The sequence below is a fragment of the Sphingomonas koreensis genome (genome assembly GCF_002797435.1).
GTDB lineage: Bacteria > Pseudomonadota > Alphaproteobacteria > Sphingomonadales > Sphingomonadaceae > Sphingomonas > Sphingomonas koreensis.
The window spans coordinates 1,297,844-1,352,884 of record NZ_PGEN01000001.1 but is presented as its reverse complement, the minus strand read 5'-3'; the positions used below and the strand labels follow the sequence as shown (position 1 = coordinate 1,352,884).

Below are 55,041 nucleotides of genomic sequence, written 5' to 3'. Positions count from 1 at the left end.
CGACAGCCGCCGCTCGAATGCGCGCCGGTTGAGTACGCCGGTCATCGGGTCGGTCGCCGCCTGACGCTCCAGATCCGCCTCGCGCGCCTTGTACTGGCTGAGGTCGCGCACGACGCTGACGATGCTCGCGACGCGGCCGTCTTCCTTGGCGACGGCACGTGCGGTGGTCTCGAACCAGCGCGTGGTACCGGTGGCAGTCAGGCCGCGATACTCGACCCGGTGCGCCGACTCGGGAGTCGCGATCGCGGTTTGGTGCACGGTGCGGACATGCTCGCGATCCTCTTCAGCGATCAGGCTGAGCGCGTTCCGTCCGATCAGAGCGAGCGGTTCGAAGCCGGTGAGTTCGCGCACCGAAGGGGAGGCGAAGCGGATCGTGCCCGAGGGATCGAGCGTCAGCATCGCGTCCGAAGCGTGGTCCGCGATCATCCGGTAGCGCGCCTCGCTCGCCGCGACGGCGTCGGCGAGGCGGCGATTCTCCGCCATCAGCGTGGCGAAGGGCAGGACGATCAGGAAGACGATGCCGAGGTAGAACTGGAAAAATTGCAGGTGAAGCGCCTGGCTTCCGATCACCAACTCAACCGGCCCATGGCCTGCCATGGTGAAGATTGCACCGATGGTGGTGATCGCGAATACGCTGAGCGCCGCGCCCGCGAAGCGGAACATCGCCGTGGCGATGATCGCCGGGAGGATCGGCAGAAAGAGCAGGGGCAACCGGGTCTGGGCGAAGGTCGCGGTGACGACCGCGATCGTGCCGGTCATCACAAGGATCAGGCGGGTGACATCGCGCCGGCGGGTCAGCCCTTCCCAATAGGTGCGTCCGCCGAGCACCAGAAGTGCGACGGGCGTCGCGATCAGGATGCCGAGCCCGTGGCCGATCATCCAGTTTGCCCAGGTGAAGGCTGGCTCGGTCCCGTGTGCCAGCCACAAGGTGATCCCGGCGATCGAGCCGCTTGCGGCGGGCGCGATGAAGCCTGCCGACAAGGCAAAGGCGGGAATCGAGCGCAGCCGGAGGAAGACACCGCGTGCCTGCCCGAGATAGCGCAGCAAGTACCAGCCGAGGACGACTTCGCCGATATTGGCGAGAATGAAGATCGGCGCGAGCGGCGAGAAGGGCGAGATCACCATCGTTGCGAGGCCCGACGCCAAGGCGGTGACGAGCAGAAGCTGACGGTGTTCGCGCACCGGGCGCGTGCAGAGCGCGGCCAGCAGGGGTGCGTTGGCCAGCCAGAGCAGCGCGACATTGTCGCTAAGCCGGGTGAAGGAAATCGCCGCCAGCGCGAGCATGAAATATGCCGCACCCACGCCCCCGGCGATGAGCGTGCTGCGGCCTGGTCGCGCGAACTCCAACATCGTAGCCCGAGTCTAACCGGACAGGGTTAAGAGGCGGTTTCCCTTCGGCGGTTCAGCGCGCGGGATTCATCCGCTCACGGATGGCGGGCGGCACCGGCGACGCGGTGCCGGCATCGAGATCGACATTGACGTAGACCAGCTCGATCACGGTATGCAGCGCACCGGTTTCCGCGTGGCAGAGCTCGACCCGGCTGGTGAGGCTGGAGGTACCGATCCGATCGGTACGGGCCCAGGCGTCGATCTCGTCGCCATAGCGGAAGGGCGCCTTGAAATCGACGGTGGCGCGGGCGACGTGGAACTCCATGCCCTGCCATTCGGGCAGGTCGGCGAGCTTCAGCCAGCGCCAATATTCGCTAAGCGCAACGTCCGCATATTCGAGGTAGCGCGAGTTGAAGACGACCTTCTGGCCGTCGATTTCGGAATAGCGGACGCGAAGGCGCGTCGAGAAGTCGAAGCCTTCGCGTCCCATATCGATCAGGCCGATTTGACGCCGGTGTTGACGCCCATCGACTGCAGATATTTGCGTACATTGCGCGCCGCCTGGCGCAGGCGCTGCTCATTCTCGACCATGGCGATGCGGACGAAGCCTTCGCCATTCTCGCCGTAACCGACGCCCGGTGCGACCGCGACCTTGGCGTGGCTGAGCAACTGCTTCGAGAATTCGAGGCTACCGAGATGCGCGAGCGCAGGGGGGAGCGGCGCCCAGGCGAACATCGATGCGGGCGGGGCGGGGATATCCCATCCCGCACGGCCGAAGCTTTCGACCAGCACGTCGCGGCGCTTGTGGTAGAGCTGGCGATTGGCCTCGACGATGTCCTGCGGGCCGTTGAGCGCCGCGCAGGCCGCGGCCTGGACGGGGGTGAAGGCGCCATAGTCGAGATACGACTTCACCCGCGTCATCGCGGCGATCAGCTGCTTGTTGCCGACGGCGAAGCCGATCCGCCAGCCGGCCATCGAATAGGTCTTCGACAGAGAGGTGAACTCGATCGCCACGTCCTTCGCGCCCTTGACCTGCAGGATCGAGACGGTCGGCTTGCCGTCGTAATAGAGCTCCGAATAGGCAAGGTCGGAGATGATCCAGACCTTGTTCTCCTTCGCCCAGGCGACCAGCCGCTCGTAAAAGGCGAGATCCACCGTCTCTGCCGTCGGGTTCGACGGATAGTTCACCACCAGGATGCTGGGGCGCGGCACGGTGAAGTTCATCGCGCGCTCGAGGCTTTCGAAATAGTGCTCGTCAGGCGTGGTCGGCACCGCGCGGATCGTCGCGCCCGCGATGATGAAGCCGAAGGTGTGGATCGGATAGGATGGGTTGGGCGCAAGGATCACGTCGCCCGGCGCGGTGATCGCGGTGGCGAGGCTGGCCAGCCCCTCCTTCGACCCCATCGTCACCACGACTTCGCTCTCGGGATCGACATCGACACCGAAGCGGCGGCCATAATAGTTCGCCTGGGCGCGGCGCAGGCCGGGGATGCCCTTGGATTGCGAATAGCCGTGCGCCGAGGGCTTCTGCGCAACCTCGCACAGCTTGTCGATGACGTGCTGGGGCGGCGGCAGATCGGGGTTGCCCATGCCGAGGTCGATGATGTCCTCGCCCGCCGCCCGTGCCGCTGCCCGCATGCCATTGACTTCGGCGATGACGTAGGGCGGCAGGCGCTTGATGCGGTAGAATTCTTCGGACATCGTATTTCTCGGTGAGCTCCTCTTGAGGTCGCGCTGGATGCGCGGCGCCGTTATACAGGGGGCGGGCGGGCATGCCAGAGGAGAGGCGCGTGGTGGCGGAAAAGAAAAAGACGGCGGCGCCCAAGGCCGCGAAACCGACCAAAGCCCGCAAGCCAGCCGCGAGACCGAAACCGAAACCCGAGATGAAGGCGGAAGCGCCCTCGGCCGCAGCGCCCGAGGTGGCGGCAGCCCCGAGCCTCGAGGATCTCCAGCACTGGACCTGGGTGTGGGGCCGGGCGCAGCAGATGCTGATGGAGCAGGGCCTCGACCTGATGGCCAAGGCGCCGCAGATGCCGGCGATGCCGAGCCTGGCGACGATGTCGCCGCTCGATCCCGCCGCAGCGATGCGTGCCGGCGCCGATTTCTGGGCCGACACGATGTCATTGTGGCAGCGCTTCCTTGACCCATCCAAGGCGGGGACGTTCGAGGAGACGCCCGAACAGGCGCGCGACAAAAGGTTCAAGGCGCCACAATGGCGCGAGCAGCCGGTGTTCGACTTTATCCGCCAAAGCTATCTCACCGTGTCGGAGCATCTGCTCAAGGGCGTGGATTCGATCGAGGGGCTGACGCCCAAGCAGCGCGAGCAGGCACGGTTCGCGACCCAGGGCTTCATCGATGCGATGAGCCCGTCCAACTTCCCCGCGACCAATCCCGTGGTGATCGAGAAGATCGTCGAGACCAAGGGTGAGAGCCTGCTCAAGGGCTTGCAGCACATGCTCAAGGATCTGAGCAAAGGGCAGATGACGCAGACCGCCGAAGGCGTGTTCGCGCTGGGCGACAATATTGCGATGACGCCGGGCAAGGTGGTCAAGCGTACCCCGCTCTACGAGCTGATCCAGTATTCGCCGACGACCGAGACGGTGATCGAGACGCCGCTTCTGATCTTTCCGCCATGGATCAACCGCTTCTACATTCTCGATTTGAGTCCGGAGAAGAGCTTCATCCGCTGGGCGGTGGAGCAGGGGCTGACGGTGTTCGTCGTTTCCTGGAAGTCGGCCGACGCGAGCATGGCCGACGTCGTGTGGGACGACTATGTCGAGCGCGGGCAGATCGACGCGATCGACAGCGTGCGCGAGCTGTTGAACGTCGATGCCGTGCACACGATCGGCTATTGCGTTGCGGGCACCACGCTCGCCGCGACGCTGGCTGTTCTCGCCGCGCGCGGACAGGCGGAAAAGGTCAAGAGCGCGACCTTCTTTACCGCGCAGGTCGATTTCAGCGAAGCCGGCGATCTCAACGTCTTCGTCGATGACGAACAGCTGGCTTTGATCCAGTCGCTGACCACCGACGGGTTTCTCGACGGGCGCTATATGGCCGCGACCTTCAACCTGCTGCGCGGGCGCGACCTGATCTGGAACTACGTGTCGAGCAACTATCTGCTCGGCGAGGACTATATGCCGTTCGACCTGCTCCACTGGAACTCGGACGTCACCAACCTGCCGGCCAAATGGCATGCGAGCTATCTGGCGGACCTCTATCGCGACAATCTGCTCGCCCAGGCGGGGGCGCTTAGCATCGGCGCGACGCCGGTGGATCTGAGCAAGGTCGTAACGCCGGCCTATATCCAGGCCGGGCGCGAGGACCATATCGCCCCGGCGCGCAGCGTCTGGAAGATCACCGAGCATTTCGCGGGGCCGCTGCGTTTCGTGCTGGCCGGATCGGGGCATATCGCCGGGGTGGTCAACCCGCCCTCCGCACAGAAATATCAGTATTGGACCAACGACGGGGCCGCTGCGACTCTGGAGGAGTTTGTTGCAGGTGCGACCGAGACCAAGGGCAGCTGGTGGCCCGATTGGATGAGCTGGATCGAGGGATTTGGCGAGCCGCGTACTGCGGCGAAGGGAGCGAGAATTCCCAAGCCGAAAGAAGGGCTTGGCGATGCACCCGGGAGTTATGTGAAGACCCGCTAAGGTTTTTTGTGCACTGCACAAAAAACTGTCTTGAAACTGTCTCGCGCAACGCGTATATGTTGCATCGCAACAATCGCTGCGAGGACGTTCAATGGCCAGCAAGGCTCCACGTACCGGTGCAAAGAAGCCGGTTGCGAAGACCCCGGTGACCAAGCCTGAGGCACCGAAGGCTGCTCCAATTGTAGCCAAAGCAGCGCCTGTCATCGAGACCCCGGTCGTCGAACCGGTGATCGAAACCGTGACCAAGCCTGCCGAAGTATTGGCGGAGACGCTTACCCAGACCGTCGAGGAAATCGCCGCGCCGGTCGAGCAGATCATCGAAGACACCGCCCCCAAGATGGCGGAAACCGCAACCAAGGGAACTGACATCATGGAAAACACCGTCGAGAAGACCCAGGCGCTGTTCGCCGACTTCAACGAGCGCGCCAAGGCCGCCGTCGAGAAGAACACCAAGCTGGCGGGTGAGTTCACCGACTTCGCCAAGGGCAATGTCGAAGCGCTCGTCGAGAGCGGCAAGATCGCTGCCAAGGGCTTCGAAGCGCTGGGCCAGGACGCCGCCGAGTACAGCCGCAAGTCGTTCGAGAACGCGACCGCGACCCTGAAGAACCTGTCGGCGGTCAAGACCCCGGCCGATTTCTTCAAGCTGCAGAGCGACTATGTCCGCTCGGTCTTCGACTCGGTCGTCGCCGAAACCTCGAAGAACACTGAAGCCTTCATCAAGCTGGCCGGCGACGCCGCGCAGCCGATCTCCAGCCGCGTCGCGGTAGCGGTCGAGAAGGTCAAGACCGCGGCCTGATCGCCACGGACTGAACGAACAAAGGGGCGGCCGCGCGAGCGGTCGCCTTTTTTGTCGTCCAGAGCTCACGAAAATCAGGGTTAGCGCCCTTGCCCTCGATTCATCGCTATCATATTTTTGAAGTCCTCATGACAGTGCCGTTCCAACCAATTTCGATGGCTGACGATGCCGACCGCGACGACGATGGCGACGCATCGACCGGCGTCGCGACGCGCACGCGCGCCAGGACCAAGAAGCCGACGCCCTATCGCGTCCTGATGCTCAACGACGACTATACGCCGATGGAGTTCGTGGTGCTGGTGCTCCAGCGCTTCTTCAAGATGGACATGGAGCAGGCGACCCAGGTGATGCTTCACGTTCACCAGCGCGGCGTGGGCGTTTGCGGCGTCTTCACCTATGAGGTCGCGGAGACCAAGGTGGCACAGGTGATCGACTTCGCCCGCCAGAACCAGCATCCGCTCCAGTGCACGCTGGAGAAGGCCTGAGGCCATTTGTGCGCTGACCCGTTGACGTCCCCCGCTTGCGCGGCGCCCGCGAGTCGATAGAAGCCCGAAAATGGACCGTATCCTCATTCGCGGCGGCAAGCGCCTTTCCGGAACCATCGCCATCTCGGGCGCGAAGAATTCGGCGCTCGCGCTGATGCCCTGCGCGCTGCTGACCGACGAGCCGCTGACGCTGCGCAATCTGCCGCGGTTGGCGGACGCCGACGGCTTCGGGCACCTCCTCAACGAACTCGGTGCCTCGACGGCGATCGAGGGGACTCGGCCCAACGACTTTGGCCGCGTGCTGACGGTGCGCGCGTCGCGCCTGACCTCGACCGTCGCGCCCTATGACATCGTGCGGAAGATGCGCGCGTCGATCCTGGTGCTCGGGCCGTTGCTGGGCCGGGCGGGCGAGGCGACGGTGTCGCTGCCCGGCGGCTGCGCGATCGGCAACCGCCCGATCGACCTGCACCTCAAGGCGCTTGAGGCGATGGGTGCCGAGATCGAGCTGGCGGCGGGCTATGTGAAGGCGACTGCGCCCGGCGGAAGGCTGGCAGGCGGGCGCTATCGCTTCCCGGTGGTGTCGGTCGGCGCGACCGAGAATGCGCTGATGGCGGCGGCAACCGCGCGCGGCACCACGGTGCTGGAGAATGCGGCGCGCGAGCCGGAGATCGTCGATCTCTGCAATCTGCTGATTGCGATGGGCGCGTCGATCGACGGGATCGGGACCGAGACGCTGACGATCGAGGGCCGCGAGCGGCTGCATGGCGCGACCTACAAGGTGATGCCAGACCGGATCGAAGCGGGCAGCTACGCCTGCGCCGCGGCGATCACTGGCGGCGACCTGTTCCTGCAGGGTGCCAAGGCGGACGACATGCGTGCGACGCTCGACGCGCTGGTCGAGGCCGGCGTGACCGTCGAGGAAAAGGCCGATGGCGTGCGTGTCGCAGCCAATGGCCCGCTCAAGCCGCTGACGCTCTCGACCGCGCCTTACCCCGGCTTCGCCACCGACATGCAGGCGCAGTTCATGGCGATGCTGTGCAAGGCGGAAGGCGCGAGTGTGCTGACCGAGACGATCTTCGAGAATCGCTACATGCACGTGCCCGAGCTCGCGCGCATGGGGGCGAACATCGATGTGCGCGGGCGCACCGCGGTGGTGCACGGAGTCGACAGGCTCGTCGGGGCGCCGGTGATGGCGACCGACCTTCGTGCATCGATGAGCCTGATCCTTGCCGGCCTGATCGCCGAGGGTGAGACCCAGGTCAGCCGCATCTATCACCTCGACCGCGGCTATGAGCGGCTCGAGGAGAAGTTGCAGGGCGTCGGCGCCGATATCGAACGCGTCGGTGACGGGTAAGGTCAGCACTGTTATCCGCGGTCACGAAACAACTCGCGGGAGCAATCGAATGAAGCGGATCATCGTGACGGCGCTGGGGGCGCTGGCGCTTGCGGGTTGTGCGCAGCATCGGGCCGAAGCCCCGGCCGCGCCGCTGACGGTCAAGATCATCGCCTTCAACGATTTCCACGGCGCGCTCCAGACGCCGGGGCGAGCGATCGACGTGCAGGCGCCCGACGGATCGGTGGCGAAGGTGCCCGCGGGCGGCGCTGCCTATTTTGCGACGGCGGTAAAGACGCTGAAGGCCAGGGCGACGCACAGCGTAGTGGTCGCTGCAGGCGATCTGACCAGCGCCAGCCCGCTGGTCTCGTCGCTGTTCCTCGACGAGCCGACGGTGAAGGCGCTGAGCATGGCCGGGCTCGAGATCAACGCGGCGGGCAATCACGAATTCGATCGCGGGACGGAGGAACTGAAGCGTCTCCAGAGCGGCGGCTGCGCGAAACTCACCAAGGTCGAGCCCTGCCAGATCGAGCCGTTCAAAGGGGCGAGCTATCGCTATCTTGCCGGCAACACGATCCAGGCGGACGGCACCAGCCTGCTCCCCGGCACCACGTTGCGCAGCTTAGGCAGCGGGCGCGGCAAGGTGACGATCGGCTTCATCGGGCTGACGACTCGGCTGACCGGCAATTATGTCGACCCGGCGGGGATCAGGGGCATCACCTTCGCCGACGAGGCGGAAACCGCGAACCGGCTGGCGGCCGACCTCAAGGCCAAGGGCGCCGACGCCGTGGTGATGCTGGTGCACGAGGGCGGCTACCCGGCGCGCAGCGACCAGCCAGAAAAGTGCGACGGGCTGTCCGGGCCGATCCTCGACATCATGGACCGGCTGACCCCGGCGGTGGACGTGATCGTTTCCGGCCACACCCACCGCGCCTATATCTGCGACTATTCGGCAACCAACCCTGCCAGGCCGGTGCTGCTGACCAGCGCGGGCAACAACGGCGTGATGCTGACCGATATCGACCTGAGCTTCGATCCGCTGACGAAGCGCGTGACCGGCAAGCGCGCTTCGCAGGTGATCGTGCAGGGCGACGGGACGACGAGCAGCGCGGGGCCGGTGAAGCCAAGCGGGGCGTTCCCGACCTTTGCCGCGGACGCTGCGGTCGCGGCGCATGTCGCGCGCTATGCCGCTGCGGCCGAGCCGCGGGCCAAGCGGGTGGTCGGGCGGGCTTCGGCGCCGATCCTGCGCGACGAAGACGACGACATGAAGGAGTCGCCGCTCGGCCTGCTGATCGCCGACTCGCAACTCGCGGCAACGCGGGCGAGCGGGGCGCAGGTCGCGCTGATGAACCCGGGCGGGGTGCGCGCGTCGATCGCGGCGACCGACGGCAAGGTGACCTTCGGCGACATCTACACGGTGCAGCCCTTCGGCAACAACCTGCAGGTCAAGGAGATGACGGGCGCGCAACTGCGCGCGGTCCTCGAGCAGCAATTCGCCAAGAAGGACGGCACCGCGCTGCTATTCCCGGCCGGTCTGACCTATAGCTACGATCTGTCGAAGCCCGAAGGGCAGCGGATCATCGCGCCGATGATCGGCGGCCAGCCGATGCGCGACGATGCGCTGTACCGCGTGACCGTGAACAGCTTCCTGGGCGGCGGCGGCGACGGCTTCACCAGCTTCAAGGCGGGCAAGGACGTTGCGGGCGGGATGCTCGATCTCGACGCGCTCGAGGCGCTTTTCGCGCAAGGGCAGATCGTCGATCCGCCGGTGCTGGGGCGGGCGAGGGATGTGACGCCGCGCTAGGTTGAGGCGGGCCTATTCGGAATGAGCGAAGTTCATACGCTTTGGAGGAGAAGTTCATACGACGGGCGTATCGTCCGCGCGGGTGTCGGACATTCCCGAGGGCATGATTTGAGGATGTCAAAGAGCGGGCCGGAGGGGCCCCGGCGCGCTTCGAGACGAGCAAATGAAATCCAACATCGCAAGCCGGGACGTCCGGCAAGCCCGAGCCTGTTCCGGATGGTGGAGACGTGGACCCCGGCACGAGGCCGGGGTGACAAGCCAGGGTGGCGGGCTCGCCGCTAGCTCCGCACCGCCTTGGCGATGGCGTCGAGCAGGCCGTTGACGAAGCCCTTTTCGCGGCGGTCGTAGAATGCGTCGGTGACGTCGAGATACTCGCTGATCGCAGCGCCGGTGGGCACGTCGTTGCGGGCAAGCAGCTCATAGGTGCCGGCGCGCAGGATCTGGCGCATCGGGCGGTCGAGCCGGTCGAAGCTCCAGTCGCTGCTGAGCTTCGAGGCGATCAGCGCGTCGATCTCGTCGCGGCGGGCGTCCACGCCCTTGACGATATCGTCGAAGAACATGACGTCGGCGTCGATATACTCCGCCTCCTCGATCGTTGCGCCGAGCCGGTGCTGGTGGAACTCGGTGAGCAGCTGGGGAAGCGGAGTCTTCTCCATCTCCTGCTGGTACAGCGCCTGGACGGCGGCGAGCCGCGCGGCGGCGCGGGCTTTGGAGCGGGACTTTGCGGTTGGGCTAGGCATTTCGAGAATTCCTTAGCGTCGTCCACACTTCTGCGAAAGCAGAAGTCCGGAGCAACGGAGCGAACGGGGTTCGGCCCTAGACTGCTGCGTTCGCAGGAGCATTAGGGCAGGCGAAGGGAGACCGACCTCGCATGCGCCGGCAGTCCCTCTGCCTCCGCCAGCGCGACGGCCGCGGGACCGATCGCTGCGAGGCCCGCGGCGTCGAGCGCCAGGAAGCTGGTGCGCTTCATGAAGTCGAGCACCGACAGGCCGCTGGCGAAGCGCGCGCGGCGGCCGGTGGGGAGGACGTGGTTGGGGCCGGCGACATAATCGCCGATCGCCTCGGGCGTCATGCGGCCGAGGAACACCGATCCGGCGTGACGGACCCGCGCGAACAGTGCGTCCGGATCGTCGCAGGCGAGTTCGAGATGCTCGGGAGCGAGCTTGTTCACCAGCGGGATCGCCTCGTCGAGCGAGCCGGTGAGGATGATCGCGCCATTGGCGTCCCAGCTCTGGCGCGCGACGCCCTTGGTCGACAGCGTGCCGATCTGAAGATCGACCGCCTCGGCGACCTTGCCCGCGAAGATCGCGTCGTCGGTGAGCAGGATCGACTGGCTGGTGGGATCATGCTCGGACTGGCTGAGCAGGTCTGCAGCGATCCATTCGGGATCGTTCTTGCCGTCGGCGATGACGACGATCTCGGAAGGCCCGGCGACCATGTCGATGCCGACCACGCCGTAGAGCTGGCGCTTGGCTTCCGCCACCCAGGCATTGCCGGGGCCGGTGATGACGTCGACCGCGGCGATGCGGCCGGTGCCATAGGCGAGCGCGGCGATTGCCTGTGCGCCCCCGACACGCCATATCTCGTCCACCCCGGCGATATGCGCGGCGGCGAGGACGAGCGGGTTGACCTCGCCATCCGGGGTCGGCGTGACCATGACAAGGCGATCGACGCCCGCGACCTTGGCCGGAATCGCGTTCATCAGGACCGAAGACGGATAGGCTGCGCGGCCGCCGGGGACGTACACGCCCGCCGCCTCGACCGCCTGCCAGCGCGCGCCGGTGCGCACGCCCGCGGCGTCGGTGGTGTCGCTGTCGGCCGGCTTCTGCTTTTCGTGATACGCCGTGATGCGATCGGCGGCGAGCTGGAGTGCGTCGCGCAGCTTCGGTTCGAGCGCGTCGAACGCGGCGGCGCAATCGGCCTTCTCGATCCGCCAGCCGGTTTCATTGAGGTCGTGCCGGTCGAATTTCCGCGTGAAGGCGTGGAGCGCGGCATCGCCTTCGTCACGGACCGAAGCGACGATCGTGCGGACATCGCGCGCGACATCGGCATCCGCCTCGCGGCGGGCATCGACCAGTTCGCGAAACGCCTGGGCGAAGCCGGGTTCGGTGGTGGACAGGCGGATCATGCGGCCTTCGCTTCCACGGCGCGGCGGAACGCATCGATCAGCGGCACGATCTCCGGCCGGGTCTTGAACGCGGCGCGGTTGGCGACGAGGCGGCTGGAGACCTCCATGATCGTCTCGACCTCGACCAGGCCGTTCTCCTTGAGCGTGCGACCCGAGGAAACGAGGTCGACGATGCGGGGGGCAAGGTCTAGCAAGGGCGCTAGCTCCATCGCGCCATTCAGCTTGATGCACTCGGCCTGCACGCCGCGCGCCTCGAAATGGCGGCGAGTGAGCGAGGGGTATTTGGTCGCGACTCGGACATGGCTCCAGCCGCGCGGATCGTCTGTCGCGGCAAGCGCGGCCGGTTCGGCGACCGACAGGCGGCAATAGCCGATGCCGAGATCGACGGGGGCATAGAGTTCCGAATAGGCGAACTCGGCGAGCACGTCAGATCCGACGATGCCCAGCTGCGCCGCGCCGTGCGCGACGAAGGTCGCGACGTCGAACGCGCGGACGCGGATGAGGTCGATGTCGGGACGGTTGGTCTTGAAGCGCAGCGCGCGGCTGCCCTCGTCCGCGAAGGCCGGTTCGGGGATGATCCCGGCGTGCGCGAGCAGGGGAAGCGCCTCTTCGAGGATGCGACCCTTGGGCACGGCGAGGATGATCGGTTCCGACATGGTGGCGCGCCTTTACTTGGGTGGGGGGAAGGGCGCAACAAGCGGGCACGATTCGGCCTGGAGCATTGGCGATGCGCGACTGGATGACTTCGAACGATGTGCGCGCGGCCTTTGCCAATCAGGTCGATTACTGCCGGGCGAACGGTGGCACGATCACGATGCGCGTGGTCGAGGCGATGCTGGCCAATCTGGACGGGCCGGGCGCGTTCCTGAAGACGATCCGCGAATGGCCGGGGGTGCCGATGGCCGATGCGCTGCCCTTGCGGGCGGCGGCGGGGCTGCACGCGTTGAACCTGAGCGGAGCCGAGCCCGCGCTGGCGCCGCTCTATGACGGCGACCCCGCGGCGCTGGCGGATGCCGAGCGGCTGGTGGGCGAAGCGATCGCGCGGCACGACGCGGAATTGCGACCGTGGCTGGACGGGCCGCCGCAGACCAATGAGGCGGGGCGGTCGTGGGGATATGTCGCCGCGCTGCTGTGGCTGGCAGGGCAGGGATTGCCGCCGCGCTGGGAGTGTATCGAGATCGGGTCGAGCGCGGGGATCAACCTGATGATCGATCGCTATCGCTACGACCTGGGCGGGGTCGGAGTTGGACCAGCGGAGTCGGGGATGCGGATCGCGCCCGATTGGCGCGGCCCGGCGCCGCCGGATGTGCCGGAGGGCTGGAGATTCGAGTCGATCAGGGGATGCGATGTCGCGCCGGTCGACCTGACCGATCCGGCGCAGCTGTTGCGGTTGCGGGCGTTCGTATGGCGCGAGCATGTCGAGCGGTTCGCACGGCTGGATTTCTCGGCGCAGTCGGCAGGTGAGCGGAGGCCCGATCTGGTGCAGGCCGATGCGGCCGAGTTCGTCGAGGCGGCGCTGGAGAGGCCGCAGGCTGCGGGGACCAGTCGCGTGCTGATGCATTCGATCGTCTGGCAATATCTGGGCGATGCGAGGCGGGCGCGGATCACCGCGGCGATGGAGGAAGCGGGCGCAAGGGCCAGCGCGGAGCGGCCGCTGGCCTGGATCATGCTGGAAGCGAACCGTGAGACGCTGCAACACGAACTGGTTGTGCGCTACTGGCCGGGCGGGACGGAACCGCGCTTGCTGGGTAAGGCGCATCCGCATGGTGCATGGGCGGAGTGGCTTGCATGAAGACGACCAATTATCGCGACACGCTGATCACCGCATCGCCCGACACGCCGGTGACAGTGGGGACGACCCCCGAGAAGCCGGAAACGGTCGCGGGCGCGCAGCACGCTCTGCTGGCGGGGAAACCCTATGCGATGACGAGCGACGATTTGCTCCACGCCGCGCATCTCGCGCGGGGCGGGGACAAGGATCGCGACACCTTCTTCGCCAAGCCGCAGGCGTGCCTGCGCGCGTCGCCGCTGGTCAAGCAGTTCGGCTGGGGCGTCCATCATGACGGCGAGGGGCGCATCGCGCTGGTCGGGATGGAGAGCGAAGACTATGCGCGGCTGCTCGCCGACCCGGCGGTGAAGAAGGCGCCGGGCATGCGGCGGAGCCGTCAGGCTCGCTAGGGTAGCCACTCCCGGATCGCGGCGTTGACCGCCGCCGGGTTCTCCCATGGGACGAAATGGCCTGCATCGACTTCCACGATCTTGAGGTCGGGGACGAGCTGGTCGAGTCCTTCGAGCTGGACGGGGAGCAGCGCGGTGTCGCCCATGCCCCAGATGACCAGCACCGGCATCTGCAGCGACGGGAAGGGGCCGTCGAGAAAGGCCGGGCGCTCGGGCGTCTCGTCCATCCCGGGGACCACGATCGCGCTGGCCCGATACCAGTTGAGCATCGCGGTCATCGCCCCGGGCTGGCTCCATTCGTCGAGATAGGCGTCGCGCTCGGGCGCGAGCAGCGCGGGGTTGGCGTGCCGGGCGAAGGTGGTGTCGAAGAAGGTGCCAAGGCCCATCGCCTCCAGCTGCGCCTCGAGGCCGGGGTTGCGGAAAAGGCGGATATACTGGCTGGCGGCGCGCTGCTCCATGTCGTCGAACAGCGACTTCTGGAAGACGAAGGGGTGGGGGGCGTTGACGATGATCAGCCGCTCGACCCGGTTCGGGTGCTGGAGCGCGGCCATCCACGCGATCGCACCGCCCCAGTCGTGGCCGACCAGCACGAAGCGGTCCTTGCCGAAATGATCGGCGAGCGCGATCAGGTCGCCCACGGTCTTGTCGGGGGCGTAGTTCTCCGCGCCCTCGGGCTTGGACGAGCGGGCGAAGCCGCGCTGGTCGGGGGCAATGACGAAATGGGTCTTTGCCAGCTCGGGGATCTGGTGGCGCCAGGTGCGGTGCGATTCCGGGAAACCGTGGAGCAGGATGATCGCGGGCGCGGCGGGATCGCCGGCGGTTGCGACATCGAGCTCGACGCCGGTGGACAATGCGATCCGCTGAAGCTCGAAACCCGCCATATGCCTCTCCATATTTTCGAAGATAGGGTATGGCGGGACGCGAGGCCGTGATCAAGCCCTCAAGGGTAGCTGACGGTCTTGGGCACTTCGGGAATCGGGATGAATTCCTTGTCGTCACCGGGCACCTTGGGGAACAGCCCGGCCTTCCAGTCCTCCTTGGCCTGGTTGATCCGGTCGCGGTCCGAGGAGACGAAGTTCCACCAGACATGGCGCGGGGTCGTGAACGCCTCGCCGCCGCACAGCATCACACGGCCGCCCGACGCGGAACGCAGCGTCGCGGCGATGCCAGGGCGCAGGACGTAGAGCGTCTGTGGTTCCAGCTCCCAGCCGTCCAGCGAGGCCTGACCCATGGCGAGGTAGATGGCGCGCTCATCGGCATCGGCGTCGATCGGCACGCTGGCGCCGGCCGCGAGCTCGATATCGGCGTAGATCGTGCCGGCATAGGTGGTGGTCGGTGCGCTCGCACCCCAGAGCGACCCCATGATGACGCGGGCTCGGGCATTCCCGCTGTCGACGACGGGAAGATCGGCAGCGGCGACATGTTCGAACGCCGGGTCCATCTCCTCGAACCGCTCCGGCAGCGCGAGCCAGGTCTGGATGCCCGAAAGGTCCGGGCCGGCGTCGCGCTGCGACTGGGGCGAGCGTTCCGAATGGACGATGCCGTTGCCCGCGGTCATGAGATTGACCGCGCCCGGCTCGATCGTTGCGAAGGTGCCGATGCTGTCGCGATGGTCGATCGCGCCGGCGAACAGGTACGTGACTGTGGCGAGGTTGATGTGCGGATGCGGGCGCACGTCGATGCCGGTGCCGACCTCAAGATGCGCCGGCCCCATCTGGTCGAAGAAGATGAACGGGCCGACCATCGTGCGCGGGCGCGAGGGAAGGGTGCGGTGGACCTTGAACCCGCCGAGATCGTGGGTGGTCGGCAGGATGGTCTGGGTGAAGAGATCGTCGGTCATCATCGTGCCTCCGTCAGGGCGAGCAGGGTCCCCAGGTCCTCGGGAAAATAGGGTTCGTCGTGCCGTTGAAGCTCAGCGCGGTCGAACCAGCGCCATTCGCGCATCACGCGCTGTTCGAGATCGGTATGGCCGCCGCTGTCGATCGCGGTCGTTTCGGTGCGCACCGCGAAATAGCGTTCGTCGGCATCGACCGGGACGCCTTCGATCGTGACGAACTCGACCCGGCGGCGCGCGACTTCGGGCCCGCAATCGAGGTCGAGACCGGTCTCCTCCCGCAGCTCGCGGCGAGCGGCTGCTTCATAGCTTTCGCCCGGATCGAGCGCGCCGCCGGGCGTGCACCAGAAGGGCGGACGATCGTCCGGGGTGAAGCGGAACAGCAGTACACGCCCGTCCGGATCGGTCAGCAGGATGCGTGACGCGGGACGCGGTGTGCGTCCGCTCATGATTCGCCAGGTGCGGTCGCGCGGATGGCGAGGGCGTGGACGCGCTCGACCATGATGTCGCCCAGCGCCCGGTTGACCATGCGCTGGCGTTCGAGGCGGGACTTGCCGGCGAATGCGGCGCTTTCGATCACGACGGTAAAGTGCGATTCGCCGCTGCCATCATCGCCCATATGGCCGCGATGCTTGGCGCTGTCGTTGATCACGTCGAGCTTCGTCGGGGCGAGCGTGGCGGTGAGGCGGGCGGTGATGTCGGCGGCGGCCGAGCCGGTGGCGGGATGAGTCATCGCGCCTATATAGGCGGTTTACCCACCGGAGTTCGAGTGTCTCGTCAGCCGCCCAAATATCGTCCCAATACGCGTTTCCACGGCCGAGTGGAGGCGCCCGGGCGGCCGTGCGCCGAACCCGGCTGCACCGAGCCGGGCGAGTTTCGCGCGCCACTGCTCGGCAGCGCGCGCGCCAGCGATCAGCCGCCGCAATATCGCTGGCTCTGCCTCGATCACGTCCGCGCGTTCAACTCGAGCTACAACTTCTTCACCGGGATGAGCCCCGACGAGATCCATGATGCACAACGGCCGCTGGCGGGGTGGGAGCGCGAAACCCGCGCCTTCGCGACCAGCGGAGGGGCGGACCGGCCGCCGCGCTGGGCCGACTTCAGCGATCCGCTCGACGCGATCGGCGCGCGCTGGCGCAACGCGATGCCGGCCGAGCGGAAGGATGGCAAGCCGCTGTCGGGCAAGGACCGCGAGGCCCTGCGCACGCTGGCGCTGGAGGTGGATGCCGACCGCACCGCGCTGCGCCGCCGCTATTCGGAGCTGGTGCGGAAATATCACCCGGACCGCAATGGCGGCGACCGCAGCCATGAGGCGATTCTGCAACGGGTGATCGAGGCGTATCAGCAGCTCAAGGCATCGCCCGCCTTTGCCTGAAGCGGGCGCCTAACCGCCGCAGCCACCGCATCCGCCACCGCCGCAACCCCCGCCATCGCCACCGCCGCCGTCTCCGCTCGAGGAGCCGCTGTCGCCGCCACTCGCGGCGCGCATCGTGTGAAACGCGCCGAATTCCGAGCCGACCAGAACGCCGGTTCCGAACAGGGCCACCGCCAGCCCGACCTCGCCCGCGAGTGGGGCGCGGCGGATGCGGTCCGCTGCTTGGCGCGCGTCACCGAGGGCGGCGATGCCGGCACCGGTGAGCCTGGGAATGGTGAGCGCGCGGATGAGCGCGAGGATCGCAGTGACGATCAGCAGCACGGTGAGAAAGCCGATCGGCCGCTCGCGCGCCTCGCCGATGAACCATTTGGTCGCGCCGAACATCAGAAGCATCAGATAGGGCAGCAGCGCCCAGTAGCGCAGGTTCGACCGCTCCGCGCCGGTGAGCATCAGCCCGGCGCGCTGGAGGCCTTGGTGAAGGCTATCGGCGGTGGGGCGCAGGGTCCGTTCGATCCGCGTCCAGTCGAGCGGCGCGGTGAGCGCGAGGACGCTGTTCTCCGCTGCGCTGGCGCCGTTGCGCATCCGCACGTCGAGCTTGTCCTTGCCGTCCATCACCAGCGCGCGTCCGGCGAGCAGCCGCGCGACGATGCTGTCAGCGAAGCGGGTGCGGCCGCCGGACAGATAGGCGAGCTGGTCCGGGTCGCTCACCTTCTGGCGGCGGCCTTCGGGCAGGTGCCAGGCGGGGATCATCACCCCCGCGATCACCACGGTCACCAGCAGGACCAGGTAGAGGATGAGAAAGGGTCCGCCGGTCCAGTCGAAGGGGCCGAGAGACATGGGAGGTTACTCCTTTGGTTGGTTCGGCGATGCCGAACCGGTGCGGGGTTCAGCCATGCTGAACCCACAGAAAGAGCGCGAACGCGAAAAGCCCGATGAACGCCAGCAGGAGCAGCGCGGCCTGCGGGCGCGAAAGGAGGATCGCGTCGCGCGGATGCACCCGCCGCGCGCGGGGATCGTCCAGCAGCCGCTGTGCGGCGGATGGCCAGATGTCGGAAGGGGGCGGAGCGCCGAACGCGGCCTCGTAGCGGGCAAGCGTATCGGCATATTGCGCGAAGAAGCGGTTGCGCTCGTCCGGACCGCCAGCCGTGGGTCCGTGATGGAGCGGCTTGCCCAGTATATCGGGGCAGAAGCGCTCCCAATAGTCGCGGGTATAGGTGAGGTGGAGATGCCAGACCTGATCGACCGCGTCGGGCGGGGTGACCTGGGCTTCGCCGGTTGCGGCGAGGAAGGCGAAGCGGCGATATTCCTCGATCACGCGTTCCGTCCTGGCGGCGCTCCAGCCATTCTCACGCGCGAGCCGCGCGGCGAAGGGCAGCGCGGCGTCCGGGGGACCGAATTGGTAACTGGAAATCCGTTGCCAGACCGGGTGTCCGGCGGTTGAGGCGGGGACTGTGTCCGCTTCACGCATCTGATCTCCTACTATCACAATAGGAGATTTTGTCAAGATGGCTGGGCATCCTGTTGTGACGTAGTTTGAACCGTACGGTCAGGATTCCATCTGCTTCATTCATCTCACGTCGTCACCCCGGCCTTGTGCCGGGGTCCACTTGGCCCCACCGGTTGGGCAAGAGCCTCTTGCCCAACGCTTCGTCTCCCGGTGGACCCCGGCACAAGGCCGGGGTGACGGTGAAAATTCAGACCTCGTCACCACCCGACATCCGCCCGGCCCGTCGTGGCATCACTTCGGTGCAACCAGGCCGAAACCGGCGCCCTGGGGGTCCATGGCGAAGAAGACGCGTTCGCCGCCGGGGACCTCCATCGGCTCCATCACCGGCGTGCCGCCGAGTTCCTTCACCTTGGCATAGGCTGCCTCGATATCGGGGACGCGGAAGTAGAAGCTCCACGCGACGGGATGCTCCGCCTTTTCGCGCGGCATCACGCCGCCCCACATCGTTTCGCTGCTACCGCCCTTGAGGAAAGTGTAGTCGCCCCAGGGCATCGGCATCGCGCCATCGGTTTCCCAGCCGAACAGCGTGCCGTAGAAATCGAGCGCTGCAGCATCGTCGGTGGTCTGGAGCTCGTTCCAGCTCGCCTTGCCGAGCTCGGCCCGGCCAAACGCCCTGCTCGCCTCGGGCGAAGCGCCGCGCATCACATAGAAATACGCGCCCTGCGGGTCCTGAACCATCGACATGCGGCCGACTCCGGGAAGGTCCATCGGCGGCACATGCACCTTGCCGCCCAGCGACTGGATCGTCGCGACCGTCGCATCGACGTCATCGACGCCGACATAGCCAAGCCAGGCGGACGGGGTAGGGGCGGGGTTCTTCATGATCCCGCCGACCCCGTCCTCGCCCACCGACATGATGTTGTAGTCGATCGTGCCGCCGGGGAATTTGCTGGGGGTCCAGCCGATGATCTGGCTGTAGAAGTCGATTGCCGCGTCCGCGTCGGTGGTCAGCAACTCGTACCAGATCCAGCTTCCATTGGGGTTGGTCATCGCGTGACTCCTCGAAATAGAAGCGGGGCGGTGCCGGGCAAGGGATATCCGGCACCGCCCCGCGCGGGGGACGGCTGTGCGTCAGGCCTTGGTGTCGAGGATCGGCGCGAAGCCGCCCCACATCATCCGTTGGCCGTCGAACGGCATATTCTCGAAGTCGGGCTTCATCCGCTCGTCTTCCATCAGCTTGGGCCAGGCGGTGTCGCGTGCTTCCTTGCTGGGCCATTCGACCCAGCTATAGACGACGCGCTCGCCGTCCTTGCGCAGCGTGGCACGGTTGTAGTCGGTCTTCTGGCCATCAGGGATGTCTTCGCCCCAGGCCTCGACGATGCGTAGCGCGCCATAGTCCTGGAATACTGCGGCGGCCTTGGTGGCCATATCCTTGTAGGCGTCGCGGTTCGCCTCCGGCACCGGAAGGACATAGCCATCGACATAGCCGGTGCCCGTGCCTTCGCCGACATCGACAAAGGCGTCGAACCCGGCGAAGATCATCCGGCTGCCGTCGAAGGGCATGTCCTTCATCTGCTCGCCGACGCTGGGATCGCTCATCATCTTCTGGTTGGCGGCATCGCGCGTCGCCTTGTCGGGATATTCGAGCCAGCTGAACAGCACGGTCTCGTCATCCTTCAAATCGACGGCCTTTTTGAGATCGTTGGTCTTGCCGTCGGGCACGTCGTCGCCCCAGGCTTCGACGAAGCGGGTGGCGCCGAGATTGGTGAACAGTTCCACCGCTTCCTGCGCGTGCTTCGTGTACTTTTCCTTGTTGGCGTTGGGGACGGGGGTGAGGAATCCTTCTACAAAGGTCATCTTCTCTCTCCTTGGGACGTAGGACGCGAATTCAGGCCGCGGCAGCGGGGGACGGCCTGAAATCAGCAAGCTGCGCCGCGAGCGCGGCCTTGAACGCCGGACGACTGATGGCACGTTCCAGATACGCCATCAGTACCGGGCGCTCCTCCAGCAGACCGCTGCCCTCGATATCGCGCAGCACGGTCGCCATCGCGATGTCGGCAATGCTGAACTGGCCCGCGAGCCATTCGCGTCCGTCGATTGCGATCGCCAGACGGTCGAGGCGCTTGCAGGTGAACTCAATGAGGCTGGGGCGGCGAAGTTCCGCCCACTGCTCGCCCGCGGCGAATATCTCGATGTTGCCCAGCTCGAACGCCATCGGCTCGACGCTGTTATATGCGGCGAACAGCCAGCTGATCGCGGTGGCGCGGCCCTGTGGATCGCGGGGCAGCAGACGCTCGTCCTTCTCGCCGATGTGGAGCAGGATCGCGCCGCTTTCGAAGATGGTGAGACCGCTGTCCTGGTCGACCAGCGCTGGCACCTGCCCCCAGGGCTGCTCCTTGTAATAGGCCTCGGGGCGCGGCGCGGCCGCGTTGAGCAGCCGCATCGAATAGGGCAGGCCGATCTCCTCGCAGGCCCAGCGCGGGCGGAGGTCGCGGACGAAGCCCTTGGCGAAGTCGGGGACCCAGTTGAAGCCGGTGATCTCAAGCTGGGCGGGTTGCGGGGTGGCTGACATGTTTCTCTCCTGTTTGTCTTCTGATTGGCCGGGCTGGAAGGTCAGGCATCGCCTTCCTTCTTGAGCCCCTTGAGCAGGGCGACCACGGCCATCGCATGGCCATGGCCGAGCCCCAGCTCGTCCTTGAGCGAGGCGACGATCGCCATCGGCTTGATCCCGTCGGCGAGCGTCGCGCCGGCGGTCCAGCCGCGGGCGGCGCCCATGGCGCGCAAGTCGGCGGCCGATTTGCCGGTCTTCTGCTCGATCGTGTTCAGATAGGCCTGGAACGACATGAATACGGCCCCTCAGGCGTCGACCGGCGTGCCGGCGGCGGCAGCTTCGACCGTGGCGATGTCGATCTTGTGCATCGTCAGCATCGCATCCATCGCACGCTTGGCTGAAGCGGGGTCGGCATTGTTCCAGATGAGGTCCATCAGCCGCTTCGGCGTGATCTGCCAGTTGACGCCCCATTTGTCCTTGCACCAGCCGCAGGCGCTTTCCCTGCCGCCATTGCCGACGATCGCGTTCCACAGCCGGTCGGTCTCTTCCTGATCCTCGGTGAAGAGCATGAAGCTGACCGCTTCGGTCTGGGGGAAGATCGGGCCGCCGTTGAGGCCGATGAACTTCTGCCCGGCGACCTCGAAGTCGACCGTGATGACGTCGCCGGCCTTTTGCGAGGGCGTGTCGGACGGGGTCCGGTTCACCGCGATGACGCGGCCGCCGGGCAGGACCGACGCGTAGAAATTCGCGGCTTCCTCCGCCGTATGATCATACCAGATGCACGTAGTGAGCTGAGTCATGACGTTTTTCCTCTCGAACTGATGTCGGACTCGTCGCTGCGAACCCGACAGTATTTTTCGACTAACGACCTGCCGATGCGGTCAGGCGAACGGGCCGGTGCCGCTGAGCGCGCCGTGGCCGAGCATCGCCAATGCCGTGAAGCAGAATGCGGCAAGGCCGATCGCGACGCTTTGGGCGACGGGCAGATACTCTCGGAACAGACTACGCATCGGGGGTCTCCATTCGATGGCGGTCCATTCGTCGATGGCCGCGAATCGCTTGCTTGATCTTGATGCGCGACTCAGTTATTAAAAGCAACCATGAAGTTAGAAAAAGTGACTAAAGAGGAAAAAGTGGCGGAAAAGCGCTGGTACGACGACGCATGCGGCAGCGCGCTCGCGCTGGAATTCCTGGGCGAGCGCTGGTCGATGCTGATCGTGCGCGAGCTGATGCTTGGCCCGCGGCGCTTCGGCGAGCTGAAGGCCGACCTGACCGGGATCAGTGCCAATGTGCTGACCCAGCGGCTCGACAGTCTCGAACAGGCGGGCGTCCTCACACGGCGCAAATTGCCGCCGCCCGCCAATGTTCAGGTCTATGAGCTGACGCCCTGGGGCTATGAGAGCGAGCCGATCTTCCAGGCGATGGGCCGCTGGGCGACGCGCTCGCCGCGGCACGATCCGACGCTGCCGCTCTCGCCGGTTTCCGCGATGCTGTCGTTGCGCACGATGATCGACCCCGACCGGCCGGACATTCGCATGACGATCGGCTTCCGCTTTCCGGGCGCGTCGTTCGTCGGGCGACTCGATCGGCATGATCTGGCGATCGAGCCGGGCGAGGCGGGCGATGCGGACGTGGTGTTCGAGACCGATACCACGCGGTTCGTCACCCTCGTCTACGGCAAATGGCCGTTCGAGGAGTCCGAGGCCGAGGGCCGGCTGAAACTGACCGGTGATCGCGCCAAGGCGCAGCAGTTCGTGGACCTGTTCGCGCTGCCCGAGAAACTTACCCAAGGAGATGCATGATGGCCAAGCCCGAACGGATCGAGATCGAGAATGTCCTCCAGCCCGGCAAGACCTATCGCGTCGAAGCGGGCAAGTTCGCGGCGATGCGCGATGCGATGCTTGCGGTGCTTCCCGCCGAAGCGCCGGGGCTGACACCGGGCGAGATCAAGGCGGCAGTGCTGCCGCGCCTTCCCGAGGACCTGTTTCCCGGCGGCGACAAGGCGGGATGGTGGATCAAGGCAGTGCAGCTCGACCAGGAAGCCAAGGGCGTTCTCGCGCGATCGACCGCGCCGGTAAGGCTGTATCGGGCCTGACAAGGGCATGGAAATGATGCGGCGCGGCACAAGTGTCTCGACTTGGGGTCGCACGCGGGGCTAGGGACGGCGGCGACTCTGCGAAGGCCCTGCCATGACCGATATCCCCAACACCCAGCCCGACAGCCGGGAAACCACGATCCTCGAAGCGCCCGACAAGAAGGTCAGCGTGCGCGACCTGTTCGGGATCGATATCGACATGGAGGTGCCGGCGTTCAGCGAGGCGGACGAGCGCGTCCCCGATCTCGACCCCGCCTATGTGTTCGATCCCGATACGACCCTGGCGATCCTGGCCGGTTTTGCGCACAACCGCCGCGTGATGGTGCAGGGCTATCACGGCACCGGAAAGTCGTCGCATATCGAGCAAGTGGCGGCGCGGCTCAACTGGCCGTGCATCCGCATCAACCTGGACGCACATATCAGCCGTATCGACCTGATCGGCCGCGACGCGATCGTGCTCAAGGACGGGCAGCAGGTCACCGAATTCCGCGAGGGGCTGTTGCCCTGGGCGATCCAGACGCCGACGGCTTTGGTGTTCGACGAATATGACGCCGGCCGCCCCGACGTGATGTTCGTGATCCAGCGCGTGCTCGAGACCGAGGGCAAGCTGACCTTGCTCGACCAGAACCGCGTGATCCGTCCCAACCCCTATTTCCGGCTGTTCGCGACCGCCAACACGGTGGGCCTCGGCGATACGAGCGGGCTGTATCACGGCACGCAGCAGATCAACCAGGGCCAGATGGACCGCTGGAACATCGTCGTCACGCTCAACTATCTGCCTGCCGCGACCGAGGCGCAGATCGTGCTCGCCAAGAGCGGCGACTATGACAAGCCGGGCGGCAAGGAACTGGTCGAGAACATGGTCCGCGTCGCCGACCTGACGCGCCGCGGCTTCATCAACGGCGACATCTCGACGGTGATGAGCCCGCGTACCGTGATCACCTGGGCGCAGAATACCGAGATCTTCAAGGATCCGGGCTTCGCGTTCCGTCTGTCGTTCCTCAACAAGTGCGACGAGGCGGAGCGGGCGCTGGTGGCGGAATACTACCAGCGCGTGTTCGGCAAGGACCTGCCCGAAAGCGTGGTGGGGAAGGCGCCCTGAAGCGAACCGTCAGCGGCGATCGGGGACACGCACCCAATCCATCGTCCAGCTGACTTCCCAGCTCTGGCCGCCGTCGCTGGAGGCCATTTGCTGCCAGCGGTGGGACTTGCCAGGGACGATGCGGTCCCACAGGCCGCGATGGATCATCGTCTTGCCGGCGATCGTCTCGCGCGTATCGAACACGCCTTCGCCCTCCACGAAGCCGCCGGTCAGACCCGCGCCGCCGAGCGCGCCGGATTTGGCGTTGACCCAATAATCGCTCCAGATCCGCGTCTTGAGATCGAGCAGGCGCAGGCCCATGCCCGAAAAGTCGCGCGCGGGAATGCGCAGCTCCTCGACATGGCCGACGCCGCCCAGGATCGACCAGCAGGTCGCTTCGCCGGGAAATTCATCCCATTTGCCGTTCTTGAGCTGGCGGTGGGCGATGCGCCATTCGCCGGTGAGCCAGTCGAACTCGCCCGGCTTGCCGGACGGTGGGGCGGCAAGGGCTTCCAGGGGAAGCGACGCGCCGAGCGCGAGGCCCGCGGCGGTTCTGAGGATGTCGCGGCGCCCTGTGGTGCTGGCCATGTTCGTCTCCCGGTTCATGGCGCCGGTCTAGGCGGGTAAAGCTGACATCCTCCGTCAGCTTTGCGGCGAGGGCGGTAGCGGAGTACGATTTTGCCCGCTAATCGGATCGCGATGGCCGCCGACTCTCCACTCGATCAGTTCAAGTCCGTCCTTACCGGGGCGACCCGCGCGCTGGCGAACGAGCCGGAGGTCGAGCTGGCGTTCACCGCGGACGCGCCCAGCCAATCGGGGCGGCACGTCAAGGTGCCGATGCCCGGCCGCAATCTGCCGTCCGAGCAGGTGGCCGAGGCGCGCGGCTTTGCCGACGGCTTCGCGCTGCGCATGCGGCTGCACGATGCCGCGCTGCACCAGAAGCGCGCGCCCAAGGAGGCGGTTGCGCGCGCCGTGTTCGACGCGGTGGAGACCGCGCGGGTCGAGGCGTTGGGATCGCGGGGCTATGCCGGGATCGCCGGGAATCTGGATCATGCGCTGCAGATGCGGATGCGGTCCGACCCGATCAGCCGGGCCCGCTCGCGCGACGAGGTGCCGCTGTCCACCGCGATCCAGCTGATGGTGCGCGAGCGGCTGACCGGTCGCGAGTCGCCGGCCGAGGCTGCGCTTGGCCTTGCACTGGTGCGCGACTGGATCGAGGACAAGGGCGGTGATGACCTCGACGCGCTGGCGCTGGCGATCGACGATCAGGCCGCGTTTGCGAAACTGGTTGGGAACCTGCTCGAGGATCTCGACCTGACCGAAGGCGAGCTGATTCCCGACGAAGCCGATGAGGGCGGCGGCGAGGACGAGGGCACCGACGAGCAGCAGCAGGACGAAGGCGAAGAGGGCGAGCAGGACGGCGAGACCGGCGAGGGCGAGGTCGAGGCGCGCGGCGAGCAGAACGAAGCCGAGACCGAGGACGGCCAGGAAAGCGAGCAGGAGCAGGGCGAGTTCGACGACGCCGAGGGCGAGCCGGGCGACGACGGCGAAGAAGGCATGATGCCCGTCCGCCCCAACCGCCCCTGGTCCGATCTCCCGCCCCAGTTCGATTATAAGGCCTTCACCACGCAATATGACGAGGTGATCGCGGCGACCGAGCTGTGCGACGAGGAGGAGCTGGAACGGCTGCGCGCCTATCTCGACCAGCAGCTCGTCCATTTGCAGGGCGTGGTGACCAAGCTCGCCAACCGGCTGCAGCGGCGGTTGATGGCGCAGCAGTCGCGGTCGTGGGACTTCGATCAGGACGAAGGGCTGCTCGACGCGGCGCGGCTGGCGCGCGTCGTGGTCAACCCGATGCAGTCGCTGTCCTACAAGGTCGAGAAGGACGCCAAGTTCCGCGATACGGTCGTCACGCTGTTGATCGACAATTCGGGGTCGATGCGCGGACGGCCGATCAGCATCGCCGCGATCAGCGCCGACATCCTGGCCCGCACGCTTGAGCGGGTGGGGGTCAAGACCGAGATTCTCGGCTTCACCACCAAGGCGTGGAAGGGCGGGCAAAGCCGCGAGAAGTGGCTGGCCGAGGGGCGGGTGCCGCAGCCGGGCCGCCTCAACGATGTGCGCCACATCGTCTACAAGCAGGCCGACGAGCCGTGGCGGCGGGCGAAGAAGTCGCTCGGCCTGATGATGCGCGAGGGGCTGCTCAAGGAGAATATCGACGGCGAGGCGCTGCTGTGGGCGCATCATCGGCTGATCGCGCGGCCCGAGGATCGCAAGATCCTGATGGTGATCAGCGACGGCGCGCCGGTCGATGACTCGACCCTGTCGGTGAACAGCGGCTCCTATCTGGAGCGGCATCTGCGGCAGGTGATCGGCTGGATCGAGCAGCGCTCGCCGGTCGGGCTGGTCGCGATCGGCATCGGGCACGACGTCACGCGCTACTACAGCCGCGCGGTGACGATCATGGATGCCGATCAGCTCGCCGGGACGATGATCGAGCAACTCGCGTCGCTCTTCGACATCGACGCATGATCGAAGCCCCGCCCGGCGGGTTTCAGGGGCCGGTCAAGCGGTCGATCACCATCGCCGGGCATCCGACCTCGATCAGTCTAGAGCCCGTCTTCTGGGCTGCGCTCGAAGCTGCGGCGGCGCATCGCGGCCTGCCGATCAATGCGGTCGTCGCCCAGATCGACCATCTGCGCATCGGTGGGGAGGATCCCCCCAATCTGGCAAGCGCGATCCGCAGCTGGCTGTTCGGGCTGCGACAAAATTGCGACACTGATGAAAATGATTCGCAACTTCGTTGACTCTGCGAACGACTCTCAATAGCTGGCCCCGAAACGTACAAGGCTAAAGGGGCCAACATGACTCGCACCACTTCCGACGGCCGCAAGGCCGCGCCCGCCTTCCTTGCGCTCGCCGCGGTCGGCTTCATCGCCTCGGCGCCTGCGCAGGCTGCAGAAGACGACACGACGGTCCAGCAGGAGCGCGACGAGGTCGTCGTGACGGGTCAGGAAACCCGGTCGGAACAGGCCAGCCCCAAGGCCACACGCCCGGTGCGCGATACGCCGCAGACGGTGACGATCCTGACCAACAAGGTGATCGAGGAGCAGAACCTGCTCACGCTGCGCGACGTGCTGTCGACGGTGCCCGGCATCACTTTTGGCGCGGCGGAGGGCGGCATCGCGCCGAGCGACCAGATCACGCTGCGCGGCTATTCGGCCTCGTCCGACATCACCACCGACGGCGTGCGCGACAGCGCGCCCTATTCGCGCAGCGATCCGTTCAACCTCGAGCAGGTCGAGGTCACCAACGGCGCCAATTCGGTCTATAACGGATCGGGATCGGTCGGCGGATCGATCAACATCGTCACCAAGCGCCCCAAGGCGGAGACCGAGGTCGCGGTCCAGGCCGGCATCGGCACCGACGACTATTATCGCGGCACGATCGACGCCAATGTCCGGGTCAACGAGCTGGTGGCGCTGCGGCTCAACGCGATGGTGCACAAGAACGACGTGCCGGGCCGCGACGTCGAGAATTACGACCGCTGGGGCGTCGCGCCTTCGGCAACCATCGGCATCGACGGCCCGACCAGCCTGACGCTGCAGTATCTGCATCAGGAAGAGAGCAACATCCCGCAATATGGCGTGCCCTATTACAAGAACGGGCGTTACAACGGCGCGCTGCCGGGCATCGATCGCAGCGACTATTTCGGCTATCGCAACGTCGATACGCAGGAGATCACCGTCGATCAGGCGACGATCACCGCATCGCACGAATTCAGCGACAGGCTGTCGCTGCGCAACCTGACTCGCTGGCAGAGCGTATCGCAGCGCACGATCGTCGGTCCGCCGCAGGGCACTTTCTGCCTCACTGGCAATATCCAGGCTAACGGCACCGCATGCCCGGCGACCGTGCCCGTCGGCTATTATCTGATCGGCGGCCCGCGCGGGAACGTGCGCGATACGACCAGCGAGTTGATGTACAACCAGATCGATCTGTCGGCGCAGTTCGCGACTGGCGCGGTCGAGCACAGCCTGGTGCTGGGCGCTTCGGCCGGGTGGGAGAAGTACTTCCTTTCGACCGGCAACGTCTATCGCAACGCCAATCGCACGCTGGCCTATACCGCATACCCGCTGGTCAACTGGTCGAACCCCAATGAGGTGATCGCCGGCCCCGCGGGCTTCAACTATGGCAGCAACGTCTATACCGGTCCGATCAATTATGTCGAAGGCGGCCGCCAGCGCGGCGAGGTGACCAACTACGCGGTCTATCTCTTCGACACGATGAAGTTCGGCAAGTTCGAGCTGAACGGCGGCGTCCGCTACGAGAACAATAGCGGCAATTACCAGACCGACACCTCGACCGCCGCCACCGCCACCGTGCCGCAGGGGCCGATCGTCACTGGGCCGCGCTTCTACAACAAGGCGGACCTGTTCACCTATCGCGTCGGCCTGGTCTTCAAGCCGGTCGAAACGGTGACGCTCTATGCGGCGTATGGCAACGCGCAGACGCCATCGCAGAGCGCGGTCAACGGCGCCTGCGTCGCCGCGACCTGCAACGTCGATCCCGAAAGCGCCAAGAATTACGAGATCGGCGCCAAGGCCGAGGTCGGCCGCGCGCTGTTCAGCGTCGCGCTGTTCCGCAACGAGCGTGACCAGTACAAGGTGCCGTCCAACGACATCAACGAACCCGATCAGGTACTCGACGGTCATTCGCGGGTGGACGGAATCGCGGTGAGCGCCACGGGCAACATCACCCCGGCATGGTCGATCACTGCCAACTACACCTATCTGGAGCCGAAGCTGATCCGCTCGGTCGCGGTGGGTAGCCCGGACCCGGCGGCGGGCGCCGAGCTGCAGAACGTGCCCAATCATTCGGGCAGCCTTTACACCACCTATACACTGCCGTTCGGGCTGAAGCTGGGGTACGGCCTGACCTATCAGGGCAGCTTCGCGCTGAACCTGCCGACCGCGGCGTCGGCGGTCCTCTATCGTTCGGACGACTATCTCGTCCACAACGCGTCGATCTCGTACGACTTCAGCCCCAATTTCAGCGTGCTGGTGAACGTCAAGAACTTCACTAACGAGCTCTACTACACCCGCATCCGCAACAATGGCTGGGCGACACCCGGTGACGCGCGAGCGGCGGTGCTGACCGTAGGCTACCGCTTCTGAACAAGGGGGAGGAGCGGGTGGCGGTCCACCTGTCCCCCGGACCGTTGCCCGCTCCCACCCCTTGAGGTTAGGCAAGTGCCATGATGATCGCGATTCCCCAGCTGCTGGACGCCGAGACGGTGGCGAAGGTGCGGGGACTCATCGATGCGGCCGAGTGGGTCGACGGCAACGTCACCTCCGGCCATCAGTCGGCGCTGGCCAAGAAGAACGAGCAGCTGCCGGAGGGAAGCCCGGCAGCGCTTGAGGCCGGGGGCGTCATCCTGGATGCCCTTGGCCGTTCGCCGCTGTTCTTCGCTGCGGCGCTTCCGCTCAAGGTCTTCCCGCCGCTGTTCAACCGCTATGGCGAGGGCCAGACGTTCGGCACGCATGTCGACAACGCGATCCGGATCAAGCGCGGCAGCGAGTTTCGAATCCGCAGCGACCTGTCGATCACCGTCTTCCTCGAGGATCCCGCCGCCTATGACGGCGGCGAGCTGGTGGTCGAGGATCATTATGGCGTGCAGCGGGTCAAGCTCCCTGCGGGACACGCGGTGGTCTATCCCTCATCGAGCCTGCACCATGTGACCCCGGTGACGCACGGCGTGCGGGTGGCGAGCTTCTTCTGGCTCCAGTCGATGGTCCGCGACGATGGCGCACGGCGCATCCTGTTCGACCTGGACCAGAGCGTGCAACGGCTGACCGGCCAGCTTGGCGGCGACGATCGCAGCGTGATCGAGTTGACGGGCGTGTATCACAACCTGCTGAGGCGCTGGGCGGACGCCTGAACTAGGCGAGCATCGTCAGTAGCGCTGGCGACAGGCGGTCGTTGCCGTCGTGCGTCAGCATATGTGCGGCGAGCCCTTTGCGTTCCGCGAGCGCCATCCCTGCGGCCGGGCCGAGGACGGTGAGCGCGCTGGCCCACGCGTCGGCTTGCGCGCGGTCGCGATGCAGGACGGTGACGCTGGCGGTGCCGTTGACCACCGGACGGGCGGTGTGCGGGTCGATCGTATGGGCATAGGCGGTGCCGCCCGCCACGAAGGCGCGGCGATAATCGCCCGAGGTGGCGACGGCGAGACCATGCAGGGCGATGCGGAGCGGGACGATCGACAGGCTTGGGGGCGCTTCGACATCGACCCACCAGGGCTGGCCGTCGGGCTGGATGCCTTCGCCGAGCAGTTCGCCGCCGATCTCGACGAGGAAGTCGAGGCAGCCCATGGCCTTCAGCCGGGCGGCGACGGCGTCGACGGCATAGCCCTTGGCGATGCCGGAGAGGTCGAGCCTGACGGGGCGGGTAAGGCGGAGGCGCAGCAGCAGCGGATCGAAGTCGATCGCGTCGTAACCGCACAGGGCGCGCGCGGCTTCGATCTCCGCTTCGGAGGGTAGGCCGACACGCGGGCCGGGCGGGCCGAAGCCCCACAGGTCGACCGCCACCCCCATTGCCGGGTCGAAGGCACCGTTCGAGCGCTTCGCGACGTCGAGCGCGGTCGTCATCACCTGCGCGAATTCGGGGCCGATACGGTGCCACGTGCCGGGTGGGGAATTGTTGATGCGGCTGAGCTCGGAGGTCGGCTCCCAATGGCTCATCTGGGCGATGATGGTGGCGAGGACGGCTTCGATCGCCGACTGGACGCCAGTGGGCGGCGCGACGATTTTCGCCGACCATGTGGTGCCCATGGTCTCGCCACCGAACGTCTCCACAACGGCATTCGCCCGCCGCCTGTAGAAGGCCGCGGGCGAGATGTCGTTCGGGATGATGACGCGGGGTTCGCGGGGCGTCCTGGGCGTGATCAGGGCGCCATCACCTCGAGCGTCGTCACATAGCTCGCGCGGCGGGCGCCCGGAGCGGGCGGGGCGCCTTGCTCAGCGCCGGCGGAGCGCGGAGTGGTGACGTTGATCCAGTACATGCCCGGCTCGCCCCATTTCACCGTGACCTTGCCGTCGGCACCGGTCTTGAGATCCTGCTGGTTGAGCTGGTCGCGATAGCGGATGCCGCCGGGGATGACGGTGACGGGCAGGCCGGCGGCGGGCTTGCCGTCGAGCAGGAACTGGAAGGTCGCGGGCTCGCCGGCGACGAGGTCGTTGGGGTGGGTGACCGGGACCAGCTCGATGCCCTTGCCGGTCGGCTTGAACACGGTGCTGGTCGGCTCACCCGCGGTCACGAAGATTTCGTTGCGGTTGCTGGTCTCGGTCGTCTTCACGTCGGTCGCGCCGGCAGGGATGGCGGCGGCGAGGGTCGCGGTGGTGGTGCCGCGCGGGATGCGCTTCTCCTCGCCATTGAGCTTGTAGCTGCCCATGACGCCGTCCATCGCGTAGAAGATCTTGTAGGTGCCGCGCTTGCCGATCTGCACGTCGAAGGTGGTGCGATAGCGGCCGGTGGCCTTGTTCTTGACCTCACCCGGGGTGCCGTCGGGCAGCAGCACGCTGACGTCCGCGCGCATCGGCTGATGCTCGAAATAGAAGAGGTCGTTGGAGACCGCGGCGTCGACCGTGACCCAGACATCGTCGCCCTCGCCCGAGACGACGGTCATCGACGGGAGCATCCACTGGCGGTGGGCCTGCACGGCGGCGGGAAGGGTGATTGCGACGCCGGCAGCGGCGATCAGGACGTGACGGACCTTCATCTGTTTTCCCCTTGTTCGGTTGGCGGCACCGGCCCGGTACCGCAGCGCGTCAGCGCTTGACGGTCAACGTTACGGCGCCGAGCTCGGAGGTGCCGGCGGCTCGGGCTGTGCCGCCCTTGGGCAGCGAGAAGGGCAAGCGGACCAGCTCGCGGCCGCCGACCTCGCGCGCGGCCTCGACGACCAGCGTGTAGTTGCCGGGGGCGAGCTGCGGCTTGAAGCTCAGCTTGTGCGTGCCGGGCGCCTTGGTCGCGCCGGTGACGCCTGCCGCCGGGAACTTCATCGTGCGGCCGGAGACCCGCCACCACTGGCGGATGTCGCGCAGCCACTTGGTGCCCTCATTCGCCTTCATGTCGTCGTCGTAGAAGACCGCGAGGGTCTTGGCGGGGGCGCCCTCCTTCTCGATCCAGATCGCGACATAGGGCCGGTGATATTCGGCGACGCTGAGCCGCGGGATCGTGAGGCTGACGTCGAGCGTCTGCGCCGCGGCCATGCCGGGCGCGAACAGGCCTGCGCCGATCGCGGTGGCGGTCAATCCGGTGATGCGAAGCTGCATGGCGGCGTTCCCCTAGTGGATGAAGTAGATGGCCAGGATGGCGGGAATGATCAGGCCCGCGGCGACCAGCGGCCAGGTGCTCGGCCGGTGGCGGGCATGGAGCTGGAGCAGGACAAGGCCGGTGAGCGAGAAGATCACGCAGGCGACGACGAAGATGTCGATGAACCATTTCCACACCGTGCCGGCGTTGCGGCCCTTGTGGAGATCGTTGAGCCAGGCGATCCAGCCGCGGGTGGTGCTCTCGTTGGTCACCTCGCCGGTCTCGCGATCGATCGCGACCCAGCCGTCGCCGCCGGGGCGGGGAAGGGCGAGGTAGATCTCGCCAGACGACCATTCGGCGTCACCGGTGGCGAGCGCCACGGGAAGATTGCCCTGGACCCAGTCGGCGACCGGCTTGGGCAGCGGCTTCTTCGCGTCCGGCGCGTCGTCAGGCTTGATGCTGGCGAGCAGGGGCGCGGGCAACTGCGCCTTTTTCTCGACCGTCACCGGCGATCCTTCGATCTCGGCGGCATGGTTGAGGGTGAAGCCGGTGATCGCGAACAGCAGCAGGCCGATCAGGCTGATCGCCGAACTGACCCAATGCCAGGTGTGCAGCTGCTTGAGCCAGAAGGCTTTCCGGCTTTTCTTGCGGGGGGCCGGTTTGGCGGCGGTGCCGTGCATCGGGCGAAGCGGTTCCAATTGCGAGTCGTTCGCGACTTAGCGAGAACGATTCGCAATTACAACGTGTGTTCGGGAGCTGCTTCGTCCCGTCCCGCCGTCACCCCGGCCCAAGACCGGGGTGACGGTTGACGGTATTGCGGTGCCTATCGCCCCAGCAGGACGCGCGCCTGTCCGGCGATTTGCGCAAGCATCGCTGCGTTTGGCGTGGGCGCCTTGCGTGCACGGGCGACAAGGGCAGCGAACTGCTCGACGCGGGCCCCATGATCGGCGAGCCAGGCATCGACCGCGGCGCGCGGGTCCTTGCCGTCGGCGCGGGCGAGGAACTCGAGGCGCAGCTGCTGGAAATCGCGCGCAAGGCCCGCGATCAGCAACCGCTCCCACGGGTCGCCGGCGACGATGCGTGCCGCCACCGCCTGCGCCCAGTCGAGGCCGAGTTCCTGGCCCAGATGGGTGAAGGCATGAGTCAGCTCGGTCTCGTCGATGCCGCGGCGCTGGCCGAGATCGGCAAGGCCGACTGCGCCGTCCAGCTCGAAGATACGGACGATCTTCGTGACCAGATCGTGCGGCGCGCCCGCTTCCTCCAGCTTTGCGGCGATGCGGCCGGACTGCGCGCGTGCTTCTTCCTTGAGCAGCTTCTTGGTCTGGCGGTCGAGGCCGGCGATGCCGGGCTTGAGGCGAGCGATCAGCTCGCCCGGCCCTTCGTCCGGACGATCGACCCGCAGCAGATCGGCGATCTGCGCGCGGGTTGCGACGGCAACCTCGTCGAGCAAGGCAAGGCGCGCCTGCTCGCTGATTGCCGCGGTCTCGATCGCTTCCCAGATCGCGGGCAGGCCGAACAGCCGCTCGGCGACGACGAACATCGCGGCGATGTCGCGCAGCGATGCGCCTTCCTCCTCGGCCAGCTCGAACGGGTGGAGCACGCCGAGCCGGTTGACGATGCGGTTGGCGAGCTTGGTCGCGACGATCTCGCCGCGCAGGCGATGCTCCTCGATCGGCTTCTTGAACTTCTTCTGCATCGCCGGCGGGAAGGCGGCGATCAGATCGGGTTCGAGTTCGGGGTCAAGGCCGAGATCGCCGTCCTCAATGGCATCCTGCAGCGCGAGCTTGGACGTGGCGAGCAGCACGGCGAGCTCGGGCCGGGTCAGGCCGCGGCCTTCCTGCGCGCGGCGCAGATAGTCCTCGTTCGAGCCGAGGCCCTCGACCGCACGGTCGAGGCGGCCGGAAGCCTCGAGAATCTCGATGACGCGCACGAAGCTGGGCACCGCAACTGCGCCGTCATTCTCGAGGAACGAGAGCGCCAGTGTCTGGAGGCGGTTATCCTCCAGCACCAGATGCGCGACGTCGTCGGTCATGCTGGCGAGCAAGGTGTTGCGATCGTCGATCTTGAGGCGTCCCTCGATCACCTCGCGGTTGAGGGCGATCTTGATGTTCACCTCGTTATCCGAACAATCGACGCCGGCCGAGTTGTCGATGAAGTCGGTGTTGAGGCGGCCGCCGCGCAGCGAGAAGGCGATACGCGCTGCCTGGGTGACGCCCAGGTTCGCGCCTTCGCCGATGGCGCGTGCGCGCATGTCCTCGGCATTGACGCGCAGGCGATCGTTGGCGGGATCGCCCACTTCGATATGCGCTTCCGACGCCGCCTTCACATAGGTGCCGATGCCGCCGAACCAGATCAGGTCGACCGGGGCCTTGAGGATGGCGGAGATGAGCGCGTTGGGCTCCATCTCCTCGGCATCGATGCCGAGCACTTCGCGGACCTGGGGGCTGAGCTTGATGACCTTCTCGGTCCGCGCGAACACGCCGCCGCCCTTGGAGATCAGGCTGGGATCGTAATCGGCCCAGCTCGACCGCGACAGCGCGAACATGCGGGCACGCTCGTCCCAGCTCTTGGCGGGATCGGGATCGGGATCGAGGAAGATGTGGCGATGGTCGAACGCGGCGACCAGCTTGATCGCCTTGGACAGCAGCATGCCATTGCCGAACACATCGCCCGACATGTCGCCACAGCCCGCGACGCGGATGCTCTGCGTCTGGACGTCGGTGCCCATTTCCAGGAAGTGGCGCTGGACGCTGACCCACGCGCCCTTGGCGGTGATGCCCATCGCCTTGTGATCGTAGCCGACCGAGCCGCCGCTGGCGAAGGCGTCGCCCAACCAGAAGTTGCGCTCGATCGCGATCGCATTGGCGACGTCGGAGAAGGTTGCGGTACCCTTGTCGGCCGCGACGACGAAATAGGGATCTTCGCCGTCGAGGATCGCGACGCTGTCCGGATGGACGACCTTGCCGCTGACGATATTGTCGGTGATCGACAGCAGCGAGCGGATGAAGATGCGGTAGCTTTCCTTGCCCTCCTCGAACCACGCGTCGCGGTCGATCGCGGGGGAGGGAAGCTGCTTGGGATAGAAGCCGCCCTTCGCGCCGGTCGGCACGATGACGGCGTTCTTGACGCGTTGCGCCTTCATCAGCCCGAGGATTTCGGTGCGGAAGTCGTCGCGCCGGTCGGACCAGCGCAGCCCGCCGCGCGCGACCGGACCGGCGCGCAGGTGGATACCTTCGACCCGCGGCGAATAGACCCAGATCTCGCGCCAGGGGAGCGGGGCGGGGAGGTTCGGCACCCTGGCGCTGTCGAGCTTGAACGCCAGCGCTTCAGCCGCGGCGGGCGCGAAGGCGTTGGTGCGCAGCGTCGCGCGGATCACGCCCGCGATGGCGCGCAGGATGCGATCGTCGTCGATCGCGCTGACGGCATCGAGTCCGGCTGCGATCGCGGCGTCGGCGGTCTTGACCGCCTCGGCGCTGCCCTTGGCGCGTGCCGGATCGTGCGCGGCGGCGAACCGCTCGACCAGCGCGGTGGCGACCGCGGGCGCACGGCGCAGCGCCTCGACCACGGTGACGAGCCCGTAGGTAAGGCCGGTCTGGCGCAGGTAGCGGAACCAGGCGCGCAGCAGCACGACCGATGCGGGCGCGATGCCCGCCTCGACGATCAGGCGGTTGAACGCGTCGTTCTCCGCGCGCCCTTCGAGCACCGCGGCGATCGCCTCCTCGACCGTCGGGATATCCCCCTTGAGCTTCGCTTCGCCGGTCAGCTCGACCTCGAAGTCATGGATATAGGCGCCGGTTTCGCCGGAAAGCGCGGTCGGCAACTCCTCGATCACGCGGAAGCCGAAATTCTCGAACACCGGCACCGCGTCCGACAGCGCCAGCGCGCCGCCAAGGCGGTAGAGCTTGATGCGCAGCTTGCCCGCCTGTTCGAAGAAGCGAACCGAGCGCGCATCGGCATCGGCCAGGCCGGCGATGCGGACGATGTCGCGCGCCGCCTCTTCCGGCCCGTTATGGTTGCGGTAGCCGGGCGGAAAGGCGGGAGCGTGGCGCAGCGCCATCCTCGCGGCGCGATTGGCGGCAAGGCCGTCCTCGATCAGCGCGGCCTCGACCGCGGGAAGCCAGCCGCGGACCATGCGCTCAAGCTCGGCGTCGAGCGCGGCAGCGTCGGGCATGCGACCCTCGCCGCGCAGGTCGAGCGTGTAGCGCAGCAAGGCGACCGGTCCGTCCTCGAGCGCGATCGACCAGCTGATCTGGGTGGCGTTGGCGGAGCGTTCCAGCATCTCGCCGATCGCGACGCGGCGGCCGGTCGAGACGTCGTCGCGGGGCAGCCAGACAAAGGCGAAGAGATGGCGGCCGAGCGCGCTGCGGATCAGCACCAGCTTCGAGCGCGGGCGGTCCGTCACCGACATGGCGGTGAGTGCGATCTGCTCCAGCGCTTCCTGCGGGAAGGCGATGGTCAGGTCGTGCGGCAGCCCGGTCAGCGCGTGCGTCAGCGCCTTGCCGGTATGGCCGCGCGGGTCGAATCCGAACTTGGTTTCGAGCGAGGTGAGGCGCGCGCGCAGCAGCGGCACCTCGTCGGGCGTCGAATGGAGCGCGGCGCTGGTCCACAGACCGGCATGGATCGACAGGCCGGTGACCTTGCCGCCCTCGCGCAGCGGCACGAGCACCAGGTCGAGCGGGGCCCGGCGATGGACGGTCGAGATGAGGTTGGACTTGAGCAGCAGCGGCGGCTGGCCGCCCTTCTCGAACCACTCGACCGCAAGCTGGCGCGAGGCGTCTGCAAGCAGCGGCGTATCCAGCTTCATGCGGCAGATGCCGGCGGCGTCGGTGACGCTGCCGTCGATATGCCAAACCTCGTGCCCGACCAGTGTCATGCTGCCGCCCTGGAACCAGCGCAGCAGCGAAGCGCCTTCGGGATCGCCGACGCGGCTCGCGTCGTCGCTCATCGCGCGGCGCAGTTCGGGCCAGTCGGTCACGGCGGCACGGACATGGCCGAGGTTGCGTTCGAGGTCGCGGACGAGACCAGTGCGATCGCGCGCATCGGCGCGCTCGAGTTCCATATAGACCATGGATTCGCGGGAGCCGCCGGCACCGATGCCGGTCAGGGCGCCGTCGCCGGTCCGTTCGACGGCGACGACGGGGTGGATCACGCGGCGGATGGCAATGTCGTGGGCGGCAATGGTGGCAGAGATCGAATCGACGAGGAAGGGCATGTCATCATTGACGACGGCGAGCCGCATGGTGCGGCTGTCCTCGCCAAGACCGGTTTCAAGCGCGATCCCGGGCACGCCGGGCGGCCGTGTCGCGGCAGCTTCCGCGACGAACCGGGCGGCAGTGGCGCGCTCGGCATCGCCGAACCCCTCTAGCTCTCCCGGCAGGGCTCCATCGGTAAGACGCGCCTGCAGCGCGTCGGCGAGCGACTTGATCGGCTTGCTCATGCCCGCGGGCTATGCGCCGGGTTTCGGCGCGGCTCAAGGCTTGCTGCACTGCAACGTGACAATTGAGACGAAGTTGCGATGTCAACGGTGACAATCGACACAAAGCTGCGCGACGGCTGGGTGTTTGTTAGCTCCGTGTCGGCGACATTGCTGGAATCGGCCGTGAATCAGGCCGCGGCCTTGCGTACGACGCGCTCGGCGAAGGCTGCATCGCCTTCGACCTTGGCCAGGATGTCGAGCATTCCGTCGCTTCCCGCCCGGGCGAGCAGCACGACGAACTCCGATTCGCCGGCCTCGATCTCGACATGGGCGAGCGGCGGGCGGCTGCGCAGTTCCTCGGCGGCGCGGGCATAGACATCGAGCTTTCGCGCGGGCTTGCGGAGCGCGCGCTCGTTCTTGACGATCGCCTTGATCCCGCCGGGTTCCGCCGTGAGGAAGGCGTCGAGTCCGCCTTCGCCGACATCGTTCCGCCGCGCGTTGCTCATCACCGCGGCGAATTCGGTCAGGCGCGTCTTGTCGTAGCCGGCGCCGAAGACGAGCTTGGCGGCTGCGGTCATCGGCGCGCGCGCCTGAACGCTGATCGATGCATCGCGGAGCAGTTCGGCATAGGCGTCCGCATCCGACTCCGCGGCGCGCACGAAATCATAGGCACGCGAAAGCGCGCGATAGAGCGAGGCGTGGCTTCGAATGTCGGCAGCGCGTGCCATCGCCGCGCTTTCGCGGGCGAGCATCAGGCGGCCGGCAAGCGTGTCCGGGACTGCGGCGACATCGTCGTGCGGCACCGCGGGCTCGGATGCCTCCTCCGCGATCGGCGCGCTCGGACCATCGGCCCAGACCGGCGCGGCGACGGTGGGCGCAGGCGCGGTCCGGCGCGCTTCCTCGACCTCGCGCTCCAGCTTTGCCTGGGTCTCGGCGTCGACCATCTCCTTCCAGTTGATGACGCCATAGATGAAGTCGATCGTGTCCTCGTCCGAGGAATAGGGCATCAGGATGCCGCGATAGAGCGTGTTGTGCCCGCGCTGGCCGACGAATTCGGCCTCGAAGCCGATCGGCGCGCGATTGGCGATGATCTGCAGATAATGGTCGGTCAGGCGCGAGAGCAGCGAGCGGGCGGGGACTTCGCCGACATGGGTGATCAGGCTGGTGACGCCGCATTCCTCGCGGAGCGATGCGCCAAGGTAGCGGATAGCCGGGTTCTCGATGCCGCCGCTGAAATCGAGCAGCACGCTGTGCGGGCCGAAATCGGCGATGCTTTCGGGGTCGAGATCCTCGATCGAGGGATAGGCGCGCCCGCGCAGCAGCGAAACCCAGTGATTATACGCCCGCACATGCATGCGCCGCTCGTCGGTCCCGATGTCGAGCCGGTGCCGGCCATCACCCGAATCGCCGACGCCGGTATCGTCGTGGCCGGTTTGGTGGCGGTCTTCGAGTCCGCGGGTGTCCATGCGCATGCTCCACAGAGGGCAGATACCCTCGAATATGCCGAGTCTGCGCATGGCATGGTAAATCTTGCGTAAAGACGCGCGAGGCTTTCGCCGCCTATCCGGAACGCTTGTCAGCGGCGAAAGAGGCTGGTAAGCGCCGCCACCTTCCACCGGCGGTTCCGCCGGCAGGGCCGCTTTAGCTCAGTTGGTAGAGCATCGCATTCGTAATGCGGGGGTCACAGGTTCGAGTCCTGTAAGCGGCACCATTCCCGGTCAAAACTGGGCACTGACGTGAGCGAGCCGGTCTCGCCCTTATGGGCACCGGCTTCGAGCGCCGCCCTGGACCCCGCGACAAGTATTTCGTTGTCGTTGACGACGACCCCCGACACGAAGATCCGCAGATAGGCGCGCCGCAATTCGGTGTTGGCGCCAGTGATCTCGGCGCGGAGACGCTCACCGAACCGCTTGACCGCGGCGTCGTCGATCCGCCCCGCCTTGCGGCCAATCTGCTTTGCGAGGCTGCGCTCGGTTTCGGAAAGCGCCGCAATCGATGCACGCGCCTCAGCCAGCTTGGCGGCGAATACCGGTTCGCGCGGACTCATGATTTCCTCAGCGACGAGATCAAGCAAACGGCTAAGCCGCCCTTCGGCAGCGATGCGCTCGCGCCGCACACGATCGTGATCCTTGCGGCGACGTTCTTCAGCCTCGTCGGACCGGTCGAGCACATCGGCAAGTAGAATGCGAAGCCGCGCCGGGGCCAGTACACGCTTCAACAGCCCGTCGAGAACAATCTGATCTAGCGCCTCCTCACGGATCGGTTTGCTTTTGCAACGTTCGGCACCTGCAGTCGCCTTGGCATTGCAGGTGTAATAGCGATAGGCACCGGCTTTTCCGGAGCGGATCACAAGACCGGCTCCGCACCCGGAATGACCGCACGTGGCAACCCCGCCGAGCAATACTGGCGAGTTGGTTATGCGTGGGGCCCGGACACGCGGCGCGGACTTCGCACGGGTGGCAGCAACCTGCGCCATCAGGTCCGGCTCGATGATCTGCGGGCACGATACGATTACCGGGTCGCCGCCGCCGGCGGGCAAGGCCTGAGCGTTGGTCGGGCGATGCAGGTATGCGCCAGCATAATGCTGGCGTGTCAGAATGCCATCGACATTGCTGTTGTGAAACCGTCGACCCCGCAGACTGTAGCCGTTGTCATTGAGATAGGCAGCAATCGCACGGGTGCCCATCGGCCGGCCGTGCAGACCTTGCAGAGCAAGGTCGAAGATCAGCCGGACAATGCGAGCTTCGTCCTCGCGGATGAAGAGCTTCTTACGCTCTTTGCGGTCAAAAACACTAACGACGCGCGATTCATAACCGAGCGGGATCGGGCCGCCGTTCCAGTGGCCGCTGATGGCATTGCCTCGCCGATCGCGGGTCGTAAACACCGAGGCGTCGTGAACGTATTTCTCATTCATGACCGCGACCATGGCCCGCCCCATTTTGCCATTTGAGTCGTTACCGAAGTTTTCGGTTAAACTGAGCAGACTCACACCGGCTTCGGCCAGCCTGTGCTCTGACACGACCTGAGTCAGCAATCGCCTGGCGAAGCGACTGAGTGCATATACGATGATCATATGGACTGGGCGATCCGGCGCCGTAGCCTGGGTCATCATCCTGTCGAATTGCTTGCGCTGGAGCTTGCGACCAGAAACGTTCAGTTCCTCGAATATCGTGACAAGCTCGATACCCTCGCGTTCGGCGTGGGCGCGGATCGCGGCGCCTTGAGCGGAAATGCTGGCATTCTGGCCGCCCTCTTCATCGACGCTGACGCGGACATAGCCATAAGCGCGGAGAGCGGGTTTCATCTGATTTTTTCCTTTCTGCAGGGCCGACGATCGTCGATCGCCGCCCATCTGGCCAGCGGCTAATGATCCTCGTCCAGGATCGCGGCGAGATCTGCGCCGAGGTGAAGCACGATCAACGCGACCTCATCAGTCAGGACGGGCAGCACATTAGGTGCGTCGGTGAGCGCGACCAGCAGGGAAGCCTCATCACGCGGTCGCAGTCCTTGTCGTGTTGATTTGCCTTCGGTTGCCTGTCAACGGCGGTCGGATTTCAGGCCAGCATGGCGGAGTAAAAGCAGGCCATTGAGGATGAACGCGGACTATATGCAAAGGGCCCCGATCGGGGCCCTTTGCATATTTGCCGTTTTGCGGCGGGTCAGTCGGCGGGGGTGGCCTGGTTTTGCTCCGCCCTGGCAGCGCGGCGACGGTGGGCGGATTGCTTCAGGCGGTAGCTGTCGCCGTTCATGGTCAGGATGCTGACGTGGTGAGTGAGCCTGTCGAGCAGCGCTCCGGTGAGCCGCTCGGACCCGAGGACCTGCGTCCAGTCCTCGAACGGCAGGTTGGAGGTGACGATGGTCGATCCGCGCTCGTAACGCTGTGAGAAGGTCTCGAACAACAGTTCCGCGCCCGTGGGGGAGAGCGGAACGTAGCCCAGTTCATCGACGATCAGCAGCTTCACGGCGGCAAGCTCGCGTTGCATCTTGAGCAGCCGCTTTTCGTCGCGGGCTTCCAGCAACTGGTTCACCAGCGCTGCGGCGGTGGTGAACGCGACCGTGAAGCCCTTCTGGCAGGCGGCCAGTCCCAGGGCGAGCGCGGCGTGCGTTTTGCCCGTGCCACTGTTGCCAAGCGCGATGATGTTTTCCCGGCGCAAGATGTACTCGCAGCGTGCCAGTTCCAGCACGAGCATCTTGTTGAGGCTGGGGATGGCCGTGAAGTCGAAGGTATCGAGGCTCTTCACCGCCGGGAACCGGGCAGCACGGATCCGGCGCTCGACCGTGCGGCGCTCCCGGTCGATCAGCTCCAGTTCGATGAGACGCAGCAGGTAGCGGGTGTGATCAACGCCATCGCGCGCACATTCCCGGGCCAGCTTCTCATACTCGCGCAGGACCGTGGGCAGCTTGAGCTGCTTGAGGTGATGCGCCAGCAGAACCTGCGGCGTGCCCGCCGTCGTACCGGGCGGCATCTTGTCGTCCGCCGCCCGGCTCATGCCGCCAGCTCCGGCAGGAGAGCGGCGTAGTCGGCGGCGCGCGTCGTCTTCACCTCCATCCTGGGCAGGTGCGGATAGGCGGTTAGATCGAGCCGGGCAGGCCGACGCTCGATGCGCGCAAGCGCGATCTGCTTGATCGCATCGAAGCCGATCGCACCGATATGGATCGCCTCGTTCACCGCGAAGGTGACCACCTCCATCGGGAGCGCTTCCAGAAGGCGCAGCACCTGGATGAACTCGCGCTTGCCCTTGTTGCCCATCCGCGCCTCCAGAAGATGGCGCAGATGCTGGAACACCTCGGGCAGATCCCAGCCCTGAAGTGCGGCGGCCTGGTCAAGGGCTCCAGGCTTGCTCTCGATCAGCGCCAGGTAATGCAGTGGGTTCGCCACGAACATGGCTTCGCCATAGCAGCGCGGATGGCGGGCGATCTCCTCGCCGCCGCACAAGATGACGACCTGATCGACGAAGCCCTTCACCACCACGTCCTGGAAGCCGTAGCGGGTCGGAACCGAGTAGTCGTTGGTCCGGTAGCGCACCAGCGCGGTCGAGGAGACGCGCGCAGCCCTGGTTTCACACGGCTCGAACGTCCCGACCGGCACAGGACACATTGCCGCGAGATCGGCCACGAGCCGTTCGCCGATCGTCTGGCTGTGCCGCCCAGCCCGCTCTTCCTGCCGGGCGCGGCAGCGGCGTTCCAGTTCGGCATTGAAGGCATCGTAGCTCGCCGCGTGCGGGATCGGCACCATGAAGTGCGTTCGGGCGTGCTTCACCAGCCCTTCGACTTTCCCCTTGTCGTTGCCCTTGCCGGGGCGACCGAAGCGATCCGTGAACAGGTAATGGCTGACCAGACCGGTAAACGCACGGGTGCGCTCGCGCTTACCGTCGCCGCAAATCTTCGCGACCGCGATCGTGGTATTATCGTACAGGATCGAGCGCGGCACAGCGCCGAAGAAAGCGAACGCCGACACGTGCCCGTCGAGAAACGCCTCGGTCGTCTCCGCCGGATAGGCCTTCACGAAGCAGGCGTCCGATTGTGGCAGGTCCATGCAGAAGAAATGCACCTTCTGCCGGACGCCGCCGATCACGCCCACCGCCTCGCCAAAATCCACCTGCGCGTGGCCCGGTGGATGCGCCAGCGGTACGAACGTCTCGCGGCCGCGCGCCCGGCATTGCCGGACATAATCCTTCACCACCGTGTAGCCGCCACCGTAGCCATGCTCGTCGCGCAGGCGCTCGAAAATCCGCTTGGCCGTGTGCCGCTGCTTCATCGGCGCCGTCCGGTCTTCCGCCAGGATCCGGTCGATCACCGGCAACAACGATCCCAGCTTCGGCTTCGCCACGGGCTTCGTGCGCGTGTAGCCCGGCGGCAGCGAAAACCGGCACATCTTCGAAATCGTTTCACGGCTCAGGCCGAACACTTTCGCCGCTTCCCGTTGGCTGTTCCCTTCCACGAACACAAAACGACGAACCGCTGCGTAGACCTCCACGGCAAACATCCCTGGCCGCTCCAAAAGGAGCAACCTTATCCAATGGCCGGCTTTTACACCGCCGCGCTCAGCAAATCACCGGCGCTCCAGTGGCCTGGTTTGTCACCGCCCTGCACAGTTGCCATGCCGCGGTCATGGCGGAGCGAAAACAGGCGATTGGAGGAGAGGAAGCTACAGTCTCAGCCGAAACCACAGGCGGCCCTGCGCTTCGATAAGAATTCGCCGGTGCAGCCGATTTGTTGGATCGGACGACGCCCTTGCGATTAGCGCATTACCTTCCTTCGACGCCTCAACGAGGAAGCGCGAGCCATGATTCTTGCCTTCGCGCCCGAGACCCTCGACGACCTTTTCAAAGGTGTAGGGTTCCTGCCAACACGCATCGGTGTTGCCTGCTGCCTGTTCCCTCGCGGCGGCATCGGAAAACTTCTTCGGGATAGCATCTTCGTCCTGAACGACGTCGATCCGCAACCTGTGGCACAAGAGGCGTGGCAATTCCGCTGGAAGCATAAAACCGTTCGGCATCAAATCCCTTGGCGGATTGCCCTGGGCGGTGTCGCGAACGATCTGCTCTGCCCAGCTGATCTCATCGCCGGAGCGGAAACGCTTGGCTTCATCTTGGATTCCTGCACCGACATCCACACGGCGAACAGCCGAATGAACCTGTGCCGCGCGCAGCACGCTATTCCACAACAAAGGAATAGCCGGCGTATGCAACCAGCGATGCACTTCCTGAAGGCTCCATTGCTTAGTGCGACGCCCATCCAGAGACTGAACGATGTGGTCCGTCTCCGCCTGGCCCTCCTTAAGCAAGACGGCCAGCAAGCCGATCAGTTCGGAGTCGCTCGGCGCCATGCCGTGTCGCTGCGCGACAGCACGATCGTTCAGCCGTAATGCGCCGACCAATTCAGAGTCCTGCTGAGACGCGACGGGTCCGGAATTCCGGAAGATCGTGTGAACTTCGCTCGCACGCTTCCAAGCTTCCCGCAGGTTTTGTGCTAGCGCCCCGTTACGTGGAACCTTGTTCGTAGCGAGCGCATGAATATCGAGCTTTAGCGGATCGCGTAGCCGGCCTCGGGCGTCTTGAGCGGCACGATAGGCACTATCGAGCGCGTTGAACGCGACAATGTAGGCTAGGTCGAACACAGCTTCCGGATCAGCGGCCATGACCATTTGGATGCCGGTTCCCAGCCTACCCTGCATCATTAGGCCCGCCGCCTCGGAATGATTCTTGCGCACGATTAGCCAAGAATCTGTCATTTCATCGGGTTCTGGTCCGTGCGCCACACTGGTATCCAAGCCGCTGGCCGGTATCGCGACATCGGCGCAGAGACGTGAGAGACAGCCGATCGACCAATCCACTGAACTGACATCGCGCAGGATTCCCCAACGCTCCATCTCGTAATCGGCGATCGAATAATGTTCAGTCTCGAATGAAGGCGCCACCGATGCCAGCCGCGACCAGATCTGATTGACGCTGCAATGGTCATCGATGGCCGCTTGGACGTGCTTGATGAACGACTCGAGTGGTTTGATCTGTCCTTTGGCTGGAGCCAGCACCGAGCTGGTCAGCCCTGCGCGCTTTTTCTTCATCTGCTGCAATCCTCATCTTCATGCGGCGGGGTGATTGCGGAAAGATCATTGATCACGTCGTGGATCACTATGAAAGCCTCGGCGATGCGCTCGTCAGCATCGACGATCGCAGCCGCGAGTTTTCTGAGATCGCTTAGCGATCGGACCAATCGATCGCGCTTCAGCGCATCAAACCGGCGAACGAGCGCATCGCGCTTTCGAATGGCTGCCTCAGCTCGGTCGGTCATGTCTGAAAGTGCCGTAAATGCTTCAAGCCAGCGCGAATCGATCTCTGCCGTCATGGAAGCGCTGGTGCTGGAGGCAACGACCAGAAGCGCGGATTGCCGCCATGCTCATTGATCCAGTCGAACGCATCGCCACGGTTCGCTAGCGTCGGCGGCTCGATGCCGATCGCACGTGCCATCTCACTGGCCAAGAAGGACTGACGGCGTGTCGGTGGCCGACAACGCCATGCAGCTTTCGGGTCGCTTCCTGCCTTGGTTCGGAGGAACTGTTCTGTTTCCTCCGCGTGAAGCGCGGAAAGCCAGTGCAAGCGCGACCAACGACCCCACTCTGCGATAAGCCTGCCATGGTCGGACGCAAACAACATCGCGATCAATTGGCTGAGCGAGAGGTCGGGGTGCTCTGCGGCGGTCTCGGTAATTAGCAGCACGCCTCTAGCACCCAGTGCGTCGAGGCCGCTCAGTTGGATATCGTCAAGAAGGTGCCCGCCATATGACTCCAACGCCGCCCCAGTCCGGTATAGTGCTTTGTCACGCGCATTCCACGCCGCCCGACGATGAAGCCAGGTTTCGGCGTCACGGATTAGGTCATCCAACAGCGCTCGACGTGCCTCGACTCTAGATGTGGCGGCAGACAACCGAGTCCGCAGTCTGGCAGCAGCTGCCGACAGTCTCGATGACACAGGGTCGTCAGGTGCACGATCAGCCATACTCCGCATATGCGCTGCAGCCAGATCGCCATTGGAGGATAGTAAATTGCTACGGCGGCAATTGGGCCGGTGCACGAACCCGCTGCGCGGGAGTGGTGCTGGTGGTGAGGTAACGGCAACGACGCGGGCGCTCGGCGTGGATTGAGCGGCGCCTGCCATGGGCAGACCCTTTCGGCTCCTTCAACCTGAGGAGTCGAACGATGAACGAGCTTGTTCTTGCTGGCGCGGTCAGTCCGCTGCGTCAGCGGCTGGTCGATGATATGACCATGCGCCGGTTCAGTCCTGAGACGCAGCGCAACTATCTGCGCGATGTCGGGCGGTTCGCGACGTGGCTGGGTCGCTCGCCCCACACCGCGAGCGCCGAGGATGTCCGCCAGTTCCAGATCGAGCAGCAGGAGGCTGGTGTCCCGGCACCGACCATGAACAGCATCGTCGCGGCGTTGCGGTTCTTCTTCAACCACACGCTCGACCGACCCGACCTGGCCCGCAAGCTCGTCCGCACGGCTCATGCCCGCAAGATCCCGGTGGTCCTGACGTTGGGCGAGGTGAAGCGGCTGCTCGACGCCACGACCTGCCTCAAGCATCAGGCGGCGCTGTCGGTCGCCTATGGCGCGGGGCTGCGCGTCGCCGAGGTGTCGGCGCTCAAGGTGAGCGATGTCGACAGCAAGCGGATGGTGCTGCGGATCGAGCGTGGCAAGGGCGGAAGGTATCGCAACGCCATGCTGCCGGAGGGCCTGCTCCTGCTGTTGCGGGACTGGTGGCGCGCGGCACGGCAACAGGGCATCATGCTTCCCGACGGCTGGCTCTTCCCCGGCCAGAACGCGACCGTGCCGATCAGTACCCGCCAGCTCTATCGCGTCGTAGTTCAAGCAGCAGAGGCAGCGGATATCGCCAAGCGGGTCGGACCACACACCCTGCGACACAGCTTTGCGACGCATCTGCTCGAGGACGGCGTCGATATCCGCGTCATCCAGGCGCTGCTCGGCCATGCCAAGCTCAACACAACGGCCTTCTACACCCAGGTCGCGACCAGGACGATGCGCGCGGTCGTCAGTCCACTCGACCGGTTGGCGCTGGCCTCACCCGACAAAGGCGCATCCGACGGCTGAGGCGGGATGCGCGCCTCCATCGAGGTCGCCGACATCTTCCGCGCTGCTGGACCTGTTTACCGCTCGGCGCATGCCGGGCATCTGAGCCTGCACCAGCTCAAGATCATGTCGGCGATCGAGCAATGTCGCACCGCGGCGATGGGCGGGCATGTCGAGGCCTGTACCGACTGCGGCCATTGGCGCATCGCCTATAACAGCTGTCGCAACCGGCACTGCCCCAAGTGCCAGGGCGTCGCCGCACGTACCTGGCTCGCCGAGCGCGAGGCCGACCTGCTGCCGGTCGGCTACTTCCATGTCGTGTTCACGCTTCCCGCTGAGATCGGCGTCATCGCGTTCCAGAACAAGGCGCTGGTCTACGATCTGCTGTTCCGCACGGCGGCGGAGACGATGCAGATCATCGCCGCCGACCCCAGGCATCTGGGCGCGCGCATCGGCATTACCGCCGTACTCCACACCTGGGGTTCGGCGCTCACTCATCACCCGCACATCCACATGATCGTCCCGGGCGGCGGCATCTCGCTCGACGGGGCAAGCTGGATCTCCGCGCGACCGGCGTTCCTCTTGCCCGTGCGCGTACTCGGCGCGCTGTTCCGCCGCCTGTTCCTGACCCGCCTGCTCGCGCTTCATGATGCTCGTCAGCTCGGCTTCTTCGGCAACCTGGCGCATCTTGCCGACCGACGGGCGTTCCTGAGGCACCTGTCACCAGTCCGCAAGAAGCGCTGGGTCGTGTATGCCAAGCCGCCGTTCGCGGACCCGCAGGCGGTGCTTGCCTATCTGTCGCGCTACACGCACCGGGTCGCCATCTCGAACAGCCGTCTGCTCCGGTTCGACGAGGACGGCGTCACGTTCCGCTACAAGGATTATCGCCGCGACAGTGCTGACCGTCAGCAAGTCATGACGCTGGCTACCGACGAGTTCATCCGCCGCTTTCTGCTGCATGCCCTGCCGCGCGGGTTCCATCGCATCCGCCACTATGGCCTGCTCGCCAGCGGCACCCGACGGACCAGCCTCGAACGCGCTCGCCAACTTCTTGCGGTCGCGCCACCTGCCGTCGAAGACATGCCTGAGGAACAGCCGAACGTCAGGCCGCCATGCCCATGCTGCGGCGGGCGCATGGTCATCATCGAGCTCTTCGAACGCCGATATCAGCCTCGCGCACCGCCATCCTTGGCCGTCGTATCCGGGAGCCCGCCGTCGTGACCCGGCACGGCCGATCGCCGGTTACCCCCGCGGCATGCCTGTCGCGGAGAATGACGGGTGTTGCCTCGAGCCCGCGCAAAAGCGGACGCATCGCTGCAAAAGTCGGACGGTCCGCTTCCAAGCGCCCGCCTCATCGCCCGAAAAGCAGCCGGTCCGCTCTCCGATCCGTCCGCCTGCCGGCAACACCCGCCGCCGCCCAGAGCAGGCCAAAACCCAAAACCACATAGACCAACGCCAGAGGCCCGCGGGTTCGGGCACCGCCGACTTTCCGACGCCTCACGGCGTCCGAAACTCTAAACGTTTCCAGACTGTCCGCTTCCGGACTGAAAATGAAAGAAGCAGACATTGAGATGATCGCTGAGGCGCCGTTCTGGCAAAAAACCGACATCGGTCTGTGCTGCCTGACGGCGGCTAGCCGCGGGGAGACCGGCACATACATGTACAGCGTTCATCCGCTCGCAGACGGATCGATCGATCCGAATAGTGTCTCCAACAGCGGGCATTCTGGGGTCTTGCCGTCCGCGCATCGCACGACGGTTTCGGCAAGCACCGACTCCATGGCCTGAAGATCCGCGATCTTGGTACGAATGTCCGTCAGATGGACCACGGCGACCTCGCGCGCTTCGGCGCACGGGCGATCGCGGTCCTCGGCCAGCTGCAGCAGCGCGCGGATCTCGTCCAGCGTGAAGCCCAGCTCCCGCGCGCGCCGCACAAAGCCGAGGCGCATGAGATGGCCATGGCCATAGAGCCGGTGACCGCCGTCGCTGCGCGCAGGCGCGGATAGCAGGCCAATTTTCTCATAGTAGCGGATGGTCTCGATTTTGCACCCGGTGCGCCGCGACAGCATCCCGATTGGAAGCCGGGGCGCTGTGTCCTGCAGATTTTTCCGATCCATGCTGAAATACCTCTTGAACCTGTAGCCGCTACAGATCCTATCTAGGGTCAACAACGTGATTCGGAGAACAGAAAATGACCCAGCCGGAAACGGCTTCCAGACGCGGTACGTGGGTTGCGATTGCCGGAGGAAGTCTCGGCGCGCTTGGCGCAGCCTCCTGCTGCATCGTCCCGCTGGTGCTCTTCACACTGGGCGTCAGTGGCGCATGGATCGGCAACCTGACCGCGCTCGCCCCCTATCAGCCCATCTTCCTTGGGGTGGCCATCGCCTTTCTGGCCGCCGGGTTCTGGCGGATCTATCGTCGGCCGCAGGTGGTCTGCGCCGAGCGCGAATGCGGCACGCCTTCCTCCAACCGCCTGGCGAAGAGGGCCTTGTGGCTTGCAACGGCGCTGGTCGGACTCGCCGTCCTCTTCCCCTATCTCGCCCCCCTATTGCTCGAAGTTTGAACAAGGAGACCATCATGAAGAAGCTTGCCCTGCTCGCGACCGTAGCGGTGCTGTTCGCATCCGGCCCGGCCTTTGCCGCAATCCGGACCGTCACCCTGGCCGTCGAGAACATGACTTGCGTGACCTGCGGCCCCGTCGTCAAAAAGAGCCTGTCGCGCGTATCCGGCGTGACCGCCGTCGAAGTTTCAGTCGAAGCACATACCGCGACCGTCACCTATGACGACGCCAAGACCAGCACCAAGGCGTTGATCGCGGCGACCACCAACGCTGGCTACTCTTCGCAAGTCCGCAAGTGAAAGTCGGATCATGAGTGATTGCTGCAATCCGGTCGACCGCCCTCAGGACAAGAAGTACGACCTTATCGTCGTGGGCGGCGGATCGGCTGGGTTCTCGGCCGCGATCACCGCGGCGGAGCAAGGGGCCCAGGTCGCCGTTATCGGTGCCGGCACCATCGGTGGAACCTGCGTCAATGTCGGCTGCGTTCCTTCCAAGGCGCTAATCCGCGCGGTCGAGAGCATCCACCACGCCAATGCCGCGCCGATGCGGTTCAAGGGCATTGAGGCCCGGGCGCGAGCCGCCGATTGGGGCCAGGTGATCGCCGAAAAGGACGCGCTCGTCTCGGGCCTTCGCCAGGCGAAATATGCGGACCTCCTGCCTCTCTACAATAACGTCGCCTATCATGAAGGCACGGCGCGGCTCGTCGATAATGGCGTCGAGACCGGTGGAAGGCGGTTCACCGCTGACCGGATCGTGATTGCGACAGGTACCCGTCCGGCGGTGCCGGCTATCCCGGGCCTTCCGGATGTCGATGCGCTCGACAGCACTACCGCGCTCGACCTGACCGAGTTGCCGAAATCGATGATCGTCCTCGGAGGCGGCTATGTCGGTGTGGAACTCGCTCAGACGTTCTCCCGCGCCGGTGTCGACGTGACGCTCGTTTTCCGCAGCCGCCTTCTCCCCGAGATGGAGCCGGAGATCGGCGCCGCGCTGACCGACTATCTTTCGAGCGAAGGCATCACCGTCCTGGGCAACCTCGCCTATCAGTCGGTCCACAAGACGGCGGAAGGGGGCGCTGCGCTCACCGTCCTGCGCGACGGGGTCGCCGAAATCATCGTCGCGGAGCGCCTTCTCCTGGCGACCGGGCGCGCCCCGAATGTTGAGGACCTCGGTCTCATCGAGGCGGGGGTGAAGCAGACGCTCAGCGGTGCCATCATTGTCGATGACCATATGCGAACCTCTGTGCGCGGCGTCTATGCCGCCGGCGACGTGACGGGCCGAGACCAGTTCGTCTATATGGCGGCCTATGGCGCAAAGATCGCTGCCAAAAACGCCTTGAACGGCGACAGTCTGAGGTACGACAATTCGGCCATGCCGTCCGTCGTATTCAGCGATCCGCAGGTAGCCAGTGTCGGCTTCACCGAAGCACAGGCTATCGCGGCCGGATATGCAGCGCGAACGTCGACGCTCCCGCTCGAGAATGTCCCGCGCGCATTGGCGGCCCGCGACACGCGTGGCCTGATCAAGCTGGTTGCGGATGGCCGGACCCGCAAACTGCTGGGCGCGCACATCCTGGCACCGGAAGGTGCGGACAGTATCCAGACCGCCGCCATGGCGCTCCGCTGCGGTCTCACGATCGACGATCTGGTGGAGACGATCTTCCCCTATCTGACCACGGTCGAAGGCCTGAAGCTGGCGGCGCAGGCATTCGACCGGGATGTGAATAGACTGTCCTGCTGTGCGGGCTAAGTTCGCTCAGTCGCGTCGCTGCGGTGAGATGACATGAGTAGCCCGCGCTGTTCCGATCCCGGCAGCGGCGCCAGGGATTGGTCGGGTAGCTGGCGAACCGGCGTCACGCTTTGCGGCTTTGCTGGCCTGTGGTGGGGCAGCGAACGGGCTTGGGGCATGTTCTCGCGTTCTAGGGATATTGGTGCTTAGGTTTCGCGCGAGATTGGACGCCCGTCCACTGCCATAGGGGCCTATTTGCAAACGACTGGTTTTGGGCCACGCATCGCTGGCTGTGAATGGCCGGGGTTCGGCGCATTACCGACCGGCAGCTCATGCCAACAGCTGCCCAGCTGCTATTGGGCCGCAAGCGGACTGGCGGCTTATAGGCGCTGCGACCTTGAAATCCGACAATCAACTGCCATCCGACGGGATCCCTCCTGACTATTTGGGTTCCTGGATTGGTGTTGCGAGCTTCAAGTACGAAAGTTCAGCGGTAAGCTTAATCGCGCTAGTGGTTTCCGGTCGGAAGCTGGATCTCGAAAGTACTTCCTTCGCCAGGTACGCTGCTTACCAGCCGGATTGTCCCGCCATGCAGTTCGGCAAGTTGCTTGACGAGGGCCAGCCCGATTCCCAGCCCGTCGCCTATCACGACCATTCCTGCATTGGATTGCTCGAAGAGCTCGAAAATGCGCGACTGCTGGTCGGCTGGGATGCCGACACCGTTGTCGGAAACGACAATGCTGGCGCTGTTTCCGCTGCCACTTGCGGTGACCTCGATGCGCCCGCCCTTCGGCGTGTACCGTGCCGCATTGCCAACGACATTGCTGACCATCTGAATGAAGCGCGCCTTGTCGACGTCGAGTAGTATCGGCTGTTCCGGAACGTTCACTGCGAGCGTGTGATTCCCTGACTCGATTGCCGGAACCGCGACTTCCAGCGCGGAGGGAAGGATGTCGGCCAGCAGCACTTTCTCCCGGCGCAGCGAGATTTTTCCGTGCTCGATGCGGTTGATGTCGAGCAGGTCGTCGACGAGACGGGTCATGTGCCCGAGATGCTGCCGCATCGACGTGCGGACGTTTCCAATGACCTCCGGATCCCTTTTCCTCTCCAGAATGCTGAGACCGGCGGCAAGGACCGCCAACGGATTGCGCAACTCGTGCGCCAGCACCGCGAGAAACCGGTTTTTCTGCTGATCGGCAGCCTGTAGCGCAGCGCTGAGCGTTGCGAGTTCGTCGCGCTGGGCGGTGATCTGCTGCCGCTGGGCATACAGGTCCAGGAAGACATTCGATTTGGAGCGCAGGATGTCGGCTTCGATCGGCTTTTGGATGAAATCGACCGCTCCCGCCTCGTAACCTCGAAAGCGGCGTGCGGCATCGCCGCTTCCCGCCGTCACGAAAATGATCGGGATATGCCGCGATCGCTCGTTCGCGCGCATTATCTCGGCCAGTTCGAACCCGTCCATGCCGGGCATCTGCACGTCGAGCAGCGCCAGCGCATAATCGTTCGCCAGCATCAGTTCGAGCGCATCTTCGCCGCTGCGCGCCAAATGCAGCTCCAGCCCTTCGCGCGCAAGCAAGGCTTCGAGCGCGACGAGGTTTTCCTCGAGATCGTCGACCAACAGGAATTTGACGTTGTTGGTCATAGCGCGATCATGGCCTCCAGCGCAGGGTGGATGTCTTCCAACCGCATCGCTTGCGAACCCGGGGCCGCGGCAAGCGCAGCGTGGGGCATTGTCGCCACTTCCGCCGAGGCCGGATCCTGTACGATACCTTTCCCGCCTGCCGCACATATAGCGCGCAATCCCGCTGCGCCATCGCTGTTCGCTCCCGTCAGGACAATCCCGGCCAGCTCGCTTCCGAACGCGTCTGCCGCGCTTTCGAACAGCACGTCGATTGCGGGTCGCGAGTGATTGACCGGCTCGTCCGAGGATAGAGCGAGCGAGCCGCCCGCCTCGACGAGAAGATGATAATCGGACGGCGCGAAATAGATCGTTCCCGGTTCCAGCGGCTCCTTATCCTCCGCTTCCTTTACAGGGATGCGGCATTTGTCGGCGAACAGATCGACCAAGGCGTTATCGCGCCGTGGCGGGATATGGACGACGACGATGACGGGAATGGGAAAGTCCACGGGCAAGGCCGGCAGCACCTGCGAAAGGGCCTGCACGCCGCCCGCCGACGCGCCGATGACGACTGCCTGAAGGCTCACCGAGTGTTCCTTCGATAGATCTTTTCCTCGCGCACGAACTCCGAGAACATGTCGGCGTGGGCCGAGAAGCGCAGGCTTTCCTTCGACCCGACGCCTAGGAATCCGCCGCGCGCGAGCGATTCGCCGAACAGTCCCACGACCCGGTCCTGCAATTCGCGGTCGAAGTAGATCAGCACGTTGCGGCATGAAACGAGGTGCATCTCGCCGAACGCGGCGTCGGTCACCAGGCTATGATCGGAGAAAACGGCTCGTTCGCGCAGGGCCTTGTCAAACACGGCCCTGTCGTAGTCCGCGGTATAGTATTCAGATAAAGATGAATGACCGCCGGACTGGCGATGGTTTTCCGTGAACTGGCGGATCCGGTCCAGCGGATAAATGCCCGCCTGCGCCGCGCGCAGCGCCGCCGGGTTGATGTCCGTTGCGTAGAAGATGGTACGGTCGGCCAGCCCTTCCTCGGCGAAGAGGATCGCCAGCGAATAAAGCTCCTCGCCATGGCTGCATCCCGCGACCCATACCTTGAGCGAGGGGTAGGTCCTGAGGTGAGGCACGACGCTTTCGCGCAGGGCGCGAAAATACGAAGGGTCGCGAAACATCTCGCTCACCTGAACGGTGAGGAAGTTTAGCAAACGCGGCAGGATCGTCTCGTCGTGCAGGACGGCCGACTGGATGTCGGAAATGCTGTCGTAGCCCAACTGTGTCCGCGCCTGCAGCAGCCGCCGCTTGATTGAGGCGCGGGCATAGTGCCGAAAATCGTAGTGATAATGCCGATAGAGTGCGTCCAGCAGAAGCTGGATCTCGATGTCCTCGATGCTCTCGTTCGCAGCACCGGCGTCCGTCATTCTGGTGCGCATCACCTGGGCATCCATACCCGTACCAGTGAAAGCAACTTGTCCACGTCGATCGGCTTTGACATGTAATCGTTGGCGCCCGCATCGATGCATTTCTGCTGGTCGTCGGGCATGGCCTTGGCGGTGAGCATGACAATGGGCAGCTTCTTCCAGCGCGCATCGGCACGGATGGCGCGAGCGGCGGTGAGGCCGTCCATCACCGGCATCATGACGTCCATCAGCACCAAGTCGATCGTGTTGTCAGGATCGCCCGCCGCTTCCTCCAGCGCATCGATCGCCTCCTGCCCGTTGCGCGCGATCCGC

Annotated in this window: 56 protein-coding genes and 1 tRNA gene (2 of these 57 only partly in view); 21 read left to right on the top strand and 36 right to left on the bottom strand. The window is 65.6% G+C overall.

The features are described from left to right. The 3 genes from BDW16_RS06350 to BDW16_RS06340 all read right to left on the bottom strand — a co-directional run. Window positions 1-1,302 carry the 5' portion of a sensor domain-containing diguanylate cyclase gene (locus BDW16_RS06350; protein ID WP_164519427.1) on the bottom strand. It extends 426 nt beyond the left edge of the window, so only the first 1,302 of its 1,728 coding nucleotides appear in the window; the start codon lies at window positions 1,300-1,302; its stop codon lies beyond the left edge, outside the window. 100 nt (window positions 1,303-1,402) lie between these two features. Next, on the bottom strand, window positions 1,403-1,819 hold the full coding sequence (locus tag BDW16_RS06345) for an acyl-CoA thioesterase (RefSeq protein WP_066580894.1): 417 nt from the start codon (window positions 1,817-1,819) through the stop codon (window positions 1,403-1,405). A gap of 5 nt (window positions 1,820-1,824) precedes the next feature. Next, entirely contained in the window at window positions 1,825-3,030 is a 1,206-nt protein-coding gene (locus BDW16_RS06340; RefSeq protein WP_066580898.1) for an LL-diaminopimelate aminotransferase, read from the bottom strand. Between the two features lie 182 nt (window positions 3,031-3,212). On the opposite strand from BDW16_RS06340, the gene BDW16_RS06335 reads away from it, so the two are divergent. The 5 genes from BDW16_RS06335 (at window position 3,213) to BDW16_RS06315 (ending at window position 9,397) form a co-directional block, all read left to right on the top strand. Continuing rightward, window positions 3,213-4,979, top strand: a complete 1,767-nt coding sequence (locus tag BDW16_RS06335; protein WP_066580965.1) for a PHA/PHB synthase family protein — start codon at window positions 3,213-3,215, stop codon at window positions 4,977-4,979. 91 nt (window positions 4,980-5,070) lie between these two features. Then, a complete protein-coding gene (locus BDW16_RS06330) occupies window positions 5,071-5,775 on the top strand; it encodes a phasin family protein (RefSeq protein WP_066580900.1) in 705 nt (234 codons plus the stop codon). Between the two features lie 155 nt (window positions 5,776-5,930). Beyond that, on the top strand, window positions 5,931-6,260 hold the full coding sequence (gene clpS, locus BDW16_RS06325) for an ATP-dependent Clp protease adapter ClpS (protein ID WP_066580901.1): 330 nt from the start codon (window positions 5,931-5,933) through the stop codon (window positions 6,258-6,260). Window positions 6,261-6,330: 70 nt separating this feature from the next. Further along, window positions 6,331-7,614 carry a UDP-N-acetylglucosamine 1-carboxyvinyltransferase gene (murA, locus tag BDW16_RS06320; RefSeq protein WP_066580902.1) on the top strand — a complete coding sequence of 428 codons (1,284 nt, stop codon included), beginning with the start codon at window positions 6,331-6,333 and terminating at the stop codon, window positions 7,612-7,614. A gap of 49 nt (window positions 7,615-7,663) precedes the next feature. Further along, window positions 7,664-9,397, top strand: a complete 1,734-nt coding sequence (locus BDW16_RS06315) for a bifunctional metallophosphatase/5'-nucleotidase (protein ID WP_066580904.1) — start codon at window positions 7,664-7,666, stop codon at window positions 9,395-9,397. Between the two features lie 278 nt (window positions 9,398-9,675). Here BDW16_RS06315 and nusB read toward each other — a convergent pair whose 3' ends face one another. The 3 genes from nusB to hisG all read right to left on the bottom strand — a co-directional run bounded on the left by nusB (window position 9,676) and on the right by hisG (window position 12,181). Beyond that, window positions 9,676-10,137 (bottom strand): transcription antitermination factor NusB, encoded by a 462-nt coding sequence (nusB, locus tag BDW16_RS06310; protein WP_066580906.1) that lies wholly within the window; start codon window positions 10,135-10,137, stop codon window positions 9,676-9,678. 101 nt (window positions 10,138-10,238) lie between these two features. Continuing rightward, window positions 10,239-11,525: a histidinol dehydrogenase gene (gene hisD, locus BDW16_RS06305; protein WP_066580909.1), complete on the bottom strand. Its 1,287-nt coding sequence runs from the start codon at window positions 11,523-11,525 to the stop codon at window positions 10,239-10,241. After that, window positions 11,522-12,181, bottom strand: a complete 660-nt coding sequence (hisG, locus tag BDW16_RS06300; protein WP_066580911.1) for an ATP phosphoribosyltransferase — start codon at window positions 12,179-12,181, stop codon at window positions 11,522-11,524. The genes hisD and hisG overlap by 4 nt, the downstream gene beginning before the upstream one ends. 71 nt (window positions 12,182-12,252) lie before the next feature. Between hisG and BDW16_RS06295 the strand changes: the two genes are divergently transcribed. Continuing rightward, window positions 12,253-13,317, top strand: a complete 1,065-nt coding sequence (locus tag BDW16_RS06295) for a DUF2332 domain-containing protein (protein WP_066580914.1) — start codon at window positions 12,253-12,255, stop codon at window positions 13,315-13,317. Next, entirely contained in the window at window positions 13,314-13,703 is a 390-nt protein-coding gene (locus BDW16_RS06290) for a DUF6157 family protein (protein WP_174532075.1), read from the top strand. The genes BDW16_RS06295 and BDW16_RS06290 overlap by 4 nt, the downstream gene beginning before the upstream one ends. On the opposite strand, the gene BDW16_RS06285 is transcribed toward BDW16_RS06290, so the two are convergent. The 4 genes from BDW16_RS06285 to BDW16_RS06270 are packed head-to-tail and all read right to left on the bottom strand — an operon-like array spanning window position 13,700 to window position 16,270. Next, window positions 13,700-14,584, bottom strand: a complete 885-nt coding sequence (locus tag BDW16_RS06285; protein ID WP_066580918.1) for an alpha/beta fold hydrolase — start codon at window positions 14,582-14,584, stop codon at window positions 13,700-13,702. The genes BDW16_RS06290 and BDW16_RS06285 overlap by 4 nt on opposite strands. A gap of 59 nt (window positions 14,585-14,643) precedes the next feature. Then, window positions 14,644-15,546 (bottom strand): pirin family protein, encoded by a 903-nt coding sequence (locus tag BDW16_RS06280; protein ID WP_066580920.1) that lies wholly within the window; start codon window positions 15,544-15,546, stop codon window positions 14,644-14,646. Continuing rightward, a complete protein-coding gene (locus BDW16_RS06275; protein ID WP_066580921.1) occupies window positions 15,543-15,986 on the bottom strand; it encodes an NUDIX hydrolase in 444 nt (147 codons plus the stop codon). Before BDW16_RS06275 ends, BDW16_RS06280 begins: the two co-directional genes overlap by 4 nt. Next, window positions 15,983-16,270, bottom strand: coding sequence for a BolA family protein (locus BDW16_RS06270; RefSeq protein WP_066580922.1), 288 nt, complete (start codon window positions 16,268-16,270; stop codon window positions 15,983-15,985). Before BDW16_RS06270 ends, BDW16_RS06275 begins: the two co-directional genes overlap by 4 nt. Before the next feature lie 36 nt (window positions 16,271-16,306). On the opposite strand from BDW16_RS06270, the gene BDW16_RS06265 reads away from it, so the two are divergent. Continuing rightward, the gene (locus BDW16_RS06265) at window positions 16,307-16,912 is read left to right on the top strand and encodes a J domain-containing protein (protein WP_066580923.1); all 606 of its coding nucleotides are present in this window, start codon (window positions 16,307-16,309) and stop codon (window positions 16,910-16,912) included. Between the two features lie 9 nt (window positions 16,913-16,921). Here BDW16_RS06265 and BDW16_RS06260 read toward each other — a convergent pair whose 3' ends face one another. From BDW16_RS06260 to BDW16_RS21780, 8 genes are all read right to left on the bottom strand, one after another. Next, window positions 16,922-17,749 (bottom strand): TIGR04222 domain-containing membrane protein, encoded by an 828-nt coding sequence (locus BDW16_RS06260; RefSeq protein ID WP_066580925.1) that lies wholly within the window; start codon window positions 17,747-17,749, stop codon window positions 16,922-16,924. A 49-nt stretch (window positions 17,750-17,798) separates the two neighbouring features. Beyond that, a complete protein-coding gene (locus tag BDW16_RS06255) occupies window positions 17,799-18,380 on the bottom strand; it encodes a glycine-rich domain-containing protein (protein ID WP_066580926.1) in 582 nt (193 codons plus the stop codon). Window positions 18,381-18,650: 270 nt separating this feature from the next. Continuing rightward, on the bottom strand, window positions 18,651-19,409 hold the full coding sequence (locus tag BDW16_RS06250) for a VOC family protein (RefSeq protein WP_066580927.1): 759 nt from the start codon (window positions 19,407-19,409) through the stop codon (window positions 18,651-18,653). Between the two features lie 81 nt (window positions 19,410-19,490). Next, entirely contained in the window at window positions 19,491-20,216 is a 726-nt protein-coding gene (locus BDW16_RS06245; protein ID WP_066580930.1) for a DUF1428 domain-containing protein, read from the bottom strand. Between the two features lie 31 nt (window positions 20,217-20,247). Then, window positions 20,248-20,931: a glutathione S-transferase family protein gene (locus tag BDW16_RS06240; protein WP_066580932.1), complete on the bottom strand. Its 684-nt coding sequence runs from the start codon at window positions 20,929-20,931 to the stop codon at window positions 20,248-20,250. 41 nt (window positions 20,932-20,972) lie between these two features. Next, window positions 20,973-21,203, bottom strand: a complete 231-nt coding sequence (locus tag BDW16_RS06235; protein WP_066580933.1) for a DUF4287 domain-containing protein — start codon at window positions 21,201-21,203, stop codon at window positions 20,973-20,975. A gap of 12 nt (window positions 21,204-21,215) precedes the next feature. After that, entirely contained in the window at window positions 21,216-21,710 is a 495-nt protein-coding gene (locus tag BDW16_RS06230) for a VOC family protein (RefSeq protein WP_066580934.1), read from the bottom strand. 81 nt (window positions 21,711-21,791) lie between these two features. Beyond that, entirely contained in the window at window positions 21,792-21,920 is a 129-nt protein-coding gene (locus BDW16_RS21780) for a hypothetical protein (RefSeq protein WP_255265778.1), read from the bottom strand. Window positions 21,921-22,010: 90 nt separating this feature from the next. On the opposite strand from BDW16_RS21780, the gene BDW16_RS06225 reads away from it, so the two are divergent. The 3 genes from BDW16_RS06225 to cobS all read left to right on the top strand — a co-directional run bounded on the left by BDW16_RS06225 (window position 22,011) and on the right by cobS (window position 24,107). Next, window positions 22,011-22,712 (top strand): winged helix-turn-helix transcriptional regulator, encoded by a 702-nt coding sequence (locus BDW16_RS06225; RefSeq protein WP_066580936.1) that lies wholly within the window; start codon window positions 22,011-22,013, stop codon window positions 22,710-22,712. After that, window positions 22,712-23,005: a DUF6958 family protein gene (locus BDW16_RS06220; protein ID WP_066580938.1), complete on the top strand. Its 294-nt coding sequence runs from the start codon at window positions 22,712-22,714 to the stop codon at window positions 23,003-23,005. The genes BDW16_RS06225 and BDW16_RS06220 overlap by 1 nt, the downstream gene beginning before the upstream one ends. A 94-nt stretch (window positions 23,006-23,099) precedes the next feature. Beyond that, complete coding sequence (gene cobS / locus BDW16_RS06215) at window positions 23,100-24,107, top strand: cobaltochelatase subunit CobS (protein ID WP_066580940.1); 1,008 nt, start codon at window positions 23,100-23,102, stop codon at window positions 24,105-24,107. Window positions 24,108-24,116: 9 nt separating this feature from the next. On the opposite strand, the gene BDW16_RS06210 is transcribed toward cobS, so the two are convergent. Continuing rightward, entirely contained in the window at window positions 24,117-24,674 is a 558-nt protein-coding gene (locus BDW16_RS06210; protein WP_125958861.1) for a hypothetical protein, read from the bottom strand. 111 nt (window positions 24,675-24,785) lie between these two features. Between BDW16_RS06210 and cobT the strand changes: the two genes are divergently transcribed. The 4 genes from cobT to BDW16_RS06190 all read left to right on the top strand — a co-directional run bounded on the left by cobT (window position 24,786) and on the right by BDW16_RS06190 (window position 30,027). After that, window positions 24,786-26,618: a cobaltochelatase subunit CobT gene (gene cobT, locus BDW16_RS06205; protein WP_066580944.1), complete on the top strand. Its 1,833-nt coding sequence runs from the start codon at window positions 24,786-24,788 to the stop codon at window positions 26,616-26,618. Then, entirely contained in the window at window positions 26,615-26,893 is a 279-nt protein-coding gene (locus BDW16_RS06200) for a ribbon-helix-helix domain-containing protein (protein WP_066580946.1), read from the top strand. Before cobT ends, BDW16_RS06200 begins: the two co-directional genes overlap by 4 nt. A gap of 57 nt (window positions 26,894-26,950) precedes the next feature. Further along, a complete protein-coding gene (locus BDW16_RS06195; protein ID WP_066580948.1) occupies window positions 26,951-29,263 on the top strand; it encodes a TonB-dependent receptor in 2,313 nt (770 codons plus the stop codon). 80 nt (window positions 29,264-29,343) lie between these two features. Next, window positions 29,344-30,027, top strand: coding sequence for a Fe2+-dependent dioxygenase (locus BDW16_RS06190; protein ID WP_066580949.1), 684 nt, complete (start codon window positions 29,344-29,346; stop codon window positions 30,025-30,027). Window position 30,028: 1 nt separating this feature from the next. On the opposite strand, the gene BDW16_RS06185 is transcribed toward BDW16_RS06190, so the two are convergent. The 6 genes from BDW16_RS06185 to BDW16_RS06160 form a co-directional block, all read right to left on the bottom strand. Then, window positions 30,029-30,940 (bottom strand): FAD:protein FMN transferase, encoded by a 912-nt coding sequence (locus BDW16_RS06185; RefSeq protein WP_241230592.1) that lies wholly within the window; start codon window positions 30,938-30,940, stop codon window positions 30,029-30,031. An 89-nt stretch (window positions 30,941-31,029) separates the two neighbouring features. Then, window positions 31,030-31,863, bottom strand: coding sequence for a DUF4198 domain-containing protein (locus tag BDW16_RS06180; RefSeq protein ID WP_066580954.1), 834 nt, complete (start codon window positions 31,861-31,863; stop codon window positions 31,030-31,032). A 49-nt stretch (window positions 31,864-31,912) separates the two neighbouring features. After that, complete coding sequence (locus BDW16_RS06175; protein WP_066580956.1) at window positions 31,913-32,416, bottom strand: DUF2271 domain-containing protein; 504 nt, start codon at window positions 32,414-32,416, stop codon at window positions 31,913-31,915. Window positions 32,417-32,428: 12 nt separating this feature from the next. After that, window positions 32,429-33,076 carry a PepSY-associated TM helix domain-containing protein gene (locus tag BDW16_RS06170; protein ID WP_066580957.1) on the bottom strand — a complete coding sequence of 216 codons (648 nt, stop codon included), beginning with the start codon at window positions 33,074-33,076 and terminating at the stop codon, window positions 32,429-32,431. Window positions 33,077-33,219: 143 nt separating this feature from the next. After that, a complete protein-coding gene (locus tag BDW16_RS06165) occupies window positions 33,220-37,833 on the bottom strand; it encodes an NAD-glutamate dehydrogenase (protein ID WP_066580958.1) in 4,614 nt (1,537 codons plus the stop codon). A 167-nt stretch (window positions 37,834-38,000) separates the two neighbouring features. Continuing rightward, window positions 38,001-39,278 (bottom strand): PAS domain-containing protein, encoded by a 1,278-nt coding sequence (locus tag BDW16_RS06160; RefSeq protein ID WP_066580959.1) that lies wholly within the window; start codon window positions 39,276-39,278, stop codon window positions 38,001-38,003. A gap of 169 nt (window positions 39,279-39,447) precedes the next feature. Between BDW16_RS06160 and BDW16_RS06155 the strand changes: the two genes are divergently transcribed. Continuing rightward, window positions 39,448-39,523, top strand: a tRNA-Thr gene (locus BDW16_RS06155). On the opposite strand, the gene BDW16_RS06150 is transcribed toward BDW16_RS06155, so the two are convergent. The 6 genes from BDW16_RS06150 to BDW16_RS21060 all read right to left on the bottom strand — a co-directional run bounded on the left by BDW16_RS06150 (window position 39,494) and on the right by BDW16_RS21060 (window position 46,031). After that, window positions 39,494-41,116: a recombinase family protein gene (locus BDW16_RS06150; protein WP_164523307.1), complete on the bottom strand. Its 1,623-nt coding sequence runs from the start codon at window positions 41,114-41,116 to the stop codon at window positions 39,494-39,496. The two genes, BDW16_RS06155 and BDW16_RS06150, sit on opposite strands and share 30 nt — an antisense overlap. Window positions 41,117-41,471: 355 nt before the next feature. After that, entirely contained in the window at window positions 41,472-42,302 is an 831-nt protein-coding gene (gene istB / locus BDW16_RS06145) for an IS21-like element helper ATPase IstB (protein WP_174532086.1), read from the bottom strand. Next, complete coding sequence (gene istA, locus BDW16_RS06140; RefSeq protein WP_066582067.1) at window positions 42,299-43,798, bottom strand: IS21 family transposase; 1,500 nt, start codon at window positions 43,796-43,798, stop codon at window positions 42,299-42,301. The genes istB and istA overlap by 4 nt, the downstream gene beginning before the upstream one ends. Window positions 43,799-43,960: 162 nt before the next feature. Next, the gene (locus BDW16_RS06135; RefSeq protein WP_100362718.1) at window positions 43,961-45,379 is read right to left on the bottom strand and encodes a hypothetical protein; all 1,419 of its coding nucleotides are present in this window, start codon (window positions 45,377-45,379) and stop codon (window positions 43,961-43,963) included. Continuing rightward, window positions 45,376-45,660 (bottom strand): hypothetical protein, encoded by a 285-nt coding sequence (locus tag BDW16_RS06130; RefSeq protein ID WP_066582080.1) that lies wholly within the window; start codon window positions 45,658-45,660, stop codon window positions 45,376-45,378. Before BDW16_RS06130 ends, BDW16_RS06135 begins: the two co-directional genes overlap by 4 nt. Then, entirely contained in the window at window positions 45,657-46,031 is a 375-nt protein-coding gene (locus tag BDW16_RS21060; RefSeq protein ID WP_157081455.1) for a hypothetical protein, read from the bottom strand. The genes BDW16_RS06130 and BDW16_RS21060 overlap by 4 nt, the downstream gene beginning before the upstream one ends. 479 nt (window positions 46,032-46,510) lie before the next feature. On the opposite strand from BDW16_RS21060, the gene BDW16_RS06125 reads away from it, so the two are divergent. Together BDW16_RS06125 and BDW16_RS06120 are read left to right on the top strand one after the other, a co-directional pair. Further along, the gene (locus BDW16_RS06125) at window positions 46,511-47,419 is read left to right on the top strand and encodes a tyrosine-type recombinase/integrase (RefSeq protein ID WP_100362717.1); all 909 of its coding nucleotides are present in this window, start codon (window positions 46,511-46,513) and stop codon (window positions 47,417-47,419) included. 6 nt (window positions 47,420-47,425) lie between these two features. Next, window positions 47,426-48,619: an IS91 family transposase gene (locus tag BDW16_RS06120; RefSeq protein WP_066582090.1), complete on the top strand. Its 1,194-nt coding sequence runs from the start codon at window positions 47,426-47,428 to the stop codon at window positions 48,617-48,619. A 448-nt stretch (window positions 48,620-49,067) separates the two neighbouring features. On the opposite strand, the gene BDW16_RS06115 is transcribed toward BDW16_RS06120, so the two are convergent. Further along, entirely contained in the window at window positions 49,068-49,466 is a 399-nt protein-coding gene (locus tag BDW16_RS06115) for a MerR family transcriptional regulator (protein WP_241230619.1), read from the bottom strand. Window positions 49,467-49,588: 122 nt separating this feature from the next. Between BDW16_RS06115 and BDW16_RS06110 the strand changes: the two genes are divergently transcribed. The 3 genes from BDW16_RS06110 to merA are packed head-to-tail and all read left to right on the top strand — an operon-like array spanning window position 49,589 to window position 51,706. Then, window positions 49,589-49,960: a mercuric transporter MerT family protein gene (locus BDW16_RS06110; RefSeq protein WP_066581748.1), complete on the top strand. Its 372-nt coding sequence runs from the start codon at window positions 49,589-49,591 to the stop codon at window positions 49,958-49,960. Between the two features lie 14 nt (window positions 49,961-49,974). Beyond that, window positions 49,975-50,256 (top strand): mercury resistance system periplasmic binding protein MerP, encoded by a 282-nt coding sequence (gene merP / locus BDW16_RS06105; RefSeq protein WP_066581781.1) that lies wholly within the window; start codon window positions 49,975-49,977, stop codon window positions 50,254-50,256. A 10-nt stretch (window positions 50,257-50,266) separates the two neighbouring features. Further along, a complete protein-coding gene (gene merA / locus BDW16_RS06100; RefSeq protein WP_066581750.1) occupies window positions 50,267-51,706 on the top strand; it encodes a mercury(II) reductase in 1,440 nt (479 codons plus the stop codon). Between the two features lie 487 nt (window positions 51,707-52,193). On the opposite strand, the gene BDW16_RS06095 is transcribed toward merA, so the two are convergent. The 4 genes in view from BDW16_RS06095 to BDW16_RS06080 are tightly spaced (each overlapping or abutting the next) and all read right to left on the bottom strand, a layout consistent with a single transcriptional unit that may run on beyond the window. Continuing rightward, on the bottom strand, window positions 52,194-53,327 hold the full coding sequence (locus tag BDW16_RS06095; RefSeq protein ID WP_053556533.1) for a hybrid sensor histidine kinase/response regulator: 1,134 nt from the start codon (window positions 53,325-53,327) through the stop codon (window positions 52,194-52,196). Next, window positions 53,324-53,890, bottom strand: coding sequence for a chemotaxis protein CheB (locus BDW16_RS06090; protein WP_036527602.1), 567 nt, complete (start codon window positions 53,888-53,890; stop codon window positions 53,324-53,326). Before BDW16_RS06090 ends, BDW16_RS06095 begins: the two co-directional genes overlap by 4 nt. Next, a complete protein-coding gene (locus tag BDW16_RS06085; RefSeq protein WP_081799108.1) occupies window positions 53,887-54,756 on the bottom strand; it encodes a CheR family methyltransferase in 870 nt (289 codons plus the stop codon). The genes BDW16_RS06090 and BDW16_RS06085 overlap by 4 nt, the downstream gene beginning before the upstream one ends. Further along, on the bottom strand, window positions 54,741-55,041 hold the 3' portion of the coding sequence (locus BDW16_RS06080) for a response regulator (protein WP_231733310.1). The gene runs 3,023 nt beyond the window's last position; 301 of the gene's 3,324 nt are visible here — the last part of the coding sequence; its start codon lies off the right edge, out of view; it ends in the stop codon at window positions 54,741-54,743. The genes BDW16_RS06085 and BDW16_RS06080 overlap by 16 nt, the downstream gene beginning before the upstream one ends.

Excerpts from the sequence above, each read along its gene's own strand:
- hisD (WP_066580909.1), bottom strand. The coding sequence starts at position 11,525 with ATGATCCGCCTGTCCACCACCGAACCCGGCTTCGCCCAGGCGTTTCGC.
- BDW16_RS06125 (WP_100362717.1), top strand. The coding sequence starts at position 46,511 with ATGAACGAGCTTGTTCTTGCTGGCGCGGTCAGTCCGCTGCGTCAGCGG.
- nusB (WP_066580906.1), bottom strand. The coding sequence starts at position 10,137 with ATGCCTAGCCCAACCGCAAAGTCCCGCTCCAAAGCCCGCGCCGCCGCG.
- BDW16_RS06235 (WP_066580933.1), bottom strand. The coding sequence starts at position 21,203 with ATGTCGTTCCAGGCCTATCTGAACACGATCGAGCAGAAGACCGGCAAA.
- BDW16_RS06170 (WP_066580957.1), bottom strand. The coding sequence starts at position 33,076 with ATGCACGGCACCGCCGCCAAACCGGCCCCCCGCAAGAAAAGCCGGAAA.
- BDW16_RS06275 (WP_066580921.1), bottom strand. The coding sequence starts at position 15,986 with ATGAGCGGACGCACACCGCGTCCCGCGTCACGCATCCTGCTGACCGAT.
- BDW16_RS06085 (WP_081799108.1), bottom strand. The coding sequence starts at position 54,756 with ATGGATGCCCAGGTGATGCGCACCAGAATGACGGACGCCGGTGCTGCG.
- BDW16_RS06225 (WP_066580936.1), top strand. The coding sequence starts at position 22,011 with ATGAAGTTAGAAAAAGTGACTAAAGAGGAAAAAGTGGCGGAAAAGCGC.
- BDW16_RS06240 (WP_066580932.1), bottom strand. The coding sequence starts at position 20,931 with ATGTCAGCCACCCCGCAACCCGCCCAGCTTGAGATCACCGGCTTCAAC.
- BDW16_RS06245 (WP_066580930.1), bottom strand. The coding sequence starts at position 20,216 with ATGACCTTTGTAGAAGGATTCCTCACCCCCGTCCCCAACGCCAACAAG.
- BDW16_RS06210 (WP_125958861.1), bottom strand. The coding sequence starts at position 24,674 with ATGGCCAGCACCACAGGGCGCCGCGACATCCTCAGAACCGCCGCGGGC.
- BDW16_RS06270 (WP_066580922.1), bottom strand. The coding sequence starts at position 16,270 with ATGACTCATCCCGCCACCGGCTCGGCCGCCGCCGACATCACCGCCCGC.
- merP (WP_066581781.1), top strand. The coding sequence starts at position 49,975 with ATGAAGAAGCTTGCCCTGCTCGCGACCGTAGCGGTGCTGTTCGCATCC.
- BDW16_RS06110 (WP_066581748.1), top strand. The coding sequence starts at position 49,589 with ATGACCCAGCCGGAAACGGCTTCCAGACGCGGTACGTGGGTTGCGATT.
- BDW16_RS06335 (WP_066580965.1), top strand. The coding sequence starts at position 3,213 with ATGAAGGCGGAAGCGCCCTCGGCCGCAGCGCCCGAGGTGGCGGCAGCC.
- cobT (WP_066580944.1), top strand. The coding sequence starts at position 24,786 with ATGGCCGCCGACTCTCCACTCGATCAGTTCAAGTCCGTCCTTACCGGG.
- BDW16_RS06280 (WP_066580920.1), bottom strand. The coding sequence starts at position 15,546 with ATGATGACCGACGATCTCTTCACCCAGACCATCCTGCCGACCACCCAC.
- BDW16_RS06175 (WP_066580956.1), bottom strand. The coding sequence starts at position 32,416 with ATGCAGCTTCGCATCACCGGATTGACCGCCACCGCGATCGGCGCAGGC.
- BDW16_RS06340 (WP_066580898.1), bottom strand. The coding sequence starts at position 3,030 with ATGTCCGAAGAATTCTACCGCATCAAGCGCCTGCCGCCCTACGTCATC.
- BDW16_RS21780 (WP_255265778.1), bottom strand. The coding sequence starts at position 21,920 with ATGCGTAGTCTGTTCCGAGAGTATCTGCCCGTCGCCCAAAGCGTCGCG.
- BDW16_RS06250 (WP_066580927.1), bottom strand. The coding sequence starts at position 19,409 with ATGACCAACCCCAATGGAAGCTGGATCTGGTACGAGTTGCTGACCACC.
- BDW16_RS06095 (WP_053556533.1), bottom strand. The coding sequence starts at position 53,327 with ATGACCAACAACGTCAAATTCCTGTTGGTCGACGATCTCGAGGAAAAC.
- BDW16_RS06345 (WP_066580894.1), bottom strand. The coding sequence starts at position 1,819 with ATGGGACGCGAAGGCTTCGACTTCTCGACGCGCCTTCGCGTCCGCTAT.
- BDW16_RS06220 (WP_066580938.1), top strand. The coding sequence starts at position 22,712 with ATGGCCAAGCCCGAACGGATCGAGATCGAGAATGTCCTCCAGCCCGGC.
- hisG (WP_066580911.1), bottom strand. The coding sequence starts at position 12,181 with ATGTCGGAACCGATCATCCTCGCCGTGCCCAAGGGTCGCATCCTCGAA.
- BDW16_RS06260 (WP_066580925.1), bottom strand. The coding sequence starts at position 17,749 with ATGTCTCTCGGCCCCTTCGACTGGACCGGCGGACCCTTTCTCATCCTC.
- BDW16_RS06150 (WP_164523307.1), bottom strand. The coding sequence starts at position 41,116 with ATGAAACCCGCTCTCCGCGCTTATGGCTATGTCCGCGTCAGCGTCGAT.
- cobS (WP_066580940.1), top strand. The coding sequence starts at position 23,100 with ATGACCGATATCCCCAACACCCAGCCCGACAGCCGGGAAACCACGATC.
- BDW16_RS06115 (WP_241230619.1), bottom strand. The coding sequence starts at position 49,466 with ATGCTGTCGCGGCGCACCGGGTGCAAAATCGAGACCATCCGCTACTAT.
- BDW16_RS06120 (WP_066582090.1), top strand. The coding sequence starts at position 47,426 with ATGCGCGCCTCCATCGAGGTCGCCGACATCTTCCGCGCTGCTGGACCT.
- BDW16_RS06195 (WP_066580948.1), top strand. The coding sequence starts at position 26,951 with ATGACTCGCACCACTTCCGACGGCCGCAAGGCCGCGCCCGCCTTCCTT.
- BDW16_RS06295 (WP_066580914.1), top strand. The coding sequence starts at position 12,253 with ATGCGCGACTGGATGACTTCGAACGATGTGCGCGCGGCCTTTGCCAAT.
- BDW16_RS06255 (WP_066580926.1), bottom strand. The coding sequence starts at position 18,380 with ATGCGTGAAGCGGACACAGTCCCCGCCTCAACCGCCGGACACCCGGTC.
- BDW16_RS06315 (WP_066580904.1), top strand. The coding sequence starts at position 7,664 with ATGAAGCGGATCATCGTGACGGCGCTGGGGGCGCTGGCGCTTGCGGGT.
- BDW16_RS06190 (WP_066580949.1), top strand. The coding sequence starts at position 29,344 with ATGATGATCGCGATTCCCCAGCTGCTGGACGCCGAGACGGTGGCGAAG.
- BDW16_RS06285 (WP_066580918.1), bottom strand. The coding sequence starts at position 14,584 with ATGGCGGGTTTCGAGCTTCAGCGGATCGCATTGTCCACCGGCGTCGAG.
- BDW16_RS06330 (WP_066580900.1), top strand. The coding sequence starts at position 5,071 with ATGGCCAGCAAGGCTCCACGTACCGGTGCAAAGAAGCCGGTTGCGAAG.
- istA (WP_066582067.1), bottom strand. The coding sequence starts at position 43,798 with ATGTTTGCCGTGGAGGTCTACGCAGCGGTTCGTCGTTTTGTGTTCGTG.
- merA (WP_066581750.1), top strand. The coding sequence starts at position 50,267 with ATGAGTGATTGCTGCAATCCGGTCGACCGCCCTCAGGACAAGAAGTAC.
- BDW16_RS06200 (WP_066580946.1), top strand. The coding sequence starts at position 26,615 with ATGATCGAAGCCCCGCCCGGCGGGTTTCAGGGGCCGGTCAAGCGGTCG.
- BDW16_RS06165 (WP_066580958.1), bottom strand. The coding sequence starts at position 37,833 with ATGAGCAAGCCGATCAAGTCGCTCGCCGACGCGCTGCAGGCGCGTCTT.
- BDW16_RS06135 (WP_100362718.1), bottom strand. The coding sequence starts at position 45,379 with ATGAAGAAAAAGCGCGCAGGGCTGACCAGCTCGGTGCTGGCTCCAGCC.
- murA (WP_066580902.1), top strand. The coding sequence starts at position 6,331 with ATGGACCGTATCCTCATTCGCGGCGGCAAGCGCCTTTCCGGAACCATC.
- istB (WP_174532086.1), bottom strand. The coding sequence starts at position 42,302 with ATGAGCCGGGCGGCGGACGACAAGATGCCGCCCGGTACGACGGCGGGC.
- BDW16_RS06180 (WP_066580954.1), bottom strand. The coding sequence starts at position 31,863 with ATGAAGGTCCGTCACGTCCTGATCGCCGCTGCCGGCGTCGCAATCACC.
- BDW16_RS06130 (WP_066582080.1), bottom strand. The coding sequence starts at position 45,660 with ATGACGGCAGAGATCGATTCGCGCTGGCTTGAAGCATTTACGGCACTT.
- BDW16_RS06290 (WP_174532075.1), top strand. The coding sequence starts at position 13,314 with ATGAAGACGACCAATTATCGCGACACGCTGATCACCGCATCGCCCGAC.
- BDW16_RS06230 (WP_066580934.1), bottom strand. The coding sequence starts at position 21,710 with ATGACTCAGCTCACTACGTGCATCTGGTATGATCATACGGCGGAGGAA.
- BDW16_RS06160 (WP_066580959.1), bottom strand. The coding sequence starts at position 39,278 with ATGGACACCCGCGGACTCGAAGACCGCCACCAAACCGGCCACGACGAT.
- clpS (WP_066580901.1), top strand. The coding sequence starts at position 5,931 with ATGGCTGACGATGCCGACCGCGACGACGATGGCGACGCATCGACCGGC.